Consider the following 40,978-nt stretch of genomic DNA (forward strand, 5'->3'; position numbering starts at 1 on the left):
TTCGCCATCAATCTATTTCGTCAGCACGGTTTTGCCTCGATCACCAAAGCACTTCGACATTTGTCTCATGATGTGCATCGTCTATTTTCCTTTTTCCAATGAATCAGCCCTGCTTCCAGATGGGGCGAGGAAAAAGCTAAAAAAAGAAACACAGAGCCTATATTGCTTCCCCCTGCGTTCTCCACGTCTCTGTGCGTTAACTCTCATAACCCTCCCAAGCTAAGATGAGCAGAGCATTAACAATAGCAGCAGCGACTGGTGAACCGCCCTTGCGCCCTTCGATGCGAATTTGGGGTACGGGAGTGTTAGCGAGTGCCGCTTTTGACTCTAGCACGGAGATAAAGCCCACAGGTGCGCCGATTACCAAAGCTGGTTGTACTGCTGCTTTTGGCAACTCAGCACAAAGAGCTAGTAAAGCGGTGGGAGCATTCCCGATAGCAAAAATCGCATTGGGAAATAACTCAAAGCATTGCATCAAACCAGTTTCGGTGCGCGTCTTACCCGGAAGTGGGACGGGTGCTTCTTCAACTGCGGCAATTAGCGGGGTGCCAAAAGTTTTCGATACCATCCCAGCAACTCCCTGTTTTACCATGCCTACGTCTGTGATAATAGGCACACGACGCTGGAGAGATGCGATCGCATTCTCAATTGCCCCAGGACTAAATCGAATCAATGTCGCAAACTCAAAATCAGCAGTAGTGTGAATCACCCGCCGGACAATGGCGTACTCAGCGGGGCTAAAGTTATGTTCGCCGATTTCTCGGTCAATAACTGCAAAACTCTGCTCCAAAATAGGATGATTTAAAAGGCTCATTGAGGGGCGGGTTGAAGGAAGATTTGCTGTCGCCAGATGCTAAGGTTATCTTAAAACCCGCCCCAACAACTTAAAATTCTAAAACAGGCCAGTCAGGGCCGCGGTAATAATGGGTCATATCGTCAAACTTCCTCAGTTCTGCGCGATGTGCCAAGAGTTCTTGGTAATTTTCTACCCATTGATCGTTAAATTCCGAAAGCTTATTGCATAAAGCTTGGCGATCCAAATCAGGTGAAATATTCCCAAAATATCCTAGTGTAATATGGGCAGTAAAACGGTATTGCTGTTCAACTCTCAAAGCAATCAGACCGGGATTTTGATAAATACAGCGGCGAAACTGCAAAATTCTTTCGTAGGTTTCCTCGTCCTTGGGTAGTAAACCCACAGCGATCGCGCGAGGCATCACTATCAACCCCAGCAATTGCCAACGTAAAGGATGCCCTAAACTAATCGACGGCTTAGACTGCTCAAAGATTTTACCAATTGCAGAGCGCAAATGTTCCTCAAACGCTGGTTTCTGATTGGCGTGTCTGTAAGCACTGTCCCAAATCAAATCCGCTAAAGTTAAGTGAAAGCTTGCCGGAGGTACTGGTACCAAGAAACCGGAGTCAAACTGCTGCAATAGTTGGTCTTGGCACACCTTCAAGGTTTCGTAAAATGTAGAATTTACCGAATCATCCCCCCAAGGTGGCGTGATTACGGTATAGCCTGGGAAAGGCACTGGCTGTATTTCGCCAGATTCGTCAGGCTTAAACTTCGGAGACTCCTGTATATGTTGTACTTGGGACTGGTAGGTAGCAGGTAGCGGTAGTCGGGCTACCCGATTTAAATAAATTTGATAACTCTCGTCCAATTTTGATATCCTCGCTCTTTTAAAAGATGCTGTAATGCCAATTTACCTTTACTGGGGAGAAGATGATTTTGCCTTAGAAAAAGCTGTTAATGTCCTTTTACATCGATTTGTCGATCCGCAATGGGCTAGCTTTAACTATGACAAAATTTCCCCTGATCAAGCCAATGCTGCCATCACCGGACTGAATCAGGCGATGACCCCTCCTATGCTCACCGGTTCGCGTCTGGTATGGTTGACTGATACAACTATATGCCAGCAATGTTCTGAAGACCTGCTGACTGAGTTGGAGCGTACTATACCAGTAATTCCTGAGTCGTCAGTATTATTACTGACAACGCGAACTAAACCTGATGGTCGTCTAAGATCCACCAAGTTGCTGCAACAGTATGCTGAGATTAGAGAATTTTCCCTCATTCCACCTTGGAAAACAGAAGAGTTGCTAAAAAGAGTGCGGCAAGTTTCCCAAGAAGTCGAGGTAAAACTGACTCAGGCTGGTGCCGAACTTTTAGCACAGTCTGTGGGAAATGATACCAGGCAGCTTTGGAATGAGCTGGAAAAGTTACATTGCTATGCTGGGACAGAAGCAAAAGCACTTGATGTCGATGTTATTGCTGCTCTGGTGACATCAACCACCCATAATAGCTTGAAGTTGGCAGAGGCAATTATTCAGGGAAATGCGGCTAAGGCTTCCGGTTTGGTTGCTGACTTGATCGGTCGCAATGAACCAGCTTTGAAGATTGTAGCTACTTTGATTGGTCAATTTCGCACCTGGTTATGGGTCAAACTTATGATAGAGGATGGGGAGCGAGATGAAAGAGCGATCGCTACTGCGGTAGAGATAGGCAACCCAAATCGAGTTTACATTCTACGAAAAGAAGTCAACCCCTTATCAAGTCGGCAACTTAGTTTAACATTACCCTTACTGCTGGATCTGGAAGTTAGCCTAAAGCGAGGCGCAGATCCCCTCTCGACTCTACAAACTAAAGTTATAGAACTCTGCCTGGTGTATCAGTGAAACGTAACGCACCAAAACCCTTAAAATATCTTTCCATAAAGTTGCGTTACAGCTTTGCCCTAACACACCCTAAATCTGGCATCTGGAAGTACATCCGTGAAATTTAGGAAATTATTTATAAATGCTTCCTCTTTACCTGGAACTTCTCACCCTTAAAATAGTTCAGAAAATGTAATGCACGTACTGCTTTAGTTTCCTATTTTTGGCTGCACTAGATCATGATGACTTCCTTCTGTTCCCGCCGTTACGTGAATCGAGTCTTATCCCAATGCCTGAGTGTGGGAACTTTCGCCACCCTAAGCCTGCTATTGGGAATCGCACCGGGTATCTCCGGAGGCTACCATACTGTTGAGTTTAATTCTGTGGCATACGCTCAAGCTTCTAATGTTACTAATGAGGAAGTAACTAAAGTTGCCAGAGCTATCTTGGCGATGGAGCCTGGTCGCCAATCTGCCTATAATGACATTAAGAAACTTGTGGGCAGCCCTCCAAATATTATTTGCGGCAGACCTAATACTTTGCGATCGCTGCCTAAAAATGCTCAGGCAATTGCCAGAAATTACTGTCAGCAGTCGCAAAAGATTATCCAGAGCAACGGTCTGACAAATGAACGATTTAACCAAGTTACCATTGCAGCGCAGAGCGATAAGGATCTACAAACACGGATTCAAAATGAAATGCTTCGTCTGCAATCTAACTAAGGGCAATCTTTGAGGATCTCTTTGTTTTGTCTTTACCTTTTTAAGCGATGCTAAATATAACGCAACGCTTGAGTGGCGAGCCTGATGTAGAAGTTAGTTTTACTTTGGCTCTGACAGCCGAGGAGCGCACCCGCAGCCGCTATCGCTTTGAAACGCCTTCAGGTGAAGCTTTGTATCTACGCTTACCTAGAGGAACGGTGCTACGCGATCGCGATCTCCTCCAATCTGAAACCTGTGATGTTGTAGTGAGAATTGCTGCTAAACCGGAACCAGTTCTCACGGTGACAGCTAAACAGCCCCTAGATTTGCTGCGTGCGGCTTATCATCTGGGGAATCGGCACGTACCGATAGAACTTGCTCTCACCTATTTAAGGCTATCTCCTGACCCAGTTTTGCAGGCAATGCTGGAACATCTAGGGGTAGAGGTACGAGAGGAAATCGCGCCTTTTCAACCTGAACCGGGTGCTTACGGGCATTAAAAGGGGACTGGAGACTGGGGATTGGGGACTGGGGACTAGGTAAGACTTTTTCCCAATCCCTAATTCCTAATTAGCAATTACCCATTAGCCATTAGCAATGAGCAATTTACTGTGTCTGTTACAGCTTGCTAGTCCAGCATTACCAGTGGGTGCCTATAGCTATTCCGAAGGGTTAGAAACGCTAGTTGAGGCTGGTGTAATTGATAATCAGCATTTGGGAGACTGGCTAAAGCAGGAATTGCGCTATGGGGCAATTCGGTTGGAGGCGGCGATCGCAATCCGCGCCTATAGAGGTGCAGAAGCTGGAGATTTGGCGGCTTTAAGTTACTGGAATGCTTGGTTATCTGCTACTAAAGAAACCCAAGAATTGCGAGAGCAAAGTTGGCAGATGGGGCGATCGCTTTTAAAATTATTTCTGAAACTACAGCCGCAGGTGCAGTTAAGGGCCGATGCTGTGGGAAATCCTTGTAATTATGCGATCGCTTTCGGTATCGCCGCGCAAGAGTGGCAAATTGAGCTAAAGCAAGCAATGTTGGGATATTTACACAGTTGGGCGACGAATGCGATCGCATCTGGAGTGAAGCTGATTCCCCTGGGACAAACCGCTGGGCAACAGCTACTCTTTGAACTGCATCCAACTATACGTGATGCTGCCAATGAAATTTTAGCTTTAGAGGATGACGATCTTGCTAGTTGTGGCTGGGGATTAGCCCTGGCGAGTATGGCACACGAAACCCAGTACACGCGACTATTTCGCAGTTAACGTAAGATTAGTAATTAGCCATTAGCGATTAGCAATCCCATGAGTGCATTTCGGGTTGGTGTAGCAGGGCCAGTGGGTTCGGGAAAAACTGCCTTAGTTGAGGCGATGTGCAAGGCGATGCGGCAGAGATACCACATTGCTGTCGTCACCAATGATATTTATACCCAGGAAGATGCACAGTTTTTAGTGAAAAGTCAAGCATTGGAAAGCGATCGCATCCTCGGCGTAGAAACTGGCGGTTGTCCCCATACCGCCATCCGCGAAGACGCTTCCATGAACATAGCCGCCATCGAACAGATGGAACAGCGATTTCCAAATTTAGACCTAGTATTTTTAGAAAGTGGCGGCGACAACTTAGCTGCAACCTTTAGTCCCGAACTCGTAGACTTGACAATTTACGTAATTGATGTTGCAGCAGGTGACAAAATTCCCCGCAAAGGAGGCCCCGGCATCACCAAGTCAGATTTGCTGGTAATTAACAAAATTGACCTTGCCCCTCTAGTGGGAGCTGATTTGGGCATTATGGAACGAGACACCAAGAGAATGCGCGGGGAAAAACACTTTATATTTACAAATTTGAAGACTCAGCAAGGATTAGACGCTGTTTTAAACTTTATCCGTTTGAATATGGGAGAAATTCCCCAAACAGCAACCTGACCTTACCCTTCAATGATTGTTAAAAATCTGGATTTTGTATCCAAGACTACAATGTTTTCCTAGACCATCGCTCTAATATCACTCCTTAGCTGTGTATGTTCTCTATCATTGGGCTGATGAAGCCAGGAGTACAGTATTGGTATGGCAAAGCGATTAGGGCGGCGTAAATTTCTTCTATACGGTTCTGCCACTCTAGGAACCAGTATTCTTCTCAAGGCTTGCAGTGGGACTTCCACCACTAATCCCAGCAGTCCAACAGCTGCTTCTCCCTCTCCCGGCGCGACTACCGTGGCTGCTGCTGGTGGTGGAGACACGATCAAAGTCGGGATTTTACACTCCCTCAGCGGCACGATGGCAATTAGCGAAAAAAGTGTCGTCGATGCTGAAATGTTAGCAATTGAGGAGATTAATAAAGCTGGCGGCGTACTAGGCAAACAAATTCAAGCTATCCAAGAAGATGGTGCCTCCGACTGGCCTACTTTTGCAGAAAAAGCCAGAAAATTAATTGATCAAGATAAAGTTGTCACCGTTTTTGGGTGTTGGACTTCTGCAAGTCGTAAAGCTGTACTGCCAGTATTTGAAGAGAAAAAACATATGCTCTGGTATCCCGTACAATACGAGGGACAAGAGTGTTCTAATAATATCTTCTACACTGGCGCTGCTCCAAATCAACAAATCGAGCCTGCGGTTGATTGGTTGTTGCAAAATAAAGGTAAAAGATTCTTCCTCATAGGCTCCGACTACGTTTTCCCTCGCACTGCTAACACCGTCATTAAAGAGCAATTAAAAGCCAAAGGCGGCGAAACAGCAGGTGAAGACTACTTACCTTTGGGTAATACAGAAGTCACCCCCATCATCACCAAAATAAAAGCAGCACTGCCAGAAGGCGGAGTAATTTTTAATACTCTTAATGGTGATAGTAACGTCGCTTTCTTCAAGCAGATGCAAGGTGCAGGATTGAACCCAGATAAATATCCGGTAATGTCTGTAAGTATTGCCGAAGAAGAAGTTAAAGCAATCGGTACAGAATATCTCAAAGGTCATTACGCTGCTTGGAATTACTTCCAAACTGTGGACACTCCTGCTAATAAAAAGTTTGTCGAAGCCTTTAAAGCAAAATATGGGCCCGATCGGGTAACAAATGACCCGATGGAAGCAGCGTACATTGCTGTTTATTTATGGAAGCAGTCTGTTGAGAAAGCAAAAACGGCTGACGATATAGAAGCGGTTAAAAAGGCTGCTGTAGGTCAAACCTTCGATGCTCCAGAAGGCAGAGTGACACTGGAAAATAACCATCACTTAGCGAAGTTTGTGCGACTTGGTGAAGTTGCAGATGACGGTCTATTTAAGATTGTCTACGAGTCACCGAAAGCAGTATCTCCTGTTCCCTGGAACCAGTTTGTCGCTGAAACTAAGGGATATGCCTGTGACTGGACTGATTTGAAGAAAGGTGGTAAATATAAAGCCTAACCTGTCCAATTATTAGCTTGTTGTCCTTTATTCTTATCTATTGCCCTCAGTAAAAGGATAAAGGACAGCTAAAAAAGCTAATAGACTTAAACATAGGTAGTAATTGCGCTCGTTTTTTATGGAAATATGCGACTGTTTAGTTACTATGTCTTAGCCGCTAAAATTTGCACATGGAATAATATACTTTATGCAATACGCTACATGAAACTTGGCAACTTTAAGTAGTAGGTGTACATCCAAGGAAAACTATTCAGTAGTCGAAATAACTGTAAGTTTTTTAGGCTGGTAAGGAGTATAGTAGGCTGATTGTTTATTACCAATTACCAGAAGTGAAGTTAGATACCTATCACCTGCTTATGTAAAAAGGTAAGCTGCAATAAAGGCGATGCAAATCAATTAATTGGGAGAAAGCTAGTGCTGCAAGTAGTGTTAGATGCCATATTTAACGGGATTAGCATCGGTGCTGTTTTACTAATTGCGGCGCTGGGTTTAGCCATTGTATTTGGGCTGATGGGTGTCATAAACTTAGCTCACGGCGAGCTAATAATGCTGGGAGCATACACAACTTATGTTGTGCAAAATGGTTTCAAGATATTGGGGAAACCTTGGCTTGAACTTTATATATTCTTTGCCCTAATCTTGGCTTTTTTGGTAGCAGCTGCTGTGGGATTAATTCTAGAACGTGGGGTAATTCGTTATCTTTACGGACGACCTCTAGAAACACTGCTGGCGACTTGGGGTGTTAGCCTGATTTTGCAACAGTTTGTCCGCAGCGTTAACTGGGTGCTGATAATTGAAATGGGTGTATTTTGTATTTTGTTTTTCGGCGCTTTGAGGATTCTGTCTCGTCGTGCAGATTTTGAAAGAATTCGCCCTTGGGTAATAGTAGTAATGCTACCTGTTTCGTGGGAAATTGCTGCGAGAATAGGTAAACTTTTGGGGGAAACTTATAAACTGGCTGTGACTAAGGCATGGTTCGGCGCTCAAAATGTTGATGTAACGGCTCCTAGTTGGCTACGAGGTGGATTGCCGTTAGGTAGCTTTCAGCTACAATATGCGCGACTTTTTATTATCGTGCTAACGATTCTTTGTATTGCCGGAATTTACTTGTTTTTACAACGTTCGTCTTGGGGTTTGAGAATTCGGGCAGTGACGCAAAATCGCAGTATGAGTGCTTGTTTGGGAATTCCTACAGAGAAAGTGGATGCACTGACTTTTGCGTTGGGTTCGGGATTAGCTGGTGTTGCTGGTTGTGCGATTAGTTTGCTGGGTTCTGTGGGGCCAAATACTGGGCAGAATTATATTGTCGATACGTTTATGGTGGTAGTTGTGGGCGGTGTTGGTAAGTTGGTGGGTAGTATTGTGGCTGCGATCGCGATCGGTATGGCAAACTATCTCATCGGTTCTAATACTCTGGCGCTGTGGCTTGCTCCCATTAAACCGCTTTCGGATTTCTTTTCATTTTTCGCCACGACAAGTATGGCGAAGGTGATGGTTTTTGCTTTAATTATTGCTTTTCTTCAAGTACGTCCGGGGGGAATTTTTCCCCAGAAGGGACGCACGGTTGATGCTTAGGAAAATCTAAAAAACCGCGAAGGCGCGAAGGACGCGAAGAATGAGAAAGAAGGGAGGGCAGTTAGTATTAATAGAGGTGGGGGTGGTCGTGGCGATCGCTCTTATTTTAATCTTGGTGATGCCAGTGGTTCTTTCTGGGTTTCGTCTCACTTTGTTGGGGCGATTTTTGGCGTTAGCGATCGCTGCTTTGGGTATTGATTTAATCTGGGGCTACACTGGTATGCTCAGTTTGGGGCATGGGGTATTTTTTGCCCTTGGCGGTTACGCTTTGGGGATGCACTTGCAATTAGCGCCTTTGAATGGCGGTTTACCAGAATTTATGTCACTCTATGGGGTAACAGAGTTGCCTTGGTTTTGGCAGCCGTTTTACTCGCTTGGCTTGACTGCTTTGGCTGTGGTAATAATTCCAGCTATATTAGCCGCAATTTTGGGATATTTGGTATTTCGCAACCGCATTCGCGGCGTATACTTTTCGATTTTAACTCAAGCAGCAACAATTGTTTTTTTCAACTTCTTCAACGGGCAGCAAAAACTTTTTAACGGCACCAATGGTTTAACTAACTTTAAAACTATTTTGGGAGCAACTGTCAGTGATAGTAAGACGCAGCTTGTTTTCTACACTCTCACGGTGTTGTTTTTAGTGGCATCTTATGTTCTGTGTCGCTGGTTGACAAAGGATCGTTTTGGACGCTTGCTAATTGCTATTCGAGATGATGAAAGCCGCGTGCGTTTTTCTGGCTATAACCCTACTGGATATAAAGTGATTGTATTTGCAATTTCCGCTGCTTTAGCGGGAATCGCTGGTGCCTTATTCACTATCCAAACAGGTTTAATTTCTCCGAAAGCGATGGATATTGCTTTTTCGATTGAAATGGTAATTTGGGTAGCAGTGGGAGGTCGTGCTACTTTGGTAGGCGCAATACTAGGAACACTGGTGGTAAACTTTGGCAAGAGTTTTTTGAGCGAAAAATATCCGGATAGTTGGCTATTTTTCCAAGGTGCCTTATTCCTAATTGTAGTGACAGTTCTTCCCGATGGTTTGATTGGCTGGCTGCGATATCAAGGTTTGGATAGAATGCGATCGCTCTTTGGATTCCGTAAACAAGTCGCCACATATCCTAGCCTGGAAGCAGAAATTAGCACTCAGAATGATGAGTAAAGTTTTTACCGCAAAGGACAACAGAGGTAAATGCAAAGTTATTGCTCATTCTCTGTCAAACTCTGCGCCTTCCTTTGCATCAATTTGCGTTAGAAAATATGAACAATAAAATACTAGAAACTGAAAATGTAACTGTTAGTTTTGATGGGTTTAAAGCACTAAATCACCTCAATTTCAACATGGATGTTGGAGAATTGCGAGTGGTAATTGGCCCCAATGGTGCAGGTAAAACGACATTTCTGGATGTCATTACTGGCAAGGTAAAACCGACAGAAGGGCGAGTGCTATTCAAGGGGAGAAATGTCAAAGCTTTCTCAGAATATCAAATCGCCCGTTTGGGAATTGGTCGCAAATTCCAAACCCCCCGCATTTACTTGAATCTAACACCACGCGAAAATTTAGAAATCGCTTGCAACCGCAATAAAAATGCTCTCTTTACCCTATTTAGTCGTCCCTCTAGTGCTGAACAGTGCAAAGCGATCGCGTTGCTAGAAACCATTGGGTTGACGGCTAAATCAGATATCCTTGCTGGGTTACTTTCTCACGGAGAAAAGCAACGTCTGGAAATTGGGATGTTAGTCGCTCAATCTCCTGATTTGTTGCTTGTTGATGAACCTGTGGCTGGGTTAACTGATGAAGAGACTGAAAATATTGGTAATTTACTTTTAGCTCTAGCTCAAAGTCATTCTATTCTGGTGATTGAGCATGATATGGAATTTGTCCGCCAAATTGCCCGTAAAGTTACGGTACTGCACGAGGGTTCAGTCTTGTGTGAAGGAACCATTGAGGAAGTGCAGAATGATCCTCGCGTAATTGAAGTTTATTTGGGACAGCAATTAGTGTCTTGATGTTGAATTAAAATTCAAATGCTGCAAATTACTGGTTTAAATGTCTACTACGGTGAAAGTCACATTCTCTGGGATGTAGATTTGAGCGTACCTGCGGGAGAGATGGTTTGTTTAATTGGCCGCAACGGCGTTGGTAAAACTACTTTACTCAAGACAATTATGGGGTTAATAAAGCCCCGCACAGGCACGATTACTTTTGCAGGTAATCTGATAAATGCCAACTCGACCGATCAAAGAGCAAAGCTGGGGATGGGCTACGTTCCTCAAGGACGAGAGATTATCCCACGTTTGACAGTGAAGGAAAATCTGTTGCTAGGTTTGGAAGCTAGACGCGATCGCGCTCGCAGTCAAGAAATACCAGAGGAAATCTTTGCCCTTTTTCCAGTCTTAAAATCCATGCTTTCGCGGATGGGTGGCGACTTGAGTGGAGGACAACAACAACAACTAGCGATCGCACGCGCTTTGATGGGAAAACCGCAGCTACTCGTATTAGACGAACCCACCGAAGGCATCCAACCATCTATCATTTTGGAGATAGAAGCCGCAGTGCGCCGGATTGTTGAATCTACAGGAATTTCTGTTTTATTAGTAGAACAGCACTTGCATTTTGTGCGCCAAGCAGATCGCTATTATGCAATGCAAAAAGGCGGCATTGTTGCCTCTGGTTCTACTAGCGAATTGAGCCAAGATGTGATTGAGAGATTTCTCGCAGTGTAACGGCGCGGCCAGCTTTGCACAGAATAGGACAGCTAGATTGTCTAAAAACGATACCATTGACTTGTAACAGGCAATCTTACGAATCTTGATGGCTACCACTACGCAACGCCTTGCACTGCAAGACTTCCTGAAGCTGCCGAATATTGAGGAGTCCCCAGCTTGGGAGTTTGTGGACGGACAAGCCAATCAAAAACCTATGCCCACAGCCTTCCACAGCATCTTGCAAAAACGCCTGACGGCTGCAATTGACCAAGCGGACTCACCCTATGAAGCTTTTCCAGAGTTGCGCTGTATTTTAAGTAATAATTCCGTCGTTCCTGACATTACAGTTATCTACCAAGATCGAGTTCCTTCTGAGAATGTCGCTGTTGAAGGTGCGCCTGATTGGATGATTGAAATCCTCTCTCCTGACCAAAGCACTACTAAATTGATTGCCAAGATTCAAACTTGCTTGCAGGAGGGGACACAGCTAGGGTGGCTGATCGATCTGACAGAACGGGTGATTATAATCCTGTGGCCCGATAATCGGATTGCTTTGTTGAGAAGTAGCGATCGCTTGCCTGTCCCCCAGGATATCCCATTAGAATTGACAGTTGAGCAAGTATTTGGCTGGTTACGGCGGGGAAGCTAAGGATGCGCGATCACAAGTATCAATAGTTGTGGTGGGTAATGCTCACCCTGCGTAGCTATAGCAATTCTCGATTGAATGCGATACATCTGTAGGGGCATGGCAATGCCATGCCCTATCAAGCGTGTGTGGCTTGAACGTCAGAACCGCGATATATTCCATATATATCGGCACCCGAAGTAACCTCAAATGGTACAAACATCCGCTAAACCTCTTACTTTAGAAGAGTTTCTCAAGCTACCAGAAACCAAACCCGCCAGCGAGTACATTGACAGTCAAATTATACAAAAACCAATGCCGCAGGGAGAACATAGCACTATCCAAGGTGAACTAATTATTGCTGTTAATACTGTCGTTAAGCCCAAGAAAGTTGCACGGGCATTTCCAGAACTGCGGTGTACGTTTGGTGGACGGTCAATCGTGCCAGATGTAGCAATATTTACCTGGGAGAGAATTCCCCGCAAGGAAAATGGCGGTGTAGCGAATGTATTTCAAGTGGCTCCTGATTGGATAATTGAAATTTTATCTCCCGACCAAAGCGCTACAAAAGTTATCAAAAAAATTCTGCATTCTCTCAATAATGAAACACAGATGGGTTGGCTAATTGATCCAAACGAACAAACTATATTTGTTTATCAACCTAAGCAACAGCCAGAGGTGTTTGACGAACCAGAACAGCTACTTCCCGTCCCTTCATTTGCTAGAGAACTCCACTTGACGGTAGGCAACGTATTTGGCTGGCTGTTAGAATAGCAGCTTGTGAGGATGTGTGATGATAACCAGGAACTACCGTTCGCCAATCAACTAACCAGTAATCTAATTAATTAAAGCAATTGTATTGCTAGTAGGATTAAAACATGAATTTAGACAATCTCAAATGGATTAAGTATGTTAACGACCAAGGTGGCAAGGATTGGGCATACGAGGAAGAGAAACTTCATAATATTTTTCCCCTTAACTGGAAAGCAGACCAGATAGAGAATGCCGCAAAAGTTCAGTGCGGCGATCTAATACTTCTACTCCAGAAGGGATTGGTTACTCATTTGGTCGAAGTCAGTGATGATAAACCGTGTAAGGGAGACGATAGCGAATGGGGAGTTGTTCGCCAAGTAAAAGTTATGTGGATTGCGAATCTCAAGGATGAAAACTGTATTCCCAGGCAGCGCGACTTGTTTGGGTATTCGCACAAAGGATATGCAGGCGGAACGGTCAAAAAGCTGGAAAAATTGGAGGATATTCCTCCAACTTGGCATTCGCTTGATATTTTTCGGCGGCACGTTGCAGGACTGCTACGATTAACCGATTAGCGATCGCTCCAACAAATTAAAGTCGAGGCGCGATCGCGCTTTCTGGATGACCACGCTAACTGCGCGATCGCTCTATTGCTAGTGGGTAGGATTCTTGCAGGGAAGAATCAGTTTGGATGACCACGTTAACTGTGCGATCGCTCTATTGCTAGACTGTGGATAACCTCAAATTCTATGTGATTATGGTATCGATTGAGCAACTGATGAAAGAAGCTTTATCTTTGCCGAGTGCGTCGAGAGCGCTTCTGGCAGAAAAGCTAGTTGAAAGCCTTGAATTCGACGTAGACGAAACGATTCAAACACTTTGGACAACTGAAGCCAAGAATCGTAAAGACGAGATCCGAAGTGGTGCAGTTCAGCCACTTCCTGGGGAAGAAGCGTTGGCTGAGGTAAGGCGACTCCTAGAGCAATATTGAGCAATATTTCATTCTAATTGTGGTAGTGATGCACTGTAGTCGAGAACCTGGGTACTCGAAAGATAGAGTTATACAAAAACCACTGGATGTTTGAAGAGTTACTGCAACTTTGATATATGCGATCGCTTCCATAAATTTAGGGAAAAGTGCGATCGCATATATCAGCAGGTAGAGCTTGATATAGCAGAGTGGTCTATCTTAAGACTCTACCCAGTTCTTGAGAAATTTTCTAGCGTGAAGGTATAGCTCACTCAAGCATAGAAAAAAGATTTTTATGACAACCGACGTTTCTACTGACATCAACAAGAACAAAAATATTAATGGATCGCTTTTAACTGGCGCTCTCTTGATTGTTTTGGGGATACTTGCGATCGCTGTACCTAACGTATCGACAATTGTCGCTGAGACTTGGATTGCTTTGATCCTATCTAGCGCGGGAGTTGCCAAGGCAGTCTACGCCTTTCAAACCCGCGATCAAGGCGCTTTCATTTGGAAACTCTTATTGAGCGTCCTCTACATTGCCACAGGCGTGATGCTATTCTTTTACCCCTTAACAGGTGTCCTGACACTGACCCTGTTGCTAGGTAGCTTTTTGTTGACAGAAGGCGTATTCAACCTAATCCTGGCATTCCGGGTGCGTCCGCAACAGAATTGGACATGGGTGCTGACAGATGGGATTATTACGCTGGTGCTGGGTGCAATGATTTGGTTCCAGTGGCCCTTCAATGCGTCTTGGCTGATTGGGACGCTAGTTGGTGCAAGCGTTCTCTCCACAGGGGTTTCCCGCGTGATGCTGTCGCTTAATGCGCGTTCTGCCTTGAATCAGTCTAACCAAGCTGCTTGAGTCTAAAACTCTGTAATCTGGCGTAAGGCGGGTAATGCACTGCAAGAAAATTACCCGCCATCTCGACAGAAGCGATCGCATCCTGATTAACTTCTTATTCTTAACCAGCCAAAAATTTGCTCCGCTGTCAATTGAAGAGGAACACTGTCTAAAACAGCTAAACGATGGTTTTCTTGACACAATCCTGATTGTTGGTTTGGTAGGAAAATTAGTACAGAGCGATCGCCTGCGCCGCAAATCCCGCAGATGAGTAGCGCCTATATGCCAAGATCAACAGAGTAGCGATCGCAAACCTGATCAATGTCTTCAACTCATCCTCCTCTCGATATTCGATTCCAACGCCTGCGCGAGGTACGTGCTGCACTACTGCGCCTTCATAAAAGACTACTCGATTCCGAGCGTGAGGGTTACGAGCAGTCTCACGGACGCATTCGGTCAAACGGAGAGTTTCTTCGGCTTGTTCTCGAAGATGAATGGTTTACCTGGCTGCGTCCGTTCTCTCAATTTATCGTCAAGATTGACGAAGCCTTGAGTCCAAAAGAGTCTATAACATTACAAAAAGCTGACGAGCTGTTAAAGGAAGCTAGTTCCTTGCTTACTCCTTCAGAAGAAGGAAGCGACCGAGAGCAGCGTTACTATCAAGCCATTCAACGCGATCCAGACATTGCATTCATGCACGCACAAATATCAAGCCTATTAGCGACTGAGAGTTAACTAAGCTGCTTGCCTTTTGTCTAAATTAATGACCTATCATCCAAGGGCGTGCATGATGATGATTGTGGTACTTAGAGGATGATGGTTCTGTTGCTTGCGATCGCTTCGCTATCGTTGGTTCTGCACTTTGCTCCACCCGCCGCCGTAAAGCCGAAGGTGTTGTAATCAGGCCAGGTGCTGAGTAAACCCGTTTGGAGATGCGATCGCAAGTAGGACACAGCTTAGGATTAAGCGTTTCACTCATCTTCAACCATGCCTCAAAAATACCGCAGCTTTCACATCGAAATTCGTAAAGTGGCATAACTTTATAACCTCCGTATTAGACATTTTTAGCCGATTGAAGCAGCGCTGGAAAGTTGCAGGTTAAAAATTCTAACCTTCAACCTTCCAATCTTCTAACCTTTAACTAAGTTGGCAAAACATTCCGTTCAAAAATTGCCGTTGGGACTGCAATCGTACAACAAGCATTTGGAATATCTACAATCCCACTAATTCGACCTTCACAGGGTGCCGAACCCAACAACAAATAAATCTGTTCGCCCGTGTAACCAAACTTCTTGAAATACTCAATAGCATTTAAACAAGCCCGCCTATAAGCCACGTGAGCATCCAGGTAATATTGTTTGCCTGTAAATTCGTCAACTGAAATTCCCTCAAATACCAAATATTCTGAGTAACGAGGTTCTACTGGCCCTGGCTTAAAAATAGGGTTAGTCAGGGCGTACTTTTCTACACCACCCTTAATTAATTCCACATGAAGATCGATGTACCCAGCCATCTCAATTGCGCCACAAAATGAGATTTCGCCGTCACCTTGGGAAAAGTGAATATCTCCCATTGAAAGTTTCGCGCCTTCGACGTAAACTGGGAAGTAAATCCGCGAACCTTTTGACAAATTTTTGATATCGCAGTTTCCACCATGTTCGCGGGGTGGAACAGTGCGTGCTGCTTCTTTCGCCACTCGGTCATATTCTGCACCTTTCAACGATCCCAGAATGGCATTTTTCGGGTTTGGTAATTCTGCCAAAGCAGGAATTTCCGGTTTCCAAATCGGGCCCCCACTTGCTACCAGTTCAGCTTCTCGCTTGTTCCACTTCGCTAACAGTTCGTAGGAGGGAGCGCAACCAATCAAACCAGGGTGCGGAATTCCGGCAAATTTCACATCCGGAATATGACGGGATTTTGTATAAATTCCTTGAATATCCCAGATTGCTTTCTGTGCTATTGGATAGTGATCTGTGAGGAAACCGCCGCCGTTTTCTCTGGCAAAAATACCAGTAAAACCCCATTCGTAATCGGGAAGTGTTCCCACGTCTAACAGGTCAACTACAAGAATATCTCCCGGTTCGGCACCATTAACATGAATTGGCCCGCTCAAAACATGAACAACTGACAAATCTACATCTCGAACATCGTCAGAACTATCATTGTTTCCAATTTGTCCGTCTGTCCAATCTTTGCATTCTATGCGGAATACATCACCAGGATTAACAGAAACTACTGCCGGAATATCCGGATGCCAGCGGTTATGACCAACTACATCCTGTTCTGTAAATGGCTTTTTTAGGTCTACTTTGAAGAGAACTTCAGGCATTGTCTTTCCCTTTTGTTTTGTATGGGTTTAACCTGATAGAGTTAACGGTTTTGGAGCTTATATCATGTTTCAGATATCTTTTGTGCTGCTTGTGTTTTTTTGTAAAAAAGCACAAAAAATATAAAACTATGTATTGCGTCAACTTTTATTAATGCTTAGCTGGTAAGCTGACAGGAAATATTTAAAAATAAATTTTTTTATGTAGCTGTAGTAAAATATACAAATGTGCTTTATACTTTGTATATTAATAAAAGTAAAGAAATTGAGTAAAAATATAAAGATAAGGTTGTTTTTTCGCTAGTATGCAAGGAAATAGTTTAATAGGAAAATAATTTTCGGTTAAAGCTAGTTTGCAGGGAGCCATAGTCCCAGTATTTTTAAAAAATTGATGAAAATATTTTTTTACTAAGCTTAAGTTGGTATTAGGACATCCGGATACTTAAGACTATTGTGAGAAGAATTTTACCTAGTATGGCATAGAGGAACAAGATGGTTCACAACCGAGGAATCAGCGATCGCCATCGTCCCTTAAAATGCTATAACCACTTCACCCCTACAGAAGCTAAACTGTGGAAAGCCTTCAAAGATATTACCCCTCGTGCGACATCACGCGGCACCCAGTTAAATCGAAAATGTTACAGCGGCTGCAAAAGCTTAAACCAAAGCTGCTAATTTTTACCTTTGGAGCATCATTACTGCCAGTCATGTTCCTGAGTGCTGTGGCGTGGAGATTTGTGCAGCAGCCGCTTGTTGACTTAGAAAAAACCAGGCTCGACGATCAAGTACTAGCCTTTCGCGGATACACAGCTGCTACTGAGAAAGGGTTACAAAATTTATCCTCAGGCTATGCGCTCTGGAGCGATCTGTTTAATGCCATTAGACAAAAAGATCGGAATTGGATCAAAAAAGAGGTATCAGATCAACTTCTGCTGTCTACCGATGTAGATACGGTGGAAGTGATTAGTAGTTCTGGAGAGGTTTTGGGAGAGCGGGGTGACGCTTTGCGGATTCCTACTGTGGTTGAACGAGTCAATGCCTTAACCACAACTGGCAAATTTGAGGCGGAATTGATTGATACTAGATCGAACCAAATGTTGCTGCTATCAGTAGCGCCCATCTACCGCAGCGACGCTACAGGCAAATCACCGGGAACTTTGATTTTGGGTCAGAATTTAGATGAAGCCTGGTTGCGTAAATTTCTCAATTTTTCCCAACCAACTACTAAGCTAAAAATCATTTCTTTAGATGGTAAGCCGCTGGTTTCTAGCTATGTCCAAGCCAACATCGACTCTTGGGAAGCAACTAACTTAAAGTCGCAGGTTTTACCGGAAATTAAAAAAGGCGAAGCAGTTTATCGAATTGAACCGGGGTCTGGTTTGAATACAGTTTATGCTCCCATCACTTCGGGAGATAAACCTATAGCAATTGCCAAAATTCAGATTGTCTCCAAGTATTTTAATCAAGCATCCATCAACCTCAGCCGCGCGATCGCGGTTGGCTTGGCTTTGGCTATTATGCTTTCAGTAGCGATCGCGCACCTACTTTACAAACAAATCGGCAAACCGATTATCCAACTAGCAGAACGTAGCAAAACCCTAGCTGCTGGCGATTTGAGTTCCCCAATTCCCGGTATTCATGCAGGTGGAGAACTCAGTCAACTTGCTAATGCCTATCAAGAAATGGCCCAAGCGCTCAAAACTCTAATTGACAACCTAGAGCATCGAGTTGTAGAACGCACTCAGGAACTAGAGCAAGCGCGTCAAACATTAGAAGACCGAGTGTATAAGCGAACGCACGAGCTTTGGAAAAAGAATTATCAATTGCAGCAAACTCAGGATCGACTAGAGCATCTTAACAAGCAATTAACTATCAAAGCTGAACAATTGAGCCAAGCCTTATCCCAGTTAAAAAGAGCGCAATCTCAACTGATTCAAACTGAAAAAATGTCTGGTTTAGGTCAATTAGTTGCGGGAATTGCTCACGAGTTTAACAATCCTATTAATTTTATTTACGCCAATCTAGTTTATGTCAATGGCTACACCGAAGAGTTACTTGAACTTATAAACCTATACGAAAAACGCTACCCAGATCCGGAAATTAAACAACATACAGAAGCAATTGATCTGGATTTTTTAACTATCGATCTGCCTAAAGTAATAGGTTCCATGAGGTCAGGCGCTGACCGAGTTCGGGAGATTGTCCAGTGCTTACAAAACTTCTCCCGCCTCGACCAAGCTGGTATAAAGCGCGTTAATATTCACGAGGGAATTGATAACACATTGCTGATTTTGCAGCATCGCTTACATTCTTCAGGCGACAGCAGAGAAGGCGACAGTCTCAATATTGAAGTAATTAAGCAATATGGTAATTTGCCATTAGTGGAATGTTATCCGGCGCAGCTAAATCAGGTTTTTATGAATATCCTTGTCAATGCCATTGACGAATTAAAAAATCTCAAACTCAAGTCTAATAAACAAATTACTATTAATACGAAAATTGGAGAAACAAACCAAATTTTAATTGCAATTAAAGATAACGGTTCAGGTATTCCTTTACAAATTCAACCAAAGGTGTTTGACCCATTCTTTACAACAAAACCTGTCGGTAAAGGCGTAGGTTTAGGGTTAACTGTTTCCTATGAGATTATCGAACAGCATCAAGGAAAAATTAAAATAATTTCCGAACCAGGACAGGGAACAGAGGTACTAATTGAGTTACCGCAGGAAATTAAACAATAAAATTGGTGCTATTAAATATATCAGCAATTAATAATGAACGCTGGATGGCATGGCAAACTTAACTTAGTGTACGCTCAACGGGGAGGTACTACCCAACTAATCCACTCTCAACATCAAGCGCCCCTGAAGGTGCAGCGACCGTTTTATCCTGAAGGAGAAGAGGTTTGTCATAGTGTGATTTTGCATACAGCGGGGGGAGTTGTGGGAGGCGATCGCTTATCCATCGACTTGCGCCTAGAAGACAATGCACAAACCTTGATCACCACCGCAGCCGCAGGTAAAATTTATCGCAGCAATGGACTACAGGCAAGACAAAATATTGAAATTGAGGTAAATGCTGGTGCTGGCGTGGAGTGGCTACCGCAGGAAACTATTATTTTTGATGGCGCGATTTATCGACAAGACTTGAGAGTAGAATTAGCTCTAGGAGCAACCTGGCTCGGTTGGGAGATTACGCGGTTTGGTCGCAGTGCTAGAGGAGAAAGATTTTGCTCTGGAGAGTGGCGATCGCATACCGAAATCTGGCAGCAAGGACACCCCCTTTGGATCGAACGGCTTTGGCTACCCGCAAGCGAAGAAATCTTCAACAGTCCTCACGGCTTGGCAGGACAGCCAGTTGTCGCCAGTCTCGCTTGGGTGGGACAATCGGTGTCATCGGAAATTGTAGAAAAGGCGCGAAACTTGTGGCAAGGACAACCCCACCAGGCAGGTATCACCCGGCTACCGCTTGGGTTATTGTGTCGCTATCGTGGTAGTTCTACCGCCCAGGTGCGAAAATGGTTTACAGACATCTGGCATTTACTGCGCCTATCTTTTAGCGAACGTCCTGCCTGTATACCTAGAGTTTGGCAGATTTGAACGAACCACTTCAGGCATAGAGAACGCAGAGGAGTTTGAGGGGAATTAATGCAACTCACGCCACAGGAAAAGGACAAGTTATTGATTTTTACGGCTGCGTTGTTAGCAGAACGCCGCAAGGAAAGAGGCTTAAAGTTGAATTATCCGGAAGCTGTTGCCTATATTTCTGCGGCAATTTTGGAAGGTGCCAGAGATGGACGTACTGTTGCAGATTTAATGAGTTATGGCACAACGCTGCTAACGCGAGAAGATGTGATGGAAGGTGTATCAGAAATGGTGCATGAAGTGCAGGTGGAAGCAACATTTCCTGATGGCACAAAACTGGTTACAGTTCACAATCCAATTTCTTAGAAGGTGTCTGTGAGTAATTTAAGAAGCGATTTATATTCAGCCTTCTACTATACAGATCCGGCTCCCATAGTTGAGTTTCTGCAATGGCTAGCTGTTTCCTATAATGTATCAAATCCGCCACGAATTCTAGATATCGGTTGTGGCCCAGGCCGAATGCTGCCTGAGTTTGCAAAATTAGGCTGGGAAACAACAGGAATGGAACCCGATCCCGATTATTTTTTTCAAGCTACTCAAGTAGCAGAATCTTGGGAAAACATAACCGTACAGTCTGGTGGTTTTGGTGATATTGATGCAGAAAAAAAATTCGATATTGTTGCTGCTATTAATGGCCCTTTTTACTACTTGCTAAAGCTTGAAGACAGAATTGATGCCTTACAGCGAATATTTCAATCGCTGAAACCTGGGGGTATTATGTTTCTTGCTATGGCTAATTTTTTGTGGATTCTTAAGAATTTTAAACCGCAAATTAAGAGAACAACAACTGTCAACGGCAAAAAAATTCAACTGGTGGTGAATCACTCTATAGACTTTCATAATAGTATTTTTATTGCTGAAGATATCTTTAGCAATGATATAGAAGAAGAAACGTTTAACATTTTTAACGACAATCCAGAAGAAATAGTTGACATTGTTGAAGTTAGTAAATTTGCTATAATTCAACCTTCAGAGTTGCTGTATTTTGTTCAAAAGACTGGTTTTAAAAATATCCAAACTTATAACAGTTACAAAGCTAGAAAAAGCGAAAAATTAACGAGTTCGCATATGATGCTTTCTGCCCAAAAACCGATATAGAAAATTGAGAGGGGTAGGTTTAGGGCGTGGCGTTTGAAGAACGAAACCCAATCTACAACGTATTTTTAAGTAAATTCTATTACTTAATACTAATTCACCTTTGTGATGCCAACGCATAACATACCCCTAACCAGCTTAATAAGGGGTAATAAACTGTTTTGTTCAGGCATAAAGTGAAATTATATCAACGGTAATGCTCTGCCTTGAATTTAATATTAAATAACAATTTTATTGAATATCTATTATTAGCAAATAAATTAGCCTTGCTATAGAAAATTGACGCGATTTAGAAGTAAATCGTTGTAGGAAAAAGGCAAACAAAAATTAATGAGCCTTATGGCAGGCTAGAAATAAGCGTAGCAAATACAAGTAATGCTCTCACCCCAGAGATTTGAAAAAAATCCGGAATAATCTGCCGACGGAAGAATAACTGATAAAAGTGTTACAGAAATGATACATAAGGTAAACGCATAAGCAACATTCACCGCTAAACTAAATTAGTCAAAACACATATAATACCTATTTGCTAGAAATCTTCTAGTGTTACAACAGTGCAGGGTGCTAGGAAAGTTTCCAATAGGGAAGGCAATTTTTTGTATTTTTCTTTACGTATCGAATACTGCACCGGAATAATTACCCATGAATTTTTTTCTAATTAGAGAGCTGCGCTCTGTCTGGCTCAATTTACCAATTCGCTGCCGAGGAGCTATCATCCTGGCTATTCCAGTGAGCTGTCTGCTTTTTTCGCTTGGCCCGTTGTCGTGGCTACAAAAGAATACAGTGCAGGCTCATTACCATGTCCAACAAGCGCAGCAGATACGTTTTGAAACTCATCGCCTACTCAATGCTTTGGTGGATGCAGAAACAGGTATTCGAGGATACAGTCTCACTCGTCAGCGAGAATTTTTAGAACCTTATTCAGCAGCGATCGCAACTATTCCTAAATCATTGGACAAACTAAGCGATCGCGTTAAGTATAAAGAGCAGCGTCAACGACTCCAGAAGATTGAAATTCAGGCGCAGCAACGGATGGAGATGTTAAAGAACACTCTCAACGCTATTAACGATGAAACAACCTCCCCATCCACCCTGAAGAACTTGCTTTTCCAAGGAAAATCCTTAATGGATGAGACTCGTCGGCAAATCAGTATTTTTCAGGAAGAGGAAGAGCGTCTGCTAAAAGAACGCAACCGGCTTTTAACGCGCCAGCAGAGCCTCACTCAGGCGACACTGGGTTTATCCGCCATCATTGGCATTATTGGCGCAATTACAGCAGCTTTTCTGTTTGACCGTCTCGATCGCGAACTAAAATTTCGGGAAGCTGATTTACGCGAACGAGCGATCGCATCTCAAACCCAAGCCGAACAGCTTAATATCACTTTGCAAGAACTACAAGAGGCTCAAGCTAGACTGCTTCAAACCGACCAACTAATTCAGACAGAAAAGATGTCCAGCCTCGGTCAAATGATTGCAGGCGTTGCTCATGAAATCAACAACCCGGTTACATTTATTCATGGCAATTTATCCCACGTCGCTCAATACACCCAAGATTTACTCGACCTTTTGGAACTCTACCAGCGTTATTATGACCAATCAAATCCTGAGATTATCGAGCTGGTGGAGGCAATTGATTTAGAATTCCTTGCCGAGGATTTACCCAAAATTCTCATATCAATGAAAGTTGGTGCTAATCGTATCCGTCAAATCGTTTTGTCATTACAAAGCTTCTCCCGGCGAAATGAAACTATTCGGAGAGTTGTTGATATCCACCAAGGTATTGACAGCACGCTACTAATTTTGCAGCATCGTTTGAACGCTACCGCCTCGCGTCCCTCTATTGAAATTGTTAAAGAGTATGGCAGACTCCCTTTTGTAGAGTGTTATGCCGGATACCTGAATCAAGCGTTTATGAATATTTTAAGTAATGCGATTGATGCTGTTGAGCAATACGAGGTGGAGTTTTCCCCAGACAAAATGAAGCAGCATCCCAGGCGAATCGTCATTCATACACAATTGAATGAGGCTGATAGAGACGCTGATGGCGATCGCGTAGCGATTCGGATTATTGATAATGGGCCTGGAATACCAGAAGAGATTAGAGGACGCATATTTGACCCGTTTTTCACGACCAAACCAGTAGGTCAGGGGGTGGGATTGGGGCTATCCACTAGCTACCAAATTGTGGTAAATAAGCATGGCGGGGAGCTAAAGTGCTTTAGCCAACCTGGACAAGGCACAGAGTTCTGGATTGAAATCCCAGTGACACCTCCGGCAAATTTATCCGTTGATGATATTAGCTCGTTACATCATTTACAAACCTCGTCTATATAGCTTCGTAAATAAAAAACCTTAAGCAATTGGAGTTTAATATGATTCCAGGGGAAATTATTGTACAAGACGGAGAAATTGAACTCAATACAGGCCGTCCTACTCTCAGAGTAATAGTTGCTAATTCAGGCGATCGCCTGAGTAAAACTGATTTTCATCATTATTCCTATGAAGTTTACAATTAATATTGGCTTCGTGGGTTAAACAAAGTTACAGTTTTTTAACTTTATCACCCAATATAGGTTTTATTTGAGGATAGTAGCGCTTTATACTTTGATAGACAGCAAGCATATCTGTGCCTCAGTCCGGGATGTAGTAAGCTAAACCACAATATAATAATTAAGATGAGCTAATAAATCAAAAAATGAAAGCAACCCATCGTCAAAAGCTTATTAATATTTATAAATTGTTTTTAATCAAAAATAATTTTAAAGTTTTGGCTTTACTATCTATTACAGCGTGGGTTGCTCACTTTTTTTATTTTAGAGATTTTGGGCTATATGAAGATGATTATGTTTTTATATCTGATGGCATAGAGGGAGATACATTTTATCTTTGGGACAAATTACAGTATTTTATTTCTTGGCCTCAAGGAAGACCAGTTGGTTTTTATCTAGCTTCATTATTTTCATTTATAGGTTACAACATTGGGGGATTACCAGCTCTTTACTTAACTGGGTTTGCAATTGTCACTCTAAACTCCTACTTATTTTATATAATTCTTAAACGGAAAAGTTCAGAAACATTAGCTTTAATGGGAGGTTTAGCCTTTTGTCTTTTTCCAGCAGACACTACAAAAATTTTATTGACTCATGCTTTTATATTGCAAACATCTTTGACTTTTTTGTTACTTGCAACTTTTTGTTATTTGTCAAATAGAAAAACAATTTCATATTTCTTAATTATGGGGTCTTTGCTTTCCTATGAATCAGTATTTATACTGTTTTTTGCTATTCCTTTATTAAAATATAAATGGACTAAAAAATTAATATATGAACTGGTAAAACACACTTTCATTTTAACTTTTATGATGCTTTTAATAGTACTTATCCGTACATTAACTGGAGAAAGTAGAGTTATTAAAATGAACTCTGAATTATCTTCAATTCCAGAAAAAATAATTTCCTCAATAATTATTGGCTCTAGTACAAGTATGTCTTTATTTTTTAAAACTCCATTTTCAGCTATTTTTGAATGGAATAAAATAACTTGGGTTGTTTTTGTTGTTACTCTAGCTTTTTTTATCTGGATTATTCAAAAATTAGACTTTAATTATTTTGAAGAATTTGAAGATGATTTGCTAGCTAGCACTAATAGTGGCGCTTTAAATAAAAATATTAACTTTGATAGTTATTACTTAAAAATATTAAAACTATTAATAACAGGAGTAATACTGCTTTGTTTTAGCTATCCAATTTCATTTAGCGATCCTCACTATCCACCAGCAACAGAGTATGGCCGCTTTACTTCTGAACATTTGGCTGCAACTTTTGGAGGTTCCCTCATTTTTGCCTGTGTGTCTTCCTTGATTTTTTATATCGCCAATACCAGTCAAAAAAAGAAATGTTTATCTATTATATTAGCTTTTTATTTTTCCATATTAGTTGGATATCATTTTACAATACAAAGGGATTTTAAGCAGAGTTGGCAGAATCAAAGAGAATTTTGGACAGGAGTAATTGCGGCCTCACCCGATATAGATGAAAAAACAGTTATTCTTGTTGTAAACAATCAGCTTCCAGAAACAAAATATATATTAACGCATTCTTGGGCAGATCCAATAGTTTTAGAGCAAATATACCAGCTACCAAACAAGAGATCTCCTGCTGTGTTTGCTGAAAATCCTTGGGATGAATATGCTCGGCCTACATTGTTTATAATTGATAAAAATTGGAAAAAACAAGCTAGTGATGGCAAAATAACTTGGAAGGTAACTAATTTGACTTGGTTCTATTTGGGTGTAGGAAATCTTTGGGACTCAAAAGTAATTATCTTAAATATGATTAATAATAAATTAACTAGAATAGATGACAACATAATAAAAGTCGGAAACAGCTCTGAACTTAATGCTAAAAAGTATAGTTTTAAAAGTACAGTTTTAAAAAGAAGAAAGCTTTTTAATCATCTTATTGATGAAAACGAGTTATATTGAAAGTAATAAGATAGTATAAAAAATAGAGAAAGGAAATGATTCCAGGTGAAATTCTTGTACAAGAAGGAGAAATCGCACTTAATGCGCGTTGTCCCGCAGTAAAGATTCAAGTAGCAAACACTGGCGATCGCCCGATTCAAGTTGGTTCCCACTATCACTTTTTTGAAGTAAATGAAGCCTTAGAATTTGATAGGGAACAAACCAAAGGAATGCGGCTTAATATCCCAGCCGGGACAGCAGTACGCTTTGAACCAGGAGATGAAAAAGAAGTAGAATTAGTACCCTTTGCAGGTAGCCGTCAAGTTTACGGTTTCAATGCGAAAATCAACGGTTCGCTATAAACTTATTAAACGCTTTCGTAACGCCAAAGATATCGGCAAGAAACTCCGCGTACCTTTGCGTTAACCTCCCTTGTACCTTTGCGTTAAAAATAAAAGGAGTGAAGCATGAGTTACCGCATGGATCGCCGCGCCTACGCCGAAACCTTTGGCCCCACAGTAGGCGATCGCGTTCGTCTCGCTGACACAGAATTATTTATCGAAGTCGAACAAGACTTCACCACCTACGGGGATGAAGTGAAATTTGGCGGCGGCAAAGTTATCAGAGACGGGATGGGACAATCCCCCATTTCTAACGCTGCTGGTGCTGTAGATTTAGTCATAACCAACGCCCTAATTCTAGATTGGTGGGGAATTGTTAAAGCCGATATTGGCATTAAAGACGGGCGAATTTTCAAAATTGGTAAAGCGGGAAATCCCTATATTCAAGACAACGTAGATATTATTATTGGCCCAGGAACCGAAGCACTTGCTGGCGAGGGGATGATTCTCACTGCTGGCGGAATTGACAGTCACATTCACTTTATTTGTCCGCAACAAATTGAGGTAGCGATCGCATCCGGCATCACCACTATGATTGGCGGCGGTACTGGCCCCGCCACGGGTACGAATGCTACCACCTGCACCCCTGGCCCCTGGAACATTTACAGAATGTTGCAAGCCGCCGATGCCTTTCCAATTAATCTGGGTTTCTTGGGCAAAGGCAACAGTAGCCAGCCGGAAGGATTGGTAGAGCAAGTTTTAGCCGGAGCGATGGGCTTGAAGCTGCACGAAGACTGGGGAACCACACCCGCAACCATTGATACCTGCTTAAGCGTAGCTGATGAATATGATGTACAAGTAGCAATTCATACCGACACCTTGAACGAAGCTGGTTTTGTGGAAACTACCATCAATGCCTTCAAAAATCGCGTTATCCACACATACCATACGGAAGGTGCTGGGGGAGGTCACGCCCCGGACATCATCAAAGTTTGCGGCGAAGCCAACGTACTACCTTCTTCCACCAATCCTACACGTCCTTACACCGTCAACACCTTAGATGAACACCTGGATATGCTGATGGTCTGCCATCACCTCGATCCAAGCATTCCCGAAGATGTCGCCTTTGCCGAGTCCCGAATTCGGCGCGAGACGATTGCGGCTGAGGATATTCTGCACGATTTAGGCGCATTTAGCATGATTGCCTCAGATTCTCAGGCGATGGGACGAGTAGGTGAGGTAATTATTCGCACATGGCAGACGGCGCACAAAATGAAAGTACAGCGGGGGAACCTCTCCCCAACCCCTCTCCTGCAAGGAGAGGGGCAAGAAAGGGCAGATAATTTTCGGGCGAAGCGCTATGTAGCAAAGTACACGATAAATCCGGCAATCGCTCACGGGATTTCTCAGCACGTCGGTTCAGTAGAAGTGGGGAAACTGGCTGATTTGTGCCTCTGGCGACCAGCATTTTTTGGCGTGAAACCAGAGATGGTGATTAAAGGGGGAGCGATCGCATACTCGCAGATGGGAGATGCCAATGCTAGTATCCCCACCCCGCAACCAGTACATATGCGTCCGATGTTTGCCAGTTTTGGGGGTGCGATCGCTGCCACCTCCCTCACCTTTATTTCCCAAGCTGCCTTAGAAAAAAACATCCCCACTCAACTTGGTTTACAAAAGCCAGCAGTTGGGGTATCTGGTACGCGCCAATTGAGCAAGCGGGACATGAAGCTTAATGATGCTCTCCCTCGCATAGAAGTAGACCCTGAAACCTACGAAGTTAGAGCCGATGGAGAATTACTCACCTGCGAACCCGCAACCATCCTACCCTTAGCGCAACGCTACTTTTTATTTTGATTTTTTGTCTGTTGTGCGTTGTCGCCCAATGGTCAAGAGTCAAGACAACTGATCAATCTTTCAAGACCAAAAACCCTTGCGCGTTTACACGATATTGTTCGCCCACATAGCCAGTGCGTTCATAAAGAATTTGATGAATGTGCTGGTCTAGCTTTGCTTCGTCAGGAATCTGGGGGCGATAAAAGTTTTTCATTTGTTCTTCAATGCCCATGTCATCAAGGCGATCGTGGAGTTTAGTTTTTTTCCCTGAAAAGTAAGCATCTCGCGCAGTTTGATCGTTCAAAAAGCTGATAACAATCGGTAACGGAACGCCACCAACCGTCATTTTCCCGCTGCTTAGCATTACTAACCCAATCGTGGTACAAATAAGCACACAAAAGTAGATGCCCGTTACAAGTTTTACAGGGCCTTTGGGGGAAGGACGGCGATTTGGAGCTTTTTTGTTGCCGATGGTTGGACTTGATTGAGAAGCAGATCGACCCATAGAGATTAACTTTAAATTTTGCTTAAATCTACAACACTGGATTATGCTGTCAATCTATCGATAGTTATATACAGATTTAATTGGGCGGATGTGTCAACCCGAATAAGGCATATTAATAATTAGCTACTTACTGAGAATTATGCAAGATGGCAGAGAAACTTATTTGCTGCTGATGGTTGCGATCACTTTTCAAAGAACTTTTACAAAACTTATGACAATCTACAGTTCACAAAAATTGAAATCCCCAGAGGGTAAAAGATTGTATTCTTCGAGTTTTATCTTTATAGAATTGGAAATACAGCATAGTTTGGCGGCTTTTTCCCAGTTAACAGCCAGATGTATAGGACTCAGAAAAATTTACTGGAGATTGATAATTGGTGAGGAGGAAGAGAAAAGAGTTGCATTATTCTGTTTCCCAGTCCCCAGTTGATAACATAGGTGTTTCACCCATGAATCCCAAGTTGCTTCATCAAACATACGTAAGCTTTTTAGCTATGTCACTGTAGTAAAAATTACTAATCTATTACAGATGGCAGGTAAAAGCTAAAAAAGCTCAGACTACTTGCTTAAAAGGATTCTTAAGAATCCTTCCTGGGAATGAGGCAAAATGATACCTTAGGCGTAAAGAATGATACGTGATAGCTGAAAATTTGAGAAGATTGAATTTTTGATAAGTTTTGTTGTAAACCTACCGTTTCATGAAGAATCATTCGAGTATCACTCAAGCCTCTAAAACTGACCGTATTCTAGTTGTGGATGATTCTCCGGATAATTTGTTTCTCGTTCAAACCATTCTGGAAGAAGAGGGATATCAAATTACATTAGCGGAGAATGGTCGTTCTGCCCTAGCTGAAATCCAACAAGGCCCACCAGACTTAGTATTGTTGGACGTGATGATGCCAGGGATGGATGGCTATGAAGTCACCAAACGAGTACGAGACAATACTAAGTTGCCGTTTATTCCGATTTTACTAATCACGGCTCACGATCACGCCAGCGTCGTGGAAGGATTAGATACAGGTGCGGATGATTTTATTCGTAAACCAGTGCAAGTAGATGAATTGCTGGCGCGGGTGCGATCGCTACTGCGGCTAAAACACAGCGTAGACGAACGCGACCAAATTGCTCGTCAGCGAGAAGATTTTGTCTCCTGGCTCACTCATGACTTGCGGACACCAATAGTCGCAGCTGAGAGGATGCTGGCTTTATTTCAGCAAGGAGCATTGGGAGAACTCGCGCCAGGGATGCAGGAAGCCGTCGTTACAATGGCTCGTAGCAACCGCAACTTACTGGCAATGGTCAACACCTTGCTAGAAGTTTATCGCTATGAAGCAGGTCGTAAGACCCTGACTTTTTCCCCCATTGATCTAAAGCAACTGCTTCAGGAAGTTATTGAAGAACTTACTCCCTTAGCTGGGGAAAAAAATTTGTCTTTGGTGCTGGATGTAGGAGATAAGGACGCTCATAATAAACTTAATAGCAAAGTGGTAGGAGATCGCCTGGAACTTCACCGAGTTTTTACCAACTTAATTGGAAATGCCATCAAGTTTACAGATAAAGGCTCAGTCGTTGTCCGAATGGTACCAGATACTAGCACTGGTGACTCCGATACTCCTTCCCTCCTTATTGAAGTCCAAGACACTGGCCCTGGTATTCCCCCAGAAGATCAAGCAGTATTATTTGAGCGATTTCGTCAAGGGAACCACAAGCGTTCCGGTAGTGGTTTAGGACTACATTTATCTCGTCGGATTGTGGAAGCTCATCAAGGTGCAATTGAGGTTAAATCAGAGTTGGGGAAAGGTAGTTTATTCAGGATTAGCCTTCCTGTTCAACACTGACATGAGAGCCTATTGCGGGGGCAAAGGAGTTTCTTCGCCTCCGTTGGCGATCGCATGGCTTATACTGTTGCTATAGCCAGCGCGTAAGCGTTAGCGCTATCGATTTTATAATACCTAAAATCAAAAATATAAAATCAAGTACAAGAAACCAAAATGCTAAAAGTACCAAAATTTAGTGATGTCCTAGATAAACAGCGCATTTTTTTTGGGACAGGCAAAACCAAAGATATATCTTTTCGGATTGAGCAATTAAAACTATTAAAGAAAGCGATTCTAGATAATAAAGAAGCTATATTAAAGGCTTTGCAATCTGACTTAAACAAACCAGAATTTGAAGCTTATGGCTTGGAGATAGCATTTTGCTTAGAAGAAATAAATAATGCTCTAAAAAATATTAATAACTGGACAAAGCCAAAAAAAATAAAGGCACCAATTACCCAGTTTTTATCCACAGCAAAGATATATTGTGAGCCTTTGGGTGTGGTTCTGATCATTGGCCCCTGGAACTATCCATTTCAACTGGTAATCGCTCCTTTAGTGGCAGCGATCGCATCTGGGAATTGTGCAATTTTAAAACCTTCCGAAATTTCCGCAAACACATCCCACCTGCTAGCTGAAATTATCCTAAAATACTTTAATCCAGAGTTTGTTGCTGTAGTTGAAGGCGGCGTAGACACCAGTCAGCAGCTACTAGAAGAAAAATTTGACCATATCTTCTTCACGGGTAGCGGTGAAATTGGAAAAATTGTCATGGCGGCGGCGGCAAAACATTTGACACCAGTAACGCTAGAACTAGGTGGAAAAACTCCTTGTATTGTTGATGCGAAAACTCACCTGGAATATACAGCTAGACGAATAGTTTGGGGTAAGTTTATGAATGCAGGTCAAACCTGTGTAGCTCCAGATTATCTTTTAGTAGATAGAAAAATTAAAAAAGATTTATTAGAGCAAATCAAAAAATGTATTAGCGAATTTTATGGAGAGAACCCGGAAAAAAGTCCTGATTATGCCAGAATTATTAATCAAAAACACTTTAATCGTCTTTGTAAATTTTTAGACAACGGGGAAATTGTAATTGGTGGAGACACAAATCCATCTGAGAAATACATTGCTCCCACACTGATCGAAGGGGTTGACTGGCAAGATGCAGTGATGCAAGAAGAAATCTTTGGGCCTATTTTACCAGTAATCGAATATACAGAATTAACGGAAGCGATCGCGCTTGTCAACGCCAAACCGAAACCTCTCGCCCTCTACTTCTTCTCAACAGATAAACAAAAGCAACAGAGAGTTTTACACCAGACATCATCAGGGGGTGCCTGCATCAATGATACAGTTATGCACCTTGCTGTCCTAGATTTACCATTTGGCGGTGTTGGGGAGAGCGGTATCGGTAGTTATCATGGCAAAGCAGGTTTTGATACATTTTCCCATCAAAAAAGCGTTCTCAACAAATCTTTCTTGGTTGACGTGAAGTTAAGATACGCTCCCTACCTTGGCAAGCTCAAGTTACTCAAGTCGCTGATTAAATAGTTATCCATTGTCCGTTGGCGTTTGAGAGTTCTCAAGTTGTCAAGGTTGGATTGTTATAACCCGACAACTCTTTGCTGACTGCTGACAGCGGACAACTTGTGATTTAGCTCACTCAAAAATTAACCACTCCATCACGAAGGTTTCCCATAGAACATCACAAATTTCCAGCCGAAGCATCACCAGAAGTTATACAGCCAGACGGAATACTACTTATAGCGCACAAAAGGTAGATTCTATGACCCAAATCTGTGAAGTAGTTAAACAAGTGATTGAAAATGGCTGTTTGACAATTGAAGCCGAAGAGCAACTGCGGCAGCTTTTAGCAATTGACTATGACTTAGAAGACATAGAAGCTTTGACAAAATTGCAGCGCGCAGCAATAGCTGGCTTTGTCAAGCAAGAGTCACGACAATTAATGAGTACGGCAAAAAAGCTTGCGTAGAGAGGTTACAGATAACCTCTCTACGCAGTGAGCGAACATACCCGGCGACTGTTGGCGCGCCCTGCGCGTTAGAGCTTAGTCAAGGGCGAGCAAAAAAAGTTCGGATGATGCGCCAACAATAAAGCCTGCTTGAAGCAGGCTTTATTTATATAACGCAAGGCCGAAGTTATGTTAAGGAAGCGGCACGAAGTGCGCTTTTTAGTTTCTAGCCCTTCGCCTCTAACTAATGACTAATCACCAATGGCTTAATAGCTATATCTCTCTTCCGCCCACGGCTCCCCCCGGCGATGGTAGCCATTCCGCTCCCAAAAACCCAACTCTTCCTGACTGAGAAATTCCAAACCATTAATCCATTTAGCGCTTTTCCAGGCATAGATGTGAGGAACAACAAGCCGCATCGGGCCACCATGTTCGGCGGGTAATGGTTCTCCAAATAGGGTGTGAGCAAAAAAGTTTTCTTCCCGCACAAAGTCGTCCATAGAGATATTGGTGGTGTAGCCGCCATAGCAGTGTTCCATGATATGGGCAGCTTTTGGGTCAACCTCCACCAGCTTCATAAAGTCTGTAACCTTAACGCCAGTCCACTGCACATCGAGTTTAGACCAGCGAGTGACGCAGTGGAAATCAGCAGTAAAGTCATGTTGGGGCATAGCCATAAAGTCTGCCCAACTGAAAGTTTTTTCTTTTGCCAAACCCCAGACGCGAAACTGCCAGGTATCAGCGTTGACGCGGGGAGTATTGCCGTAAGTTAGCACTGGGAACCCTTTGGTCAGATATTGACCAGGAGGAGTGCGATCGCTATCTGGCGATTCTGGTTTTTTGAAAAATTTTCCTAGCATGAGTCAAGTAGAAAAGCGTTTTAGGTACTATATCTACTATGCACAACAGCTAAAAAAATAGCGCCCAAAGGCGCTCGGACATCCCAGCAGGTCGAATTATTCTTCTTCGGCTTCTTCTTCTTGTGTTGGATACACAAACTTAGAACGCCCGCTCAGAATTGACTTGCCCAACGAGAGGGCTTTCTGAGCCTGAATCGTCGCCTTGTGCTTCCAGGTAGCTTTGCGCTTATCGCGCTTGGATTTTGACGTTTTCTTCTTTGGAACAGCCATGATTGTTAATGAGGCAATCGGTTACAGCCTTCCCATTGTAAGAGATTCCTTGACAAGTGCAATCTAGTTAACCTCTCAAGTTTGCTAAAAACCAATTGGGCAGCGACAACTTCATTCTGTGATTACCGCTGTCCATTCGTTCCTCTTGCAGGTGCTGGCGTGGCAGGATTAGGAAGATTCTGTGCTGGATTCGGAATATTCTCTGTGGGATTCGGAATATTCTCTGTGGGATTCGGATTGTTCGTATTTCCCCCTGGAAGCGTTGGTGCAGAAGGAAGTGTCGGCGCGTTGGCACCTGTTCCACCTGGGGCTTGTCCAGTACCAGGAGCAGCTGCGGGGGCAGTTCCGGGCGCCTGGTTTTGTGGAGTGCCTCCAGCACCCGCTCCACCTGGGGTTTGCCCAGTACCAGGAGCAGCTGCGGGGGCAGTTCCAGGTGCCTGGTTTCGTGGAGTACCTCCAGCAGGTGGTCGTGGGATATCTCTAACGTTACCTGGAGTTATAGTTGTTGGGGGAGCTGCCGGTGGCGCGGCTGCTGGTGCTTGTTGAGGAGAGGCTGCTGGTGCTGGTTGGGAGTCTGGTATTACATCATCTCTAAAGCCGAGTAAAGCCTTGGTACTGGGAAAGTAAGTTGCCCAACGAGAGACATCAGGGCGGCTTCTCCATGCGCCGCGATTGACTTTAAGAGCCAGAATTGGCGCGATCGCACCTTGATTTTGCCCCATAATCATCACCGCAACATCTGTTACTAAGATGTCCCGGTCAAAGCTACGCTGTGCTGCGGCTCTCGCTACCGCCTCGGCTCGGCGAATCAAGCCTTCGTAGGTTTCGTTTGGCTGACCGACCATGCGAAGGTCAACACGCGCGGTGTAAGCTTGGGCAATCTGGGGTGCAAGAGCGCTCGACACTAACCACGTTACTCCCGTACAACCCAAGATACCAACTAAACTCAGCGGTGCAAGGAATCGGTGTACAAAAGACTTCCGGGATCTTTTGACCTTAAACTCGATTCCTGGTAGAGCCTTGAAATTAAAAGAGATAGATTCGCCCACAATCGCCACCTACTTTTTACTCACAGCGTGAAATCGCTAACTTTAAGCGTTATTCTTACTAAAGATAATGCCTTACAAAAATGCAATTTACCTCTATCGTGGCGGAGAACTACTCCAGACTGTAGAGAGATTTTACCGGGAAAGCGATCGCTTTCATTAAAATAACAACACTTCTTGTCGTTAATTTTGAAGCAATGCGCCTTTCATTTCTTTTCGGCTCCACCCTAGCTGTAGCAGCAAGCATCTGGGGAATTGCCCATCCCTCGGCTGTCGCAATTCGACTGGCAGATGGTACAGTTTCTTTTGACAAGTCGCCCCGCCTGGTTAATGCTTCCACTACCTTTGAAACTGTTAATGTACCGGGAGCTACCTATTATTTCACCGTCAGCTTACCAGAAAATGCTGGTGAACCGCTTCAACGGATTGCGATCGCTCAAAATCAAGGATTTGATGACATTCGATTTCGACTCAAAGATAGCGTAGCATTTGAAGGCACTCCTGAGCGCAAAGGTGAGAAGCTAAGACTCAAAGCAGTGACAAAGGACGACAAAACAGGCACCATTACTGTCACCTTCGATCTCCCAGTACCTCCGGGTAAGACTGTTACGATTGGACTCGATCCAGTACGCAACCCCTGGACTAGCGGTGTCTACCTGTTCCGAGTTATAGCTTTTCCAGCCGGGGAGAAAGCTTATGGTTTAGATTTGGGTGTGGGACGCTTGCACTTTTATTCGTCGTTCTAGAAAAAAATTGTCCTCTTTGCGATCGCCTCAAAACCAGATTTCACTAACAAAACTCTCAAAATGTAGCTTTTAAAACCAATTGCCCTATTTTCCGGATACGCTCTTATTGGCAATGTAGCTGTTTGAATTACCTGCATAGAATGGGTAAAATTGCAAGCGGTTAATGCTTTTATTACCATATTTCAAGATCACTATGGCTCAAATTTACGTCAATCCAGTAACTGGCAATGATAACGCTGCTGGCAGTCAGTCAGCGCCTTTCAAAACGATTAGCAAAGCTCTCACTCAAGCTCAATCCGACACAACAATTCAACTCTCGGCAGGAAATTATAATGCAGCCAACGGCGAAGTCTTTCCCCTGAGAGTGCCATCTGGCGTAATAGTTATCGGTAATGAAGCTAATAAAGGCAGTGGCATTTTAATCGAAGGTAGCGGAACCTACAGCAGTCCCAACTCTTCTGGCGGACAAAACGTGACAATGGTTTTAGGAAATAATGCCCAACTGGTAGGAGTAACCGTTACCAATCTCTCTAGCCGTGGCACTGCCGTCTGGATTGAATCGACTGCCCCCACCGTGAAGAATTGCACCTTTATTAATAGCAAACGCGAGGGAGTTTTTGTTACAGCCAATGGTACTCCAGTAATCAGAGGTAATCTGTTTACGCAAAACCTAGGCAATGGTATTTCCTTGGCAGGGGATGCCAGAGGCGAAATCCGGGGTAATACCTGTAAGAATACAGGTTATGGAATTAGCATTGCTGAACGTGCCGCACCCCTAGTTATAGATAACCAAATTTCGGAAAATCGCTCTGGGATATTCGTGTCTGGTGATTCTCGCCCGAAACTGCGGAATAATCTGAGTGAACGAAATACTGACGATGGACTAACAGTAATTACTACAGCTTTACCAGATTTAGGTACTAACTCCGATCCTGGGGGAAATATCCTGCGGTATAACGATAAATTTGATTTGCAAAATACCAGTTCTAACAAGCTGGTTGCTGTGGGAAATCAGATGAATCCGGCTAAAGTTCAGGGAAATGTGGAGTTAGTTAATAATCAAACTCCCCCCGTCGATACAACAGGCGGTGGTGGCGCAGGTGGTGGCGGCGGAGCAGGTGATGGAGCAGGCGGTGGCGGTGGAGCAGGCGGTGGCGGTGGAGCAGGCGGCGGAGCAGGTGATGGAGCAGGTGGCGGAGCAGGCGGTGATACTGTAGTTGAGTTAACCGACATTGCCGGACATTGGGCTGCTGCCTTTATTCAGGAATTAGTCGAGCAGAATATTATCAGTGGTTTTCCCGACAAAACCTTTAAGCCTAATGCGAGTATGACACGGGCGCAGTATGCCGCCTTACTGACGAAAGCCTTCAACCCACCTGCGAAACGAAATGCGATCGCTTTCGTAGATGTATCACAGACTTTCTGGGGCTTCAACGCAATTCAACAAGCTTATCGCGGCGAATTTCTCTCCGGTTTCCCTGACAGAACTTTCAAACCAAACCAGAATGTTCAGCGCGTACAAGTGATTGTCTCCCTAGTTAATGGGCTAAAGCTAACTGGTGGCGCTGCTACTGCCCTAAACACCTTTGACGACCGCGCTAGCATTCCTGATTATGCTAAAGATGAAGTAGCAACAGCTACACAAAAACGGATAATTGTCAATCAACCAAACCTTAAAAAACTCAACCCCACCCGTGATGCTACCCGTGCAGAAGTAGCAGCGATGGTTTATCAAGCTTTGGTAGATGCCAATCGTCTACAACCGATTGACTCACCCTTTATCGTTACTGGTTGATTCGTTCTCACCTGCGTTCCTAGGCTGCGGCCTGGGAACGCTATTAAGGAGCTTCTGCATCCCTTTCTTGAATGAAACGTAGACATTCCCAGGCTCAGCCTAAAACGAGAAATAGTGCCAACACTTTGATGCGATCGCGAAAGTTGACTTACCCTAGAGAAGGCTTTCTCATCCAGCTCATCAATTTCTGAAATGGTGGAACAACTCAAGCCTCGTTATTCTGTTGCCTGGATTAACAAAATCTCTGAAGTGCCTCAAGCCGAGTGGGATGCGATCGCTATGCCGCTGTTGACACCTTTCCTAGAATGGGATTGGCTCAACAATATGGAAACATCTGGCAGCGCTACGGCAAAAGCAGGATGGCTACCCAACCATCTAACTGTGTGGCGAGACAGAAACTTAATTGCTGCGGCACCCTTATATCTGAAAGGGCATAGTTACGGCGAATTTGTCTTCGATCATCAGTGGGCAGATTTAGCTCAACGCTTGGGCGTACAATATTATCCAAAATTACTTGGTATGTCTCCGTTTACCCCAGCGGAAGGCTATCGTTTTTTAATTGCACCAGGTGAAGATGAGGATGAGCTAACAGCGTTAATGGTAAATGCCATTGACCATTTTTGTTCTCAAAACCGCATTTCTGGCTGTCATTTTCTTTATGTAGATCCTCAATGGAAAATGGTGCTAGAACGTCACGGTTTCATGTCTTGGCTACATCACAGCTACATCTGGCAAAATAATGGGTTTAATACTTTTGATGATTACCTAGGCGCTTTCAATGCCAATCAGCGCCGCAATATCAAGCGGGAACGCAAAGCTGTGGAGAATGCAGGTTTGCACATGAAAACCCTAACTGGCGATGAGATTCCTAAACAGATGTTTCCGTTGATGTACACCTTCTACGCCGATACTTGCGACAAGTTTGGCTGGTGGGGGAGTAAGTATCTAACAAAGCGCTTTTTTGAGCAACTGCATTCTAACTATCGGCATCGGGTGTTATTTGTGGCGGCATACAATGAGCAGGATAACCGTCAACCAGCGGGAATGTCTTTTTGTCTCACCAAGGGCGACAAACTTTATGGACGCTATTGGGGAAGCTTACAGGATATTGACTGTCTGCACTTTGATGCTTGTTACTATACGCCGATTGAGTGGGCGATCGCGCACAACATCCAATCTTTTGACCCAGGTGCAGGTGGGCGGCATAAAAAACGTCGCGGTTTCCCAGCTACGCCCAATCACAGTATGCACCGATTTTACAATCCACGTTTTGGTCAAATTCTCCGCAATCATATCAACGAAATTAACAATTACGAACAACAAGAAATTGACGCTATTAACCAAGAGTTACCATTTGCTCAGCGTGATACCGACAAGCCAATAACTTTTGATTGAATTGCCATCTTGCATCTAAAGCAATCCTAAATCATTTATAAACTTCTCTCCTTGCATTTGCTCTGTGTACTGTGTGCCTCAGCGGTTCGTTTAAAAAAGTAGCTGTCATAAGTCAAAAACGATGACACAAGTCAACTTACCCCAAGCCATTGCCGTCAATATCCCACCGACACTAACCCTTACACTCACCCACGAGCAGTTCGTTGAGTTGGCGATCGCTAATCGAGATTTACAATTAGAGCGCACTGCTACAGGAGAGTTAATTCTTATGCCACCAACAGGAGGCGAGACAGGGAACAGAAACCTGGATATGGAAGGGCAACTCTGGTTGTGGAACCGTCAGACTAGACTCGGTAAGGCGTTCAACTCTTCAACTGGCTTTCATCTCCCCAACGGCGCGGATCGTTCTCCTGATGCAGCTTGGGTGCGTCAAGACAGATGGGATGCTCTTAGCCCCGAAGAACGAAAAAGCTTTGTTTCTCTTTGTCCTGACTTCGTGCTGGAACTACGCTCTGAAAGTGACAACATCAAACCCCTGCGAACCAAAATGAGGGAATACATGGAAAACGGAGCGCGTTTAGGTTGGTTGATTGACCGAAAAAACACGAAGGTGGAAATTTACAGGCAAGGCCAGGATGTGGAAGTGTTGGATAATCCTGTAACTTTGTCAGGTGAAGATGTTTTACTTGGGTTTGTTCTAGATTTAACTGAAGTTTGGAATTGACAATATTAAGTTGCGTAATTTGTGGATAAACTTTTACCACACATAAAATAATAAGTCAAAACACAGAGTATGAGCAATTAACTAAGTTTGCTGTAGAGCAATAGAAGGATTTAGAGGAATCAGTCGCTAGGCGTTAGCATCAGATGTTAGGTAATAGCGGATAGACCGCAAAAAAAAGAGAGAAGGCATTAAACTGAAAATAGGTAGAAAAATAGTGTGTGGATGATGCCTGATTTTGTATGAATCAAATTGATTTAACTTTAGCGGCAATTGATGATAAGCTTTCCAAGCGTTTTATTAACTTAGATCCGGGCGGATATTTTATTATTTACCTGGATCGGGAAGCTGGACAAATTTGTGCCAAACATTTCACCAATATAATTAGCGATCGCGGTTTAGCCGTCGATCCAGAAACCGGGAAACCCATCCCCGTAAGAGGCAAGGTGGAACGTACCCACGCAGCGCTATTTACTGGGAGAACCGCTAAGGAACTTTGCGTCAAAATTTTTGAGGAAACTCAGCCCAGCCCGGTGACAATGCTGGATCATGCAGCTTATCTGGGGCGAGAATTTGTTCGGGCTGAGTTGGCTTTAGTTAATCGGCAGGAGTACGTTCAGGATTAGCCGGAGAAGCCTTGATAGAAGAAGTAAGTTGCCATCGGAATCACGGTGGCGGCAATCAGTAAGCCAATTACCCAAACGGTAGCGTTGTCAGTGTCAGTTTCTTCTGCGGTTTTAAAAGTTCTGGCTACCTTAACCGTATCTGTGACTTGAGGGGGGCCTGGGTCTGGCTCTCCTGAGAGTACAGCAACTAAGCGATCGCTTGCATCCGCTAAAGCTTGATTGTATTTATTACCTTCCCGCAATGGCACCTGTACAGTTTCAGAAGCAACACTCTTGGCAATCTCATCTGTCAGCACAGACTTTACCTTGTCGCCGCTGCGAATCGCCGCATCGTTAGTCAGGCTATCGATAACCAGTAAGGTTTGATTAGCTTGCGCTTCTTCTGTGGGAAACCATTTTTCAAACAGCTGATTAGTGAAACTTTGCACTGTTTCCCCGTAGTCAAGGCGGTGGATAGTCACAAATCTCACCTGATTTCCGGTAGTTTTAGCTAAATCGTCTAGATTTTTGCTAATTGCGCCTTCGTTTAGACGGCTGAGGACTTCAGCTTTATCGAGAATCCAAGCGCGATCGCCTGCGGTAAGATTAGGAATTTGATAAACGCCTGTAGCGTTTGCTGGTGCCGCTACCAGCCCCAATACCAAAACTATTAGGGCGATAGGCAGTATCCGCCTGAAGATTTGCTTGAGGAGTTGTCTCATTTGATGAAATTACAAAAATAACGTTTAACAAAAATATTACATAAACCCCTGTAAAACTCACTATAAATTAGTCGGACGTGTTACGTTTAAAAAAACCTTTTGAGCGCTATTGTCTGGTATGAGCGTGCTAGGTTAAGGAAAATATTCTTGTAGTCGCTCTGGATGGTGTCAGTTATGAGTTCGCCAGAAATTTACAAGGGTTGGCTCATCGAAGCAAGACCAGTGTTCTGCGTCCAAGTTTGGAGTGCTGGCGGCGAGTGTATTATACCCGTTCATAACGCTAAGACAGAGGAAGAAGCCCTCTCCTTGGCAAAGCGCTGGATTGATATGCAATCACAACCGGAAAATACTCAGCCGAACCCGTTCGATCCTTTTTCCACTGATAGCGACTACGACGACGATATTCCATTTTGAGCTTAAAGAGCCAAGCGATCGCGCTTGAGAATATTGGCTACGGCATCGGTGCCGTTTGCTACACGGGTGGTGCTAAACAAGTAATGATGCATTGTAATCATGCACAAAATACCAAATGGCACCAATGTGATTCTCTAAGGACTTGGAAAACGATAAGGTTTTTCGGACTAATCGAGAC

The 40,978-nt window shown here is 43.6% G+C and carries 44 protein-coding genes and 2 pseudogenes; 36 read left to right on the plus strand and 10 right to left on the minus strand.

The genetic code is table 11. From position 1 onward, the window contains the following. Positions 1-196: 196 nt before the first annotated feature. Positions 197-814: a cobalt-precorrin-8X methylmutase gene (locus H6F63_RS28130; RefSeq protein ID WP_190640570.1), complete on the minus strand. Its 618-nt coding sequence runs from the start codon at positions 812-814 to the stop codon at positions 197-199. Between the two features lie 70 nt (positions 815-884). Next, on the minus strand, positions 885-1,667 hold the full coding sequence (locus tag H6F63_RS28135; protein WP_190640571.1) for a DUF1868 domain-containing protein: 783 nt from the start codon (positions 1,665-1,667) through the stop codon (positions 885-887). Positions 1,668-1,701: 34 nt separating this feature from the next. Between H6F63_RS28135 and holA the strand changes: the two genes are divergently transcribed. The 17 genes from holA to H6F63_RS28220 all read left to right on the plus strand — a co-directional run bounded on the left by holA (position 1,702) and on the right by H6F63_RS28220 (position 14,960). Beyond that, on the plus strand, positions 1,702-2,682 hold the full coding sequence (gene holA / locus H6F63_RS28140) for a DNA polymerase III subunit delta (RefSeq protein ID WP_190640572.1): 981 nt from the start codon (positions 1,702-1,704) through the stop codon (positions 2,680-2,682). Between the two features lie 218 nt (positions 2,683-2,900). Then, a complete protein-coding gene (locus H6F63_RS28145) occupies positions 2,901-3,383 on the plus strand; it encodes a DUF4168 domain-containing protein (protein ID WP_190418648.1) in 483 nt (160 codons plus the stop codon). 47 nt (positions 3,384-3,430) lie between these two features. Continuing rightward, complete coding sequence (ureE, locus tag H6F63_RS28150; RefSeq protein ID WP_190640573.1) at positions 3,431-3,862, plus strand: urease accessory protein UreE; 432 nt, start codon at positions 3,431-3,433, stop codon at positions 3,860-3,862. A gap of 97 nt (positions 3,863-3,959) precedes the next feature. Then, on the plus strand, positions 3,960-4,625 hold the full coding sequence (locus H6F63_RS28155) for an urease accessory protein UreF (protein ID WP_190640574.1): 666 nt from the start codon (positions 3,960-3,962) through the stop codon (positions 4,623-4,625). Positions 4,626-4,664: 39 nt separating this feature from the next. Then, on the plus strand, positions 4,665-5,282 hold the full coding sequence (gene ureG / locus H6F63_RS28160) for an urease accessory protein UreG (RefSeq protein WP_190640575.1): 618 nt from the start codon (positions 4,665-4,667) through the stop codon (positions 5,280-5,282). A 141-nt stretch (positions 5,283-5,423) separates the two neighbouring features. Continuing rightward, complete coding sequence (gene urtA, locus H6F63_RS28165) at positions 5,424-6,752, plus strand: urea ABC transporter substrate-binding protein (protein ID WP_190640576.1); 1,329 nt, start codon at positions 5,424-5,426, stop codon at positions 6,750-6,752. A gap of 414 nt (positions 6,753-7,166) precedes the next feature. Then, complete coding sequence (gene urtB, locus H6F63_RS28170) at positions 7,167-8,327, plus strand: urea ABC transporter permease subunit UrtB (protein ID WP_190640577.1); 1,161 nt, start codon at positions 7,167-7,169, stop codon at positions 8,325-8,327. A gap of 40 nt (positions 8,328-8,367) precedes the next feature. Then, positions 8,368-9,486 (plus strand): urea ABC transporter permease subunit UrtC, encoded by a 1,119-nt coding sequence (gene urtC, locus H6F63_RS28175; protein WP_190640578.1) that lies wholly within the window; start codon positions 8,368-8,370, stop codon positions 9,484-9,486. Positions 9,487-9,584: 98 nt separating this feature from the next. After that, a complete protein-coding gene (urtD, locus tag H6F63_RS28180; RefSeq protein ID WP_190640579.1) occupies positions 9,585-10,334 on the plus strand; it encodes an urea ABC transporter ATP-binding protein UrtD in 750 nt (249 codons plus the stop codon). 18 nt (positions 10,335-10,352) lie between these two features. Further along, positions 10,353-11,051 carry an urea ABC transporter ATP-binding subunit UrtE gene (urtE, locus tag H6F63_RS28185; protein WP_190640580.1) on the plus strand — a complete coding sequence of 233 codons (699 nt, stop codon included), beginning with the start codon at positions 10,353-10,355 and terminating at the stop codon, positions 11,049-11,051. A gap of 88 nt (positions 11,052-11,139) precedes the next feature. After that, positions 11,140-11,682 (plus strand): Uma2 family endonuclease, encoded by a 543-nt coding sequence (locus H6F63_RS28190; RefSeq protein ID WP_190640581.1) that lies wholly within the window; start codon positions 11,140-11,142, stop codon positions 11,680-11,682. Positions 11,683-11,868: 186 nt separating this feature from the next. Then, complete coding sequence (locus tag H6F63_RS28195) at positions 11,869-12,432, plus strand: Uma2 family endonuclease (RefSeq protein ID WP_190640582.1); 564 nt, start codon at positions 11,869-11,871, stop codon at positions 12,430-12,432. Positions 12,433-12,536: 104 nt separating this feature from the next. Then, complete coding sequence (locus H6F63_RS28200; protein ID WP_190640583.1) at positions 12,537-12,986, plus strand: hypothetical protein; 450 nt, start codon at positions 12,537-12,539, stop codon at positions 12,984-12,986. A 182-nt stretch (positions 12,987-13,168) separates the two neighbouring features. Then, positions 13,169-13,402, plus strand: coding sequence for an addiction module protein (locus tag H6F63_RS28205; protein ID WP_190640609.1), 234 nt, complete (start codon positions 13,169-13,171; stop codon positions 13,400-13,402). Positions 13,403-13,676: 274 nt separating this feature from the next. Next, positions 13,677-14,246 (plus strand): HdeD family acid-resistance protein, encoded by a 570-nt coding sequence (locus tag H6F63_RS28210; RefSeq protein ID WP_190640584.1) that lies wholly within the window; start codon positions 13,677-13,679, stop codon positions 14,244-14,246. A gap of 34 nt (positions 14,247-14,280) precedes the next feature. Then, complete coding sequence (locus H6F63_RS28215) at positions 14,281-14,496, plus strand: hypothetical protein (RefSeq protein WP_190640585.1); 216 nt, start codon at positions 14,281-14,283, stop codon at positions 14,494-14,496. Positions 14,497-14,546: 50 nt separating this feature from the next. Further along, positions 14,547-14,960: a hypothetical protein gene (locus H6F63_RS28220; protein ID WP_190443030.1), complete on the plus strand. Its 414-nt coding sequence runs from the start codon at positions 14,547-14,549 to the stop codon at positions 14,958-14,960. Between the two features lie 25 nt (positions 14,961-14,985). Here H6F63_RS28220 and H6F63_RS28225 read toward each other — a convergent pair whose 3' ends face one another. Then, complete coding sequence (locus H6F63_RS28225; protein ID WP_190640586.1) at positions 14,986-15,261, minus strand: zinc ribbon domain-containing protein; 276 nt, start codon at positions 15,259-15,261, stop codon at positions 14,986-14,988. Between the two features lie 105 nt (positions 15,262-15,366). Then, on the minus strand, positions 15,367-16,554 hold the full coding sequence (gene fmdA / locus H6F63_RS28230; protein WP_190640587.1) for a formamidase: 1,188 nt from the start codon (positions 16,552-16,554) through the stop codon (positions 15,367-15,369). Between the two features lie 489 nt (positions 16,555-17,043). Between fmdA and H6F63_RS28235 the strand changes: the two genes are divergently transcribed. The 10 genes and pseudogenes from H6F63_RS28235 to ureC all read left to right on the plus strand — a co-directional run bounded on the left by H6F63_RS28235 (position 17,044) and on the right by ureC (position 27,950). Further along, positions 17,044-17,226 (plus strand): hypothetical protein, encoded by a 183-nt coding sequence (locus tag H6F63_RS28235; protein ID WP_190640588.1) that lies wholly within the window; start codon positions 17,044-17,046, stop codon positions 17,224-17,226. After that, positions 17,187-19,292: an ATP-binding protein gene (locus H6F63_RS28240; protein WP_190640589.1), complete on the plus strand. Its 2,106-nt coding sequence runs from the start codon at positions 17,187-17,189 to the stop codon at positions 19,290-19,292. Before H6F63_RS28235 ends, H6F63_RS28240 begins: the two co-directional genes overlap by 40 nt. A gap of 33 nt (positions 19,293-19,325) precedes the next feature. Then, positions 19,326-20,150 (plus strand): urease accessory protein UreD, encoded by an 825-nt coding sequence (locus H6F63_RS28245; protein ID WP_190640590.1) that lies wholly within the window; start codon positions 19,326-19,328, stop codon positions 20,148-20,150. Between the two features lie 48 nt (positions 20,151-20,198). Then, a complete protein-coding gene (gene ureA / locus H6F63_RS28250; protein ID WP_190443021.1) occupies positions 20,199-20,501 on the plus strand; it encodes an urease subunit gamma in 303 nt (100 codons plus the stop codon). Between the two features lie 9 nt (positions 20,502-20,510). Continuing rightward, on the plus strand, positions 20,511-21,293 hold the full coding sequence (locus H6F63_RS28255) for a class I SAM-dependent methyltransferase (RefSeq protein ID WP_190640591.1): 783 nt from the start codon (positions 20,511-20,513) through the stop codon (positions 21,291-21,293). Between the two features lie 639 nt (positions 21,294-21,932). After that, a complete protein-coding gene (locus H6F63_RS28260) occupies positions 21,933-23,624 on the plus strand; it encodes a CHASE3 domain-containing protein (RefSeq protein WP_190640592.1) in 1,692 nt (563 codons plus the stop codon). Between the two features lie 38 nt (positions 23,625-23,662). Beyond that, positions 23,663-23,794: pseudogene (locus tag H6F63_RS28265) on the plus strand (urease subunit beta); the annotation flags it as partial. 191 nt (positions 23,795-23,985) lie between these two features. Then, the gene (locus H6F63_RS28270; protein ID WP_190640594.1) at positions 23,986-25,773 is read left to right on the plus strand and encodes a hypothetical protein; all 1,788 of its coding nucleotides are present in this window, start codon (positions 23,986-23,988) and stop codon (positions 25,771-25,773) included. Positions 25,774-25,808: 35 nt separating this feature from the next. Further along, the gene (locus H6F63_RS28275; protein ID WP_190640595.1) at positions 25,809-26,114 is read left to right on the plus strand and encodes an urease subunit beta; all 306 of its coding nucleotides are present in this window, start codon (positions 25,809-25,811) and stop codon (positions 26,112-26,114) included. 105 nt (positions 26,115-26,219) lie between these two features. Continuing rightward, positions 26,220-27,950, plus strand: coding sequence for an urease subunit alpha (gene ureC, locus H6F63_RS28280; protein WP_190640596.1), 1,731 nt, complete (start codon positions 26,220-26,222; stop codon positions 27,948-27,950). Between the two features lie 52 nt (positions 27,951-28,002). Here the strand turns inward: ureC and H6F63_RS28285 are convergent, their stop codons facing one another. After that, positions 28,003-28,434, minus strand: a complete 432-nt coding sequence (locus H6F63_RS28285; protein ID WP_190640597.1) for a hypothetical protein — start codon at positions 28,432-28,434, stop codon at positions 28,003-28,005. Between the two features lie 698 nt (positions 28,435-29,132). Here H6F63_RS28285 and H6F63_RS28290 point away from each other — a divergent pair. From H6F63_RS28290 to H6F63_RS28300, 3 genes are all read left to right on the plus strand, one after another. Then, positions 29,133-30,272 (plus strand): hybrid sensor histidine kinase/response regulator, encoded by a 1,140-nt coding sequence (locus H6F63_RS28290; RefSeq protein WP_190640598.1) that lies wholly within the window; start codon positions 29,133-29,135, stop codon positions 30,270-30,272. Between the two features lie 153 nt (positions 30,273-30,425). After that, the gene (locus tag H6F63_RS28295) at positions 30,426-31,805 is read left to right on the plus strand and encodes an aldehyde dehydrogenase (protein WP_190640599.1); all 1,380 of its coding nucleotides are present in this window, start codon (positions 30,426-30,428) and stop codon (positions 31,803-31,805) included. 235 nt (positions 31,806-32,040) lie between these two features. Further along, positions 32,041-32,247: a hypothetical protein gene (locus H6F63_RS28300; protein WP_190640600.1), complete on the plus strand. Its 207-nt coding sequence runs from the start codon at positions 32,041-32,043 to the stop codon at positions 32,245-32,247. Between the two features lie 245 nt (positions 32,248-32,492). Here the strand turns inward: H6F63_RS28300 and H6F63_RS28305 are convergent, their stop codons facing one another. The 3 genes from H6F63_RS28305 to H6F63_RS28315 all read right to left on the minus strand — a co-directional run bounded on the left by H6F63_RS28305 (position 32,493) and on the right by H6F63_RS28315 (position 34,405). After that, entirely contained in the window at positions 32,493-33,086 is a 594-nt protein-coding gene (locus tag H6F63_RS28305; protein ID WP_190640601.1) for a sulfite oxidase-like oxidoreductase, read from the minus strand. Positions 33,087-33,182: 96 nt separating this feature from the next. Continuing rightward, on the minus strand, positions 33,183-33,356 hold the full coding sequence (gene rpmF / locus H6F63_RS28310) for a 50S ribosomal protein L32 (protein WP_190421102.1): 174 nt from the start codon (positions 33,354-33,356) through the stop codon (positions 33,183-33,185). A gap of 122 nt (positions 33,357-33,478) precedes the next feature. After that, positions 33,479-34,405, minus strand: coding sequence for a hypothetical protein (locus tag H6F63_RS28315; RefSeq protein WP_190640602.1), 927 nt, complete (start codon positions 34,403-34,405; stop codon positions 33,479-33,481). A 194-nt stretch (positions 34,406-34,599) separates the two neighbouring features. Between H6F63_RS28315 and H6F63_RS28320 the strand changes: the two genes are divergently transcribed. From H6F63_RS28320 to H6F63_RS28340, 5 genes are all read left to right on the plus strand, one after another. Further along, positions 34,600-35,148, plus strand: coding sequence for a DUF2808 domain-containing protein (locus tag H6F63_RS28320; RefSeq protein ID WP_190640603.1), 549 nt, complete (start codon positions 34,600-34,602; stop codon positions 35,146-35,148). A 193-nt stretch (positions 35,149-35,341) separates the two neighbouring features. After that, positions 35,342-36,943 carry a DUF1565 domain-containing protein gene (locus H6F63_RS28325; protein WP_190640604.1) on the plus strand — a complete coding sequence of 534 codons (1,602 nt, stop codon included), beginning with the start codon at positions 35,342-35,344 and terminating at the stop codon, positions 36,941-36,943. Between the two features lie 192 nt (positions 36,944-37,135). Next, a complete protein-coding gene (locus tag H6F63_RS28330) occupies positions 37,136-38,338 on the plus strand; it encodes a GNAT family N-acetyltransferase (RefSeq protein ID WP_190640605.1) in 1,203 nt (400 codons plus the stop codon). Between the two features lie 121 nt (positions 38,339-38,459). Continuing rightward, positions 38,460-39,062, plus strand: a complete 603-nt coding sequence (locus H6F63_RS28335; protein WP_190640606.1) for a Uma2 family endonuclease — start codon at positions 38,460-38,462, stop codon at positions 39,060-39,062. Between the two features lie 239 nt (positions 39,063-39,301). Then, complete coding sequence (locus H6F63_RS28340; protein WP_190640607.1) at positions 39,302-39,685, plus strand: DUF4346 domain-containing protein; 384 nt, start codon at positions 39,302-39,304, stop codon at positions 39,683-39,685. Here H6F63_RS28340 and H6F63_RS28345 read toward each other — a convergent pair. Next, positions 39,682-40,386, minus strand: a complete 705-nt coding sequence (locus H6F63_RS28345) for a TPM domain-containing protein (RefSeq protein ID WP_190640608.1) — start codon at positions 40,384-40,386, stop codon at positions 39,682-39,684. The genes H6F63_RS28340 and H6F63_RS28345 overlap by 4 nt on opposite strands. A gap of 174 nt (positions 40,387-40,560) precedes the next feature. On the opposite strand from H6F63_RS28345, the gene H6F63_RS28350 reads away from it, so the two are divergent. Beyond that, a complete protein-coding gene (locus tag H6F63_RS28350) occupies positions 40,561-40,800 on the plus strand; it encodes a hypothetical protein (protein WP_190421086.1) in 240 nt (79 codons plus the stop codon). Between the two features lie 72 nt (positions 40,801-40,872). Here H6F63_RS28350 and H6F63_RS28355 read toward each other — a convergent pair. Continuing rightward, positions 40,873-40,978, minus strand: a pseudogene (locus H6F63_RS28355) (IS1 family transposase); the annotation flags it as partial.

The organism is Trichocoleus sp. FACHB-40 (assembly GCF_014695915.1).
In the GTDB taxonomy this organism is placed as follows: Bacteria; Cyanobacteriota; Cyanobacteriia; order Cyanobacteriales; family FACHB-T130; genus Funiculus; species Funiculus sociatus.

Excerpts from the sequence above, each read along its gene's own strand:
- H6F63_RS28130 (WP_190640570.1), bottom strand. The coding sequence starts at position 814 with ATGAGCCTTTTAAATCATCCTATTTTGGAGCAGAGTTTTGCAGTTATT.
- holA (WP_190640572.1), top strand. The coding sequence starts at position 1,702 with ATGCCAATTTACCTTTACTGGGGAGAAGATGATTTTGCCTTAGAAAAA.
- H6F63_RS28145 (WP_190418648.1), top strand. The coding sequence starts at position 2,901 with ATGATGACTTCCTTCTGTTCCCGCCGTTACGTGAATCGAGTCTTATCC.
- ureE (WP_190640573.1), top strand. The coding sequence starts at position 3,431 with ATGCTAAATATAACGCAACGCTTGAGTGGCGAGCCTGATGTAGAAGTT.
- H6F63_RS28155 (WP_190640574.1), top strand. The coding sequence starts at position 3,960 with ATGAGCAATTTACTGTGTCTGTTACAGCTTGCTAGTCCAGCATTACCA.
- ureG (WP_190640575.1), top strand. The coding sequence starts at position 4,665 with ATGAGTGCATTTCGGGTTGGTGTAGCAGGGCCAGTGGGTTCGGGAAAA.
- urtA (WP_190640576.1), top strand. The coding sequence starts at position 5,424 with ATGGCAAAGCGATTAGGGCGGCGTAAATTTCTTCTATACGGTTCTGCC.
- urtC (WP_190640578.1), top strand. The coding sequence starts at position 8,368 with ATGAGAAAGAAGGGAGGGCAGTTAGTATTAATAGAGGTGGGGGTGGTC.
- urtD (WP_190640579.1), top strand. The coding sequence starts at position 9,585 with ATGAACAATAAAATACTAGAAACTGAAAATGTAACTGTTAGTTTTGAT.
- urtE (WP_190640580.1), top strand. The coding sequence starts at position 10,353 with ATGCTGCAAATTACTGGTTTAAATGTCTACTACGGTGAAAGTCACATT.
- H6F63_RS28190 (WP_190640581.1), top strand. The coding sequence starts at position 11,140 with ATGGCTACCACTACGCAACGCCTTGCACTGCAAGACTTCCTGAAGCTG.
- H6F63_RS28195 (WP_190640582.1), top strand. The coding sequence starts at position 11,869 with ATGGTACAAACATCCGCTAAACCTCTTACTTTAGAAGAGTTTCTCAAG.
- H6F63_RS28200 (WP_190640583.1), top strand. The coding sequence starts at position 12,537 with ATGAATTTAGACAATCTCAAATGGATTAAGTATGTTAACGACCAAGGT.
- H6F63_RS28205 (WP_190640609.1), top strand. The coding sequence starts at position 13,169 with ATGGTATCGATTGAGCAACTGATGAAAGAAGCTTTATCTTTGCCGAGT.
- H6F63_RS28210 (WP_190640584.1), top strand. The coding sequence starts at position 13,677 with ATGACAACCGACGTTTCTACTGACATCAACAAGAACAAAAATATTAAT.
- H6F63_RS28215 (WP_190640585.1), top strand. The coding sequence starts at position 14,281 with ATGCACTGCAAGAAAATTACCCGCCATCTCGACAGAAGCGATCGCATC.
- H6F63_RS28220 (WP_190443030.1), top strand. The coding sequence starts at position 14,547 with ATGTCTTCAACTCATCCTCCTCTCGATATTCGATTCCAACGCCTGCGC.
- H6F63_RS28225 (WP_190640586.1), bottom strand. The coding sequence starts at position 15,261 with ATGCCACTTTACGAATTTCGATGTGAAAGCTGCGGTATTTTTGAGGCA.
- fmdA (WP_190640587.1), bottom strand. The coding sequence starts at position 16,554 with ATGCCTGAAGTTCTCTTCAAAGTAGACCTAAAAAAGCCATTTACAGAA.
- H6F63_RS28235 (WP_190640588.1), top strand. The coding sequence starts at position 17,044 with ATGGTTCACAACCGAGGAATCAGCGATCGCCATCGTCCCTTAAAATGC.
- H6F63_RS28240 (WP_190640589.1), top strand. The coding sequence starts at position 17,187 with ATGTTACAGCGGCTGCAAAAGCTTAAACCAAAGCTGCTAATTTTTACC.
- H6F63_RS28245 (WP_190640590.1), top strand. The coding sequence starts at position 19,326 with ATGAACGCTGGATGGCATGGCAAACTTAACTTAGTGTACGCTCAACGG.
- ureA (WP_190443021.1), top strand. The coding sequence starts at position 20,199 with ATGCAACTCACGCCACAGGAAAAGGACAAGTTATTGATTTTTACGGCT.
- H6F63_RS28260 (WP_190640592.1), top strand. The coding sequence starts at position 21,933 with ATGAATTTTTTTCTAATTAGAGAGCTGCGCTCTGTCTGGCTCAATTTA.
- H6F63_RS28270 (WP_190640594.1), top strand. The coding sequence starts at position 23,986 with ATGAAAGCAACCCATCGTCAAAAGCTTATTAATATTTATAAATTGTTT.
- H6F63_RS28275 (WP_190640595.1), top strand. The coding sequence starts at position 25,809 with ATGATTCCAGGTGAAATTCTTGTACAAGAAGGAGAAATCGCACTTAAT.
- ureC (WP_190640596.1), top strand. The coding sequence starts at position 26,220 with ATGAGTTACCGCATGGATCGCCGCGCCTACGCCGAAACCTTTGGCCCC.
- H6F63_RS28285 (WP_190640597.1), bottom strand. The coding sequence starts at position 28,434 with ATGGGTCGATCTGCTTCTCAATCAAGTCCAACCATCGGCAACAAAAAA.
- H6F63_RS28290 (WP_190640598.1), top strand. The coding sequence starts at position 29,133 with ATGAAGAATCATTCGAGTATCACTCAAGCCTCTAAAACTGACCGTATT.
- H6F63_RS28295 (WP_190640599.1), top strand. The coding sequence starts at position 30,426 with ATGCTAAAAGTACCAAAATTTAGTGATGTCCTAGATAAACAGCGCATT.
- H6F63_RS28300 (WP_190640600.1), top strand. The coding sequence starts at position 32,041 with ATGACCCAAATCTGTGAAGTAGTTAAACAAGTGATTGAAAATGGCTGT.
- H6F63_RS28305 (WP_190640601.1), bottom strand. The coding sequence starts at position 33,086 with ATGCTAGGAAAATTTTTCAAAAAACCAGAATCGCCAGATAGCGATCGC.
- rpmF (WP_190421102.1), bottom strand. The coding sequence starts at position 33,356 with ATGGCTGTTCCAAAGAAGAAAACGTCAAAATCCAAGCGCGATAAGCGC.
- H6F63_RS28320 (WP_190640603.1), top strand. The coding sequence starts at position 34,600 with ATGCGCCTTTCATTTCTTTTCGGCTCCACCCTAGCTGTAGCAGCAAGC.
- H6F63_RS28325 (WP_190640604.1), top strand. The coding sequence starts at position 35,342 with ATGGCTCAAATTTACGTCAATCCAGTAACTGGCAATGATAACGCTGCT.
- H6F63_RS28330 (WP_190640605.1), top strand. The coding sequence starts at position 37,136 with ATGGTGGAACAACTCAAGCCTCGTTATTCTGTTGCCTGGATTAACAAA.
- H6F63_RS28335 (WP_190640606.1), top strand. The coding sequence starts at position 38,460 with ATGACACAAGTCAACTTACCCCAAGCCATTGCCGTCAATATCCCACCG.
- H6F63_RS28340 (WP_190640607.1), top strand. The coding sequence starts at position 39,302 with ATGAATCAAATTGATTTAACTTTAGCGGCAATTGATGATAAGCTTTCC.
- H6F63_RS28345 (WP_190640608.1), bottom strand. The coding sequence starts at position 40,386 with ATGAGACAACTCCTCAAGCAAATCTTCAGGCGGATACTGCCTATCGCC.
- H6F63_RS28350 (WP_190421086.1), top strand. The coding sequence starts at position 40,561 with ATGAGTTCGCCAGAAATTTACAAGGGTTGGCTCATCGAAGCAAGACCA.